This window comes from Kitasatospora sp. NPDC023385 (assembly GCF_055664045.1).
In genome coordinates this window covers 204,512-260,091 of record NZ_JBVOOL010000003.1, presented here as the reverse complement: position 1 = coordinate 260,091, position 55,580 = coordinate 204,512, and the positions used below count along the sequence as shown (strand labels likewise).

Genomic DNA, 55,580 nt, shown 5'->3' with positions numbered 1-55,580 from the left:
CGGCCGCGGCCGGGGCTGCCGGTGGCGGCGCTGGTGCCGTCGCTCCCGAGGGCGCGCCCGTGCGGGCGGACCGGCCGCGGCGTACGCGCTCGGTGTCGGAGGGCTCGGCGAGCCAGCCCGCTCCGGTTGCCGACGCCGCTCCTGCCAGCGACAGCGCCCCGGCCACCGACGCTGCTCCGGCCACCGGCGAAGGGGCGCCCGCCGTGCGGGCGGACCGGCCCCGGCGGACCAGGACGGCCGCCGAGGGCTCGGTCGGTCAGGGTTCGGCCGCTCAGGGTTCGGCCGGTCAGGGTTCGGCCGGTCAGGGTTCGGCCACTCAGGGTTCGGCCGGCCAGGGCTCCGACGAGCCCGAGGCGAAGCGCCCGGCCCCCGCCCGGCCCTCGTCCTCCGACGCGCCCTGGCACCATCCGGTGCCCGCCCACGACGACGAACCGTCGGGCGGGAAGGCCGCCGAGGAGCCGGGCGGGCCGGAGCAGCAGGACGAGACGGCGGCCGACCCGGCCGACCGGGACGGAGACGGCACGTGAACCTGCTCGACACGGTGCTGCGCTGCGTCGCCACCCTCGTCGTCTTCCTGGTCTTCCCGCTGGTCATCGGCCAGACCGAGCACAAGGTCATGGCGCACATGCAGGGCCGGCTCGGCCCGATGTACGCGGGCGGCTTCCACGGCTGGGCGCAGCTCGTCGCCGACGGCGTGAAGTTCGCGCAGAAGGAGGACATCGTCCCGGCCGGGGCGGACCGCAGGATCTTCCAGCTGGCGCCCGCCGTCTCCCTGCTGCCGTACCTCTTCGTGCTGCTGGCGATCCCGGTCGGCCCGAACGGCTTCGTCGGCCAGGCGATCGACGCCGGGCTGTTCTTCGTGCTGGCCGTGATGGGCGTCGGCGTGATCGGCAAGCTGATGGCCGGCTGGGCCTCGGCGAACAAGTTCTCGCTGCTCGGCGGCCTGCGCACGGCCGCGCAGCTGATGTCCTACGAGCTGCCGATGGTGCTGGCGGCGGCCTCGGTGGCGATGGCCGCGGGCACGCTCTCGCTGCCCGGGATCGTGGACTCCTGGCAGTGGTACTGGCTGCCCTGGCAGATCATCGGCGCGTTCGTGTTCTTCACGGCCGGCCTGGCCGAACTGCAGCGCCCGCCGTTCGACATGCCGGTCGCCGACTCGGAGATCATCTTCGGCGCGTACACCGAGTACACCGGTCTGCGGTTCGCGCTGTTCCTGCTGTCCGAGTACGTGGGCATCCTCGTGGTGTCCGCGCTGACCGCGGTGCTCTACCTGGGCGGCTGGCACGGGCCGATGGCGGACCAGCTCGGCTGGCTCTGGATGATCCTCAAGACCTTCGCGCTGGCCTTCGTGGTCATCTGGCTGCGGGTCACCTACCCGCGCCTGCGCGAGGACCAGCTGATGCGCTTCGCGTGGACGGTGCTGATCCCGCTCGCCCTGGTCCAGCTGGCCCTCACCGGCATCATCAAGGTGGCGATCTCATGAGCTTTCCCGGTGCGGGCCTCGCCAAGGGGCTGGCCGTCACGCTGCGGACGATGACGAAGAAGACCGTCACCGCGCAGTACCCCGACGTGCAGCCGGTGCTGCCGCCGCGTTCGCGCGGCGTCATCGCGCTGCTGGAGGAGAACTGCACGGTGTGCATGCTCTGTGCGCGCGAGTGCCCCGACTGGTGCATCTACATCGACTCCCACAAGGAGACGCTGCCGGCCGCCGAGCCGAACGCCCGGGCCCGTACCCGCAACGTGCTGGACCGGTTCGCCATCGACTTCTCGCTCTGCATGTACTGCGGGATCTGCATCGAGGTCTGTCCCTTCGACGCGCTGTTCTGGTCGCCCGAGTTCGAGTACGCCGAGACGGACATCCTCGAGCTGACCCACGAGCGGGACAAGCTCCGTGAGTGGATGTGGACCGTCCCGGCGCCGCCCGCCCTGGATCCGGCGGCCGAGGAGCCCAAGGAGATCGCCACCGCGCGCAAGGCGGCGGACAAGCTGGCGGCGGCTGCTGCTGCCGCTACTGCTTCGGAAGCGACGTCGGAAGAGAAGGGTGAGACCGAGTGAGTGTTCCCACCCTGCTCGCGGCGACCGGTTCACTGGAGCCGGCCGCCCGTTCGTTCCTGTCCCCGACCGGCCAGGAGATCGTCTTCCTGCTGGTCGGCATCGCCGTGCTCGGCTCGGCCGTGGTCGCCGTCACCACCAAGCAGCTGGTGCACGCCGCGCTCTGGCTGGTCGTCGCGCTCGGCGGGCTCGCGGTGGAGTTCCTGCTGCTCACCGCCGAGTTCATCGCCTGGGTGCAGGTGCTGATCTACCTCGGTTCGGTGGTCGTCCTGGTGCTGTTCGGGCTGATGCTCACCAGGGCGCCGATCGGGCGCTCGCCGGACGCGGACTCCAAGAACCGCTGGGTGGCCCTGGCCGTGGCGCTGGCCGCGGCCGGGACGCTGGTCACCCTGGTGGTCGACGCCTTCCGGACCTCCTGGATCGACCTCGGCGCGGGCGGCGGCTCCGCCGCCGTCACCGGCGCCTCCCTGTTCCGCAACTGGGTGCTGCCCTTCGAGGCGCTGTCCGTCCTGCTGCTGGCGGCGCTGGTCGGTGCGATCGTGCTGTCGCGCGGCTCGCAGCGGCGGGTGCCGGCGCCCCGGGCGGGCAAGCTGCGCGCCGGGCGGCCGGTCGGATCGAACGGGACGGTCGCCGCGACCGCGCCCAGGCCGGCGGCGCCCGAGCCGACCGCGCCCGAGCCCGAGCCGACCGAGCCCGGGCCGGCGGCGCCGGACTCCGCCGCGCCGGAGGAGAAGAGCTGATGCACCTCGCCTACCCCGTCGTCCTCGCCGCGCTGCTGTTCAGCGTCGGCGTGTACGGCGTGCTCGCCCGGCGCAACGCCGTCCTGGTGCTGATGTCGGTCGAGCTGATGCTCAACGCCGTCAACCTCGACCTGGTCGCCTTCGACGCCTGGCTGCGCGACTCGCTGCACGCCGGGCAGGCGCTCACCCTGTTCACCATCACCGTCGCTGCCGCCGAGATCGGGCTGGGGCTCGCCATCGTCCTGCTGCTGTTCCGGGCCCGGGGCACCGCGGACATCGACCGGGCCACGGCGCTCGGCGACCCGGCCGAGCCGCTCGCCACCGAGGAGGCGCCGACCGGAGCCGAGGCGCTGAAGGGCCAGGCCACCGCATGAACCTCGCCCTGCCCGCACTCGTCCCCGCGCTGCCCGCGCTCGGCGCGGCCGCGACCCTGGCCATCGGCAAGAAGGCGCCCGGGGCGGCCCGGCCGCTGGCGATCGTCCCGGTCGCCGTCTCCGCCGTGCTCGCCCTGGTGGTCGCCCTCCAGCTCGGCACCGGCCAGACCCTCGACGCGGCCACCCGGCTCACCCCGACCGGCGGCCCGGACCTCGCGCTCGCCCTCCACCTGGACGGCTTCAGCTCGCTGATCTCCGTGCTGGTCGGCCTGGTCGCCACCTGCGTCCAGGTCTATTCGACCGCGTACCTGAAGGAGGACCCGCGCTACCCGTCGTACGCGGCGCTGGTCTCCCTGTTCACCGCGGCGATGTTCCTGGTGGTCTACTCGGGCGACCTGATCGTGCTGCTGGTCGGCTGGGAGGTCATGGGCATCTGCTCGTACTTCCTGATCGGCCACCACTGGGAGACCGCGGACGCCCGTTCGGCCTCGCTCAAGGCCTTCCTGGTCACCAAGCTCGGCGACGTGCCGTTCCTGTTCGGGATCTTCCTGCTCGGCGCCGACGCCGGCAGCTTCCGGATCCCGGACGTACTGGCGGCCGCGGGCGAGGGCAGGCTCGGCCACCCGACGCTGACCGCGCTGCTGCTGCTCGCCGGCGTGGCCGGCAAGAGCGCGCAGTTCCCGCTGCACACCTGGCTCCCGGACGCGATGGCCGGCCCGACGCCGGTCTCCGCGCTGATCCACGCCGCCACCATGGTCGCGGCCGGCATCTACCTGGTCGCCCGGCTGCTGCCGGTCTTCCTGCTGTCGGGCGCGGCGCTGGTCGTGCTCGCCGTGATGGCCGCCGTGACGATGATCGGCTCGGCCCTGTGCGCGCTCGCCCAGGACGACCTCAAACGGGTGCTCGCCTACTCCACCGTCGGCCAGCTCGGCTACATGGCCGGTGCGCTGGCCGCCGGGGACCGCGAGGCCGCCGTGTTCCACCTGGTCAGCCACGGCGCGTTCAAGGCGCTGCTGTTCCTGGCCGCCGGTGTGGTGATCCACGCCGCGCACACCAACTCGATCTCCGCGATGTCCCGGATCCCGGGGCTGCGCAAACGCGTCCCGGACGCCTACTGGACGCTGGGCATCGCGCTGGTCGCCCTGGTCGGGCTGCCGCCGTTCTCCGGATTCTTCAGCAAGGAGGCGGTGCTGACCGCCGCCGAGCACGCCGCCAAGGGCGAGGCGCTCACCAACGGGCTCGGCCCCGTCTCGTCGGTGCCGCAGGCGGCCGGGTGGATCGTGCTGATCTCCGCCGGGCTCACCGCGCTGCTCACCGCCGCGTACGCGACCCGGCTGTTCCTGGTGGCCTTCCACAGCCCGGCCGGTGCCGCCGCGGCCGCGCCGCAGGTGCTGCCCGCCGCCGACCGGGCCACCGTCGCGGCCGACCACGAGGCGGACGCGCCCTACTCGCCCGAGCTCGACGAGGCCGATCCGGCCACCGCCGAGCCGCCCGCGATGCGCTGGCCGCTCTGGGTCCTGGCCGTCCCGACCATGGGCTTCGGGATCGCCGGCCTGCGCTCGGACTGGCTGCCCGCGCTGCTGGACGGCGGCACGCTGCGGCCCTCCGGGGTCACCGCCGTCACCGGCACCGGACTCGCCGTGGTCGGCGTGCTCGCGGCGTACGGCGCCTGGCGCTCGGCGACCGCCCGGCTGGACACCGGCCGACCCGCCCCGGCCGTCGTCGGCCGGGTGCCAGGGCAGGCCGGGGCCCCGGCCGTCGAGGTGATCGTCGCCGACCCCGGGCGCACCCTGCTCGGCCCGCTGTTCGGCCCGGCCCGGCACGGCTTCGGCGTCGACCGGCTGTACGGGGTGCTGTTCGTCCGCCCGGTGGTCGCCGCCGCCCGGCTGGTCCGCTTCCTGGACCGCGAGGTCGTCGAGGCCTACGTGCGCGGCAGCGGGGTGGGGGCCAACCTGCTCGGCCGGGCCGTCCGGCTCGCGCAGACCGGCAACGCGCAGACCTACCTCAGCGCCCTGCTCGCCGCCGTCGTCCTGCTGGCCGTCCTGGTGGCGGTGTAGCCGGTGCCGCCCTCCGCCGCCGTCCTCCCGGCTTCCGCCCCCGCCGCCGCCCCTTCCGTCTCCGCCCCGTCGACCGCCGCACGTAGGAGCCCCCGATGAACGCAGTCCTCATCGCCCTCCTGGTGCTGCCGCTGCTCGGCGCCGCGCTCACCCTGGCCCCGGTGTTCGGGCCGGACCGGGCCGTCGCCGACCGGCGGGCGCTGCGGCTGAACACCGTCGTCACCGGAGCGGTGCTCCTGCTCGCGGTCGCCCTCGCGGCCGGCTTCGACCACGACCGGCCGGCCCGGATGCAGGCCACCACCGACGTGTCCTGGATCCCGGCCCTGCACGTGCGCCTCCACCTCGGCGTGGACGGCGTCTCGCTGCCGCTGGTCGTGCTGACCGCGCTGCTCACCTTCCTCTGCGCGCTGTACTCGGAGAAGCGGCTGCCCGGCGGGGACGCCCGGGGCGGTGCGCCTGACGGGGCCCGCCCGTCCGCGCAGGCCTTCGTCGGGCTGTTCCTCCTCCTCGAAGTCGGCATGCTCGCCACCTTCGCGGTGCTGGACCTCCTGCTCTTCTTCCTGGCCTTCGAGATCGTGCTGATCCCGATGTACTTCCTGATCGCCCGCTGGGGGAGCGGCGCGAAGGCCCCCGCCGCCAACCGGTTCATCCTCTACACGCTGCTCGGCTCGGCCGTGATGCTGCTCGGCTTCCTGCTGATCGGCAGCAAGGCCGGCACCTTCGACATGCAGGCCCTGGCCGCCGCGCACGGCAGCGGCCTGAGCCACACCACCCAGGTGATCGCCGCGCTGGCGATCCTGGTCGGCCTCGCGGTCAAGGCCCCCGCCTGGCCGCTGCACAGCTGGCTCCCCGACGCGCACACCGCCGCACCGACGGTGGGATCGGTGCTGCTCGCCGGCGTGCTGCTGAAGATGGGGACGTACGGCCTGGTCCGCGTCCTCCTCCCGGTCGTGCCGGACGGCACCGCCACGCTCGCCCCATACCTGGGCGCGTTCGCCGCCGTCGGCATCGTCTACGGGTCGCTGGCCTGCCTGGCGCTGTCCCGCCGGGGGGCCAAGGGCGACCTGAAGCGCCTGATCGCGTACTCCTCCGTGGGCCACATGGGCTTCGTGCTGCTGGGCATCGCCTCCCTCACCCCGGTGGGCGTCAACGGTGCGCTGTTCGCCAACATCGCCCACGGCCTGATCACCGGCCTGCTGTTCTTCGTCGTCGGCGCGCTCAAGGACCGCTACGGCACGGCCGACCTCGACACCCTCGCCGGCGCCACCGGCGCCGCCCTGTACGGCCGGGCACCACGGCTCGGCGCCCTGCTCGCCTTCGCCGCCGTCGCCAGCCTCGGGCTGCCCGGCCTGGCCGGCTTCTGGGGCGAGCTGCTCGCCATGTTCGGCGCGTTCGACCCCGCGCAGGGGCTGTCCCGCCCCGCCTTCGTCACCTACATGGTCCTGGCCGGCCTCGGCACCCTCCTCACCGCCGCCTACCTGCTGGTCGTCGTCAAGCGCGTCTGCACGGGCGACCCCGAGCAGCCCGCGCCGGTGGCCGGGGTGGCCGACCTGCGCCCGTACGAGGCCGTCAGCTGGGTGCCGCTGGCCGCGCTCACCCTGCTCGCCGGCCTCTGGCCCGCGCTTCTGCTCGGCCTTTCGAACCCCGCCGTCAAGCACCTCCTCGGGGGTGGCTGACCGTGCTCGCAGCCCACACCGCCGCACTCGGACCTCACTCCACGGGGCAGCACACTGTGACCTCCCTCGCCGTAGCCAACCCGGGCAGCCTGATCCAGTCCGTGGACTGGGTGGCGATCGCGCCCCCGCTGATCGCCGCTGCGGCCGCCCTCGCCGTGCTGGTCACGGACCTGTTCCTGCCCGAGCGGCACAAGAAGTGGCTCGGCCGCCTCACCGCGGCCGGACTCGCCCTCGCCCTCATCGCGCTCCTCCCCCTCACCGGAAAGTCACCCCGGGCGACCTTCTGCGTGCAGAACGTAGCAGGCGCCACTGACACTCCATCGATCGGCGGTTCTGCGGGCGGCTGCTCGTACGTCGCCGACCATTTCGCCCTGGTGTTCCAGCTGCTCGTCCTCGGCGGCGCGCTGATCGCGGCCCTGCTCTCGGCCCACACCGTGGACGACGAGAAGCTGCCCAGGGGCGAGTACTGGTTCCTGCTGCTCTCCAGCGCCGCCGGCGCCGCCCTGCTGCCCGCCTCCCGGGACCTCGCCACCATGGTGATCGCCCTGGAGGTGGCCTCGCTGCCCGCCTTCGCCCTGGTCGCGCTGCGCCGGGACGGCCGGGGCGCCGAGGCCGCGCTCAAGTTCTTCGTCTCCTCCGTGACCGCGACCGCCGTGATGCTGCTCGGCGTCGGCTTCGTCTACGCGGCGAGCGGCAGCCTGCACCTCGGCGCCGTCGCCCAGGGGCTGGAGCACGCCCCCGCGCAGCTCAAGCCGCTCGCCGAGGCGGGTGCGGTGCTGACCCTCGTCGGCTTCGCGTTCAAGGTCGCCGCCGTCCCGTTCCACTTCTGGGTGCCCGACACCTACACCGGCGCCCCGTTGCCGGTGGCCGGCTACCTCTCGGTGGTCGGCAAGGCGGCCGGCCTCTCCGGGCTCGCGCTGGCCACCACCATCGCCTTCCGTCCGTACGCGCACACCTGGGGGCTGGTGCTCGCGGTGCTGGCCGCCGTCACCATGACCGTCGGCAACGTCGGCGCGCTGCGGCAGCGCTTCGACACCCGGTACAGCGCGGTGCGGCTGCTCGCCTGGTCCTCGGTCGGCCAGGCCGGGTACCTGCTGGTGCCGCTCGCCGCGGCCGGTTACGCGTCCGGCGGGGCCGAGCACCCCTCGGTGCGGGCCTTCGGCCAGGAGGGGCCGATCGGCGCCACCGCCGCGTACGCGCTGATCTACGGCGTGGTGAACCTGGGCGCCTTCGGGGTGGTCGCGGCTGTCGGCCGCCGGCCCGGGACCAGCGTGGACGACTTCCGCGGCCTGTTCGCCCGCCGCCGCTGGACGGCGCTGGCGCTCGCCTTCTTCCTGCTCTGCCTGGCCGGGCTGCCGCCGGGCGTGATCGGCCTGTTCGGCAAGGTCGTGGTGTTCCGTGCGGCCGTCGACGCCGGGCTGGGCTGGCTGGCCGTGGTGATGGCCGCCAACGTGGTCGTCGCCCTGTACTACTACCTGCTGTGGACGGCGCGGCTGTTCGCGCCGGAGGCCGAGCAACCGGCAGCCGACCGGGCGGCGGGCGCCACGGCCGGGGCCGAGCACCGACTGCCGGTGAGCCTGACCGCGACGCTGGGGCTCACCGCCGCGGTGGCGGTGGTCCTGTCGGTGGCGCCGCAGCTCGTCCTGCAGGTCGCGGGCGGCTCGCTGTTCTGAGCCGTCCCGAGCTGTCCCGAGCTGTCCCGAGCCGCCCCCAGGGGTAGGTCCGTCGGTGTCGCGTCGGTCACAAGGGAACAAGCTCCCAGGCCCCGCCCGTTGTCCGGGCACGAGGGACGAGGCAGAAAGGGCTTCCCCACCGCACCACTGGAGGGCCTGACGTGCACCGCCGGCACAACGGACTGAGGACCGCCGTCCTGCTCGGCGGCCTCTCGGCGCTGATCCTGGTGATCGGCGGCTTCTTCGGCCGCACCGGCCTCCTGGTCGCCCTGCTGGTCGCCCTCGGGACCAACGCCTACGCGTACTGGAACAGCGACACGCTCGCACTGCGGGCCATGCGGGCCCGGCCGGTCAGCGAGTTCGAGGCGCCCCGGCTGTACCGGATCGTGCGCGAGCTCTCCACCGCGGCCCGCCAGCCGATGCCCCGCCTCTACATCTCCCCGACCCCCGCCCCGAACGCCTTCGCCACCGGCCGCAACCCGCGCAACGCGGCGGTCTGCTGCACCGAGGGCATCCTGCGGATGCTCGACGAGCGCGAGCTGCGGGGCGTGCTCGGCCACGAGCTGAGCCACGTCTACAACCGGGACATCCTGATCTCCTCGGTCGCCGGGGCGCTCGCCTCGGTGGTGATGTTCCTGGTGAACTTCGCCTGGCTGATCCCGTTCGGGCGCGACGAGGACGACGACGGGCCCGGGCTGTTCGGGATGCTCGCCATCATGATCCTCGGGCCGCTCGCCGCCGGACTGATCCAGTTGGCGGTCAGCCGCTCCCGCGAGTACCAGGCCGACGCCGACGGCGCCCGGATCACCGGCGACCCGCTCGCCCTCGCGAGTGCCCTGCGCAAGCTCGACGCCGGCACCCGCCGACTGCCGCTGCCGCCCGAGCCGCAGCTCCAGACAGCGAGCCACATGATGATCGCGAGCCCCTTCCGCCCGGGCGAGGCCGGTGCCAGGCTCTTCTCCACCCACCCCCCGATGGCCGAGCGCGTCGCCCGCCTGGAGCGGATGGCAGGCCACGGGCGGTAGGGGCCGGCGGCCGCCGGGCCGTTCGCACCGCGGGTCAGGCGGTGACTTCCTCGTACGCCGTCCGGAGGCGGTGGATGCCGTCGGTGACCTGGGCGAGGCTTTCGGCGGCGGCGTAGCTGACGCGGAGGTGGGGGGCCGGGGGTTCGGCGGCGTGGTACGGGCGGCCGGGGGTGACCTGGACGCCGGCGCGCAGGGCGGCGGCGGTGACGGCGCCGTCGTCGGTGCCGTCCGGGAGGCGCAGCCACAGGTGGTAGCCGCCGGGGCGGTGGGCGGTGCGGACGTCGGGCAGTTCGCGGTGCAGGGCGGCGACGGCGGCGGTGCGGCGGTCGCGCAGTTCGGCGCCGAGGGTGCGCAGGTGGCGGGCCCAGGCGGGGTCGGCGACCAGTTCCAGGGTGGCCTCCTGGAGCGGCCGGGGCACGAAGAAGCTGTCCACCACCTGGGTGGCCCGTAGCCGGGCGAGGGCCGGGCCGCGCGCGGTGAGGGCGCCGACCCGCAGGTTGGGGGAGGCCGCCTTGGTCAGTGAGCGCAGGTGCACCACGACGCCGTCCCGGTCGTCGGCGGCGAGCGGGCGCGGCAGCGCGGGGGCGTCCGCGTGGACCAGCAGCCGGGCGAAGTCGTCCTCGACCACGAACGCCCCGGCGGCCCGGGCGATCCGCAGCACGTCCGCCCGCCGTTCGGGCGAGAGCACCGCGCCGGTGGGGTTCTGGAACAGCGGCTGGCAGACGAAGACCCGTGCCCGGGTGGCGGCGAAGGCGTCGGCCAGCAGGTCGGTGCGGACGCCGTCGGCGTCGACCGGGACGGGTACGGGCCGCAGTCCGGCGGCCCGGACGACCGCGAGGATGCCCGAGTACGTCGGCGACTCGACGAGCACCGGCGAGCCGGGGGCGGCGAGCGAGCGCATGGCGACGGTGAGCCCGCTCTGCCCGCCGGAGGTGATCAGGACGTCCCCGGCGCCGATCGGTCCGCCGTGGCCGCCGATGTCGCGGGCGAACCAGCCGCGCAGTTCGGTGAGGCCGTCGGTGGGCGGCCGGTCCCAGGCGCCGGGGCGCCGCCCGGCCCGGGCGAGGGCGGTGGCGAGCGGGCGTTCGGGCAGCAGGGAGGCGTGCGGGTAGCCGCTGTTGAGGTCGATGACGTCGGGCGGCGGTACCCGGAGGGTGGCGAACACGGGGGCGGCGAGCAGGTCGCGCGGGCCGGAGTCGGCGCTGAGCGCGACCTCCTGCCAGGAGAGGTCGCCGGGGCGTCCGGCGGGGGCGGCGGGCGCGGCCGGGGCCGCGGCGAAGGGCGCCGCGCGGAAGACCCCCGCGCCCGGCCGGGAGACCACCAGCCCCTCGGCCACGAGGACGGCGATGGCCCGGGAGACCGTCACCGGGCTGACCTGGTGGCGCTCCATCAGGGCCCGGCTGGAGGGCAGCTTTCGCCCGTCCTGGTAGCGCTCGACCTCCTGCCGCAGACTGTCGGCGAGTTCGGTCACGCTGCTACGCTCATTCATGACGACACAAGATAGCGCTACCCGCCCAGAGGTGATAGCACCTCAGCCCGCCCCGGCCTCCGGCGCCGTCCTCGCCGCCCTGGGGGTGGCCTCGTTCTCGCTCAGCTTCCCCGCCACCGCGTGGTCCCTGACCGGCTTCGGGCCGTGGTCCTCGACCGGCCTGCGCGGCGTCCTGGCCGGGGTGCTGGCCGCGGTCTACCTGCTGGCCACCGCCGCCCCGCTGCCGCAGCGCCGGCACTGGCCCGGCCTGCTGGCGGTCTCCGGCGGCTGCGTCGTCGGCTTCCCGCTGCTGACCACGCTCGCCCTGCGCACCTCCTCGACCGCCCACTCGGCGGTGGTCATCGGCGTCCTGCCGCTGGCCACCGCGGTGGTCGCGGCGCTGCGGACGGGCCGTCGGCCGTCCCGGGCGTTCTGGGCGGCGGCGTCGGCCGGGGCGGTGGCCGTGCTCACCTTCACCCTGCTGCAGAGCCACGGCCGGCCGACCGTCGCCGACCTGTACCTGTTCGTCGGGGTGGTGGTCTGCGCGGCCGGCTACGCGGAGGGCGGGCGGCTGTCCCGGGACCTCCCGGGCGCCCGGGTGATCGCCTGGGCGGTGCTGGCCGCGCTGCCCGTGATGCTGCTGACCTCTGCGGTCGGGCTGGCCGCCGAGCCGGTGCGGCTCGGGGCGAAGGCGCTGGCCGGGCTGGTGTACATCGCGGCGGTGTCGCAGTTCGGCGGGTTCGTGCTCTGGTACCGGGGGATGGCCGGGATCGGCGTGCCGAGGGCCAGTCAGCTGCAGCTCGCGCAGCCGCTGCTGACGCTGGTCTGGTCGGTGCTGCTGCTCGGCGAGGAGCTGCCGGCGGCCGCGCCGGTCACGGCGGTGGTCGTGCTGACGTGCATCGCGGTGACCCAGCGAGCCCGGAGCTGAGCCGCCGTACGGCTGGAGCCGAGCGGCCGTACGGGCGGTGCCGAGCGGCCGTACGGCGGGTGCCGGGCCGCCGTGGTCGGCCCCGCGCCGGGCCGGCCGGGCCCTCGCGCGGACCGGTCCGCGGCGGCCCGTCGCTCGTTAGGATGAACGCGTGCCCGGCGGTCCGGGCGCGGCATCCGGAGGGAGTGGGCCGTCATGGCAGACGAGAGGCACGCCCCGGCGACCGGGGACGCGCCGGCCCGGCGACGCGGCCAGGGCGAGCTGGAGGCGCAGGTGCTGGCGCTGCTCCAGCAGGCGCCCGGCCCGGCCGCCGCGGGGTGGGTCCAGGAGCGCCTGGAGGGCGACCTGGCGTACACCACGGTGATGACCATCCTGTCCCGGCTGCACGCCAAGAACGCCGTCACCCGGACCCGTTCCGGCCGCTCCTACCTGTGGCAGGCCTCCTCCGACGCCGCCGGACTGGCGGCGCTGCGGATGCGCCGGATGCTCGACGGGGAGGCCGACCGGGACGCCGTCCTGGCCAGTTTCGTCAGCGCGCTGCTGCCGCACGACGAGGAACTGCTCCGGGCGCTGCTCGACGCCGCGTCCGCCGATCCGGCAGCGACCGACCGTGAGAGCTGAGCCGTGGGCTTCTTCGTCTTCCTCCCGCTCGTCCTGCCGCTCACCGCGGTCCCGATCGCGCGCCTGACCGAGCAGCACCTGCACCCGCGCGGCGCGGCCCGGCTGATGACCGGGATCAGCGCGGTGATGGCGGTGTGCAGCGTGCTCTGCCTCGGCCTGATCGGAGTCGTCGGCACCGCGCAGATCCCCGGCAACCCGCTGCCGGACAGCTGGTCCGACCCGGAGGTGCGGGCCGCGCTGCCGTACCACGAGACGGTCGGGACGGCCGCGATGTGGCTACTGGCACTGGTGGTCGCCGCCTGCGCCCGGACGGTCGTACGGCACCTGCGGGTGCGTGCCCGGGCCCGGCGCGCGCTGACCGGGCTGCCCGCCCGGACGGGGCCGTCGGACGACCTCGCGGTGCTGCCGGACCACAGCCCGTACGCCTACGCGCTGCCCGGCTCGCCCGGGCGGGTGGTGGTCTCCACCGGGATGCTGGCGGGCTTGGCCGCGGACGAGCGCGAGGCGCTGCTCGCCCACGAGCGGGCGCACCTGCGCCACCGCCACCACCGGTACCTGCTGACCACCCAGCTCGCCGCCTGCGTCAATCCCTTCCTGCGGCCCCTGCAGGACGCGGTGGCGTACAGCGCTGAGCGGTGGGCGGACGAGGACTCGGCGCAGGTCGTGGGGGACCGCCGGATCACCGCGCGGGCGGTGGCCCGGGCGGCCCTGGTGTCGCACGCCGCGCCGGCGCCCGGCTTCGCGGCCTTCGCCGCCCCGGCCGGCCCGGTGCCGCGCCGGGTCGCCGCGCTGCTCGGCCCGGTGCCGACCTCCCGCAACTGGCCGCCGGCCAAGACCCCGGCGGGGCTGGCGGCGATGGTCGCGGCGATCGGTACGGCGGCGTCGGCGCTGTGCGCGCTCAACGCCGCCGTGGCCCTGCTGGTGGTGCTGAAGGCCGTCACCCCGCTGTAGACGCTGCAAGGGCGGCCGCGCCTCTCAGGCCTCTCGGGCCTCGACCGCCTCCCGCAGCTTGCGGAACTCCTCGGCCAGGGCGTCCAGGGTGTAGTGCGCGTTGAGGCCGCTGGAGTTGGGCAGCACCCACACCTCGGTGGTGCCGATGCCCTCCGGCTGGCGCCCGATGGTGGCCCGCCGCTGCCCGAAGGCCGTCCGGTAGGCACCGATGCCGAGGACGGCCAGGGCCCGGGGCCGTAGCCGCAGCACCCGGGCGCGGAGCGCGGCGCCGCCCTCGCGCAGTTCCTCGACGGTCAGCTCGTCCGCCTTGGCGGTGGTGCGCGGGGCGACGTTGGTGATGCCGAGGCCGAGGGCGGGCAGCTCGTCCTGCTCGTCCGGCCGGAGCCGGCGCCCGGTGAAGCCGGAGCGGTGCAGCGCCGGCCAGAAGCGGTTGCCGGGGCGGGCGAAGTGGTGCCCGGTGGCGCCGGACCACAGGCCCGGGTTGATGCCGCAGAACAGCACCCGCAGTCCGGGCCCGACGACATCCGGGATGGTGGTGTCCTTGGCGGCCAGCAGCTGCTCGGCGGTGGGTTTCATCGGTGCGTGCGACGTCACCCGGCCAAGTCTGCCCTGCCCTCCGCCGGTGCCGTGCGGCGGCCGTGCAGCCACCGCAGGCCGAACACCACCGCGGCCGCGTACGCCCAGCCGACGAAGACGTCGATGATGAAGTGCTCCGCGCCGTAGACCAGGGTGAACGTCATCGCGAGCGGATAGGCGACCAGTACCGCCCGCAGCCGGGGGCCGGCGGTGGGCCAGAAGAAGAAGAGCAGCATCGCCGGGTAGGCGGAGTGCAGCGAGGGCATCGCGGCGACGTCGTTGGCGAACTGGCTGCCGTTCTCCAGCAGTGAGTCGGCCTGCGGCAGCCCGCTCACCGAGATCACCTCCCAGACCACCCGGGACACGTGCGGCAGGTTGCCCTGCTGGGCGACCAGCCACGGCGGGTCGGCCGGGTAGAGCAGGTAGGTGGCGAAGCCGGCGAAGGTGAGCGTCAGGTAGCAGGCGAGCAATTGTCGGAAGCGGTGGTGCGCGCGCCGCCAGAGCACGGCGAGCAGGAGGAAGACCACGAAGAAGTGCGACAGGTAGACGCCCACCGCCGCGTAGTCGTACCAGTGCGGGGATCCGGGGGTGTAGAGCGCGTGCTGGAGCCGGACGGTCCAGGTGTCGCCGAAGCCGAGCACTTCGTCGAAGCGCAGTTGCGGCAGCCAGTGCGGCGCCCACGGGGTGTGCGCGCCGTAGCCGCGCAGCAGCGAGTACACCCACACCACGGCCATCACCGGCACCCAGTCGCGCAGGACCAGGAGGAAGCCGCGGGCGCCGTGCCCGCTGTGCACGGCGGCGGTGAGCAGCGCCGCGATCAGCCAGAGGAACAGCACGTCGTTGGCGGCGGGGATGCCCTCGCTGCTCAGGAACCAGACGAGACCGGTCAGGTAGAGCGGCCACGCCAGGAGCCGGAGTCTCGACCAGCCCGTCACGCGGGGGCGGGGCGGAGGCACCGGGCGCGGTTGCCCGGGCCGCGCGGTCCGGGCGGCCGGGTCGAGGGTCTTGGTCATGCGCACCGAAACTAGCAACCCTAACTTGGAGGACGCTGGGTGGAGTATGACCGGATCGTAAGAACGCCTGATCCGGTGGGCCGCGCGGGCGGCCCCGTGGTCACGCCACGATGCCCAGCTCGTGCGGGGTGTTGTTGAAGCGGCGGCCGCCGGTCGTGGTGACGGTGACGATGTCCTCGATCCGCACCCCGAACCGGCCGGGCAGGTAGATCCCGGGCTCGATGGAGAAGCACATGCCCGGCACCAGCGGGCGCTCCTCGCCCTCCACCAGGTACGGCGGTTCGTGCGTCGTGGTGCCGATGCCGTGCCCGGTGCGGTGGATGAAGTACTCGCCGTAGCCGCCCTCCGTGATGACCCGGCGGGCGATCCGGTCGATCTCCTGGCAGGCGACGCCGGGGCGGACGGCCTCGAAGGCGGTCTGCTGGGCGCGCCGGACCAGGTCGTGCACCTTCCGCACCTCGGCCGGGACGTCCGGGCCGACGTGCACCGTCCGGGTGGTGTCGGAGCCGTAGCCGTCCTTGAGGCCGCCGAAGTCCAGCACCACGGTGTCACCCGTCCGGATGACCCGGTCACCGGCCTCGTGGTGCGGGTCGGCGCCGTTCGGGCCGGAGCCGACCACGGTGAAGTCGACCCGGCTGTGCCCGTACTGGATGAGCAGCGCGCCGAGGTCGGCGGCCACGTCGGTCTCCCGGCGGCCCGCGAAGTCGACCTCCAGGATCCTCCGGTAGGCGGCGTCCGCGGCGCCGCCGGCCGCGGCCAGGCGGTCCAGTTCCTCGGTGTCCTTGACGGCGCGCAGCATCGGCAGGGTCTCGGTGAGCGAGGTGAAGGCGGTGCGGGGCAGTGCGGCCTGGAAGCCGAGCAGGTGCATCGCCCAGGTGTTGTCGGAGACGCCGTACCGCCCGGCCGGGTCGAGCAGCGGGCCGGCGGTGGCGAACGGGTCCTCGCCGTCGGACCAGTCGAGCAGCCGGACGGCCTCGGCACCGACCGCCTTCTCGGCGTCCGGGCGCTCCAACTTGGGGACCACCAGGGTGGGTTCGGCCCCGGCCGTGAGGACGAGGGCGGTCAGCCGCTCGGTGATCGCGGTGGGCGTGTACCCGCACAGGTACGCCAGGTCGGGCCCGGGGGCGACGACCAGGCCGGCCAGCCCGGCGGCGCTCGCCTCGGCGGTGGCCCGGGCCATCCGGGCGGTGTAGTCCTCGACGGTGAAGGGGCGGGGCACGGCGGTTCCTCCTCTGCGGGGCGGACGGGCTCTGCTGGAACCCATACTCCTCGAATTCCCTCAGCGCCTCGCCGAGTCGGCGAAGTGCCGTAGGAACAGCGCCTGGACACGGGCCATGCGGGCGAGCTCCTCCGGGTCGACGCTCTCGTTCGGCGCGTGGATCAGGCAGCGCGGCTCCTCGACGCCCATCAGGATGAGCTCCGCGTCGGGGTAGGTGGCGGCGAGCACGTTGCAGAGCGGGATCGAGCCGCCCTGGCCGAGGAAGGACATCGGCAGGCCGTAGACCTCCCGCATCGCCCGGTCCAGTGCGGCGTAGGCGGGGCCGCCGGTGTCGGCCCGGAACGCCGAGCCGGCGCTTTCCCGTTCGACGTCCACCCGCACGTCCCAGGGCGCGGCGGCCTCCAGGTGCGCGACCAGCGCGTCCTGGGCGGCACCGGCCCCGGTGCCGGGCGGCACCCGCAGACTCACCCGGGCCCGGGCGGCGGCCGGGACGGCGGCGGCCGAGCCGACCACCGGCGGGCAGTCGATGCCGAGGACGGTGACGGCGGGGCGGGCCCAGAGCCGGTCGGCGACCGTGCCGGAGCCGGTCAGCCGGACGCCCTCCAGAACACCGGCGTCGACGCGGAAGGCACTCTCGTCGTAGCCGGCGCCGTGCCACGTCCCGTCGCAGTCCAGGCCGTCGATCCGGGTGCCGCCGGCGGCGTCGCGCAGCGAGTCGAGCATCCGGATCAGCGCGGCGAGCGCGTCGGGGGCGGGGCCGCCGAACATGCCCGAGTGCAGGTCGCCCTCCAGCGCCCGGACGGTGACCACGACGGTGGTGACCCCGCGCAGCGAGGTGGTGGCGGTCGGGACGCCGACGGCGGCGTTGCCGGTGTCGCAGATCAGCAGGGCGTCCGCGTGCAACTCCCCGGCGTGCGGGGGCAGGTACCGCTCCAGGCCGCCGGTGCCCTGCTCCTCGGAGCCCTCGACGACCAGCTTCAGGCCGACCGGGACGTCCTCGCCGAGCGCGCGCAGCGCGGTGAGGTGCATGACGATGTTGCCCTTGCAGTCGGCGGCGCCGCGCCCGTACCAGCGGCCGTCGCGCTCGGTCAGCCGGAACGGCGGCGACGCCCAGGCGGCGTCGTCCAGCGGGGGTTGGACGTCGTAGTGGCTGTAGAGCAGCACGGTCGGGGCGCCGGGCGGGGGCGGGCGGTGGCCGATCACGGCGTGGCTGCCGTCCGGGGTCTCCGCCAGGTGGACGTCGCGCAGGCCGACCTCGGCGAAGGCGGCGGCGACCCACTCGGCGGCCTGCCGGCGCTTCTCCGGCGGGTACTGCCGGGGGTCGGCGACCGACGGGATGGCCACCAGCTCGGCCAGGTCGGCCTGCGCGCGCGGCATCAACCCGGCGATCCGGCGGGCGAGTTCGTCGGTCATGCGAAGGCTCCCTGGGTCATGTGCTCTGTGGTCCCGTGGTGCGGTGCCGTCACTTGCTCCGCGGTCACCTGCTCCGCGGTCACTTGCGGACGGTGTCGCGCAGGTCGAGGTCGTCGATCCGGTCCTGGATGGCGGCGAGCTTGTCCGGGCAGTACACCGAGAGCACGATCGCCTCGGCCCGCACCACCACGCGGTCCGAGAGCACCGGCCGCTGGCCGGGCCCGGCGGCGCCGTTGGACATGCCGGACGTCCACTGGGCCTGGGTGAGCGCGTTCGCCGGATCGGCGCAGACGGCGCCGCCGTCGGTGCCCAGGGTGTGGGTGACCTGGTCCCGGGTGGGCACCGGGTAGCCGGCCGAGCTCAGCGCGTCCGACAACTGCCCGGCCTTGCGGTTCGCCTGGTCGTCGGCGTGCAGTCGGGAGAACGACAGCAGGCCGGTGACCAGCATCGCGACCAGCAGGACGATCGAGCCGAGGTAGACCCAGCGGTGCCGGGAGGCCATCAGGCTGGTCATGCCGTGCCCCCGTCGGCGCCGCGCAGTTCGTCCGCCCGCTGCGCCGCCAGTTCGGAGTCCGCGCCCGGGGAGCGCCAACTCGGCTTGCGCAGCCGCAGGAAGAGGTACGGGACGAGCAGGCCGAGGAGCAGCAGCCCGCCGCCGACGATCCCGACGTACGACCAGGCGCTGCCGCTGCCGAACTGCGAGGAGGGCACGAAGCCGATCCCCATCGCGGCGGCCGAGGCGACCAGCCCGACGACGCAGAGCGGCACCAGCGCGGGCGCCCGGTAGCCGCGCGGGTGGTCCGGCCGGGTGCGGTGCAGCCGGATCGCGGCGGTGAACATCAGCAGGTAGACGATCAGGTAGACCTGCGTGGTGATCACCGAGAAGATCCAGTAGGCGCTGGAGACGTTCGGGATCAGCGCGTACAGCAGGGCGATGGCCGTGGTGACCACGCCCTGGGTGACCAGCAGGTTCTGCTGGACGCCCTCCCGGTTGAGCTTCTGCAGGAAGGGCGGCAGGTAGCCCTCCTGCCGGGAGATCATCAGCAGGCCCTTGGACGGCCCGGCGAGCCAGGTCAGCATGCCGCCGAGCGAGGCCGCGATCAGGGCCACCGCGATGACCGGGGTGAGCCAGCCGATGCCGAAGTACTGGAAGAAGGCGTCGAAGGCCTGCATCACCCCGGCCGTCAGGCTCAGTTCGCTGGACGGCACCACCCAGCTGATCGCGAGGGCGGGCAGGATGAAGATCGCCAGCACCAGACCGGCCGCGGTGAACATCGAACGCGGGAACTCCCGGGCCGGATCGCGCAGCGAGGAGACGTGCACCGCGTTCATCTCCATGCCGGAGTAGCTGAGGAAGTTGTTGACGATCAGCACCAGGCTCGCCAGGCCGGTCCACTGCGGGAAGAGGTGCGAGGCGTCCATCGGGGCGGCGGCGGAATTGCCCTGGCCGAGGAAGACGAAGCCGAGGACGACCAGCAGCGTGCCGGGGATCAGCGTGCCGATCACCAGGCGCATCGAGGACAGCCCGGCCACCGCCTTCGTGCCGCGCGCCGAGACCCAGACGCCGGTCCAGTACAGCACCATGATCACCACGGCGGTGTACGGGCCGTTGCCGGCCAGCCGCGGGTCCACCACGTACGCGATGGTCGAGGCCACGTACGCCAGCAGGGACGGGTAGTAGAAGATCGTCATCGCGAACTGGCACCAGACGGCGAGGAAGCCGAGCGGCTTCGACAGGCCCTCCGACACCCAGCGGTAGACGCCGCCGTCCCAGCCGGACGCCAGCTCGGCGGAGACCAGCGCGGTCGGTAGCAGGAACGCGACCGCCGGGACGAGGTAGAGGAAGACGCAGGCCAGGCCGTAGACCGCCATGGTGGGGGCGGAGCGCAGGCTGGCCACCGAACTGGTCGTCATCAGGGCGAGCGTCACCCAGGACATCCGCGGGGCGGCGGCCACCCGGGCGGCCACCGAGCCGGTCCGCTCCCGGGCTGACGGGGCGGTGGACGTGGCAGCGGTCGTGGCGGCGGTCGGGGCGACTGCCCGGCCGCCGTCGGGAGCGCCGTGACCGGGCGGGGGCGCGTCCGTGGAACTCAATCGGTCTCCTCCGGTACGGCCCGGCCGGCTGTGGCCGGGTGCGGCAGCGGTGGCCGGCTGCGGTCGGGTGCGGTCAGGGGTGTGCGGCCGCGGTCGGCAGGGTTGTTTCGACGGCACGGGCGTCGGGGGAGGCCCCGGGGGCGGGCCGTACCCGGCCAGTCCACCCGGATGCCGGGCCCGCCGCATGCGGCACGCACCCGAGCGGGTGACCGGCCGCGGGGCCCGGGGCGCCCCGGGCCGGACCGGTTTGACGGTGCTCAGCCTGCTCTACGGTCTCCGGCCGGGCACGGAATCATAAACTCCGGGCCGACTGTCAGTGCGGTGGGACAGCATGTCCGGCATGTCCTACGAACTCCACGCGCTGATAGGAACATTGGAGCTGCTGAGGGTGGCGGCGGCGGAGGTTCCGGCGGCCCGGGTGGTGCCGTTGGGGCAGGGGCTGGCGCTGATCCCGGTCACCTCTGCCGTCCTCGCCGCCCTCCAGGGCGACGGCAGCGTGCGCAAGACCACCGGCGGGGCCGGGTGCGGCTGGTACTCGGACGGCTTCGAACTCCGGCTGGCCGCCTGGTCGAAGGCCGGCCCGATCGCCTGCGTGGAGGCCGCGTACTCCGGCGGCAGCGGCACCCAGCGCGCCGCCGTCTGGGCGGACGGCCGGGTCGACCTCGGCCCGCTCACCAGCGGCGGGTCCGAGCCACCGACGCCCGACGGCACCCCGATCTCCCGCGCCCTGCGGCGGATCGGCGCGCACACCGGCGGCGGCCGGGCGGACGAGTTCACGGCGGTCGGCCTGGACGCGCACCGCACCACCCAGGCCTGGGCGGCGGCAGCCGACTGAACCCGCACCCACCGCGCACCCGCCGTGCAACGCCCGCACGGCGCCCGCGTCGAACCCGCCCGCCCATGCGGACGGCCCCGATCCCGAACCCGGGAGCGGGGCCGTTCCGTCGTCGGCCGACCGGACGGTCAGCGGTAGTTCACGTACTGCACCAGCACCGCGCTGACCTGCGAGTTTTCGTCGATCATGGCGCTGACCTGGGAAAACTCTTGTCGGGAGTTTTCACTGGTCAGCGCCATTTTCCGCCCGCATGTGCCCTGGATGTGCCCTCGTTTCGCAGCACTTTGCAGGGCCGGACGTCGAGGCTGAGCTTGCCCGGCCCGGTCCGCCGTGGGCGACCGGGCCGTCAGGGTCCGCAGAACACCGGCTGCCAGCTCGGCGACTAGTGAGGCGGTCTGTCACGGTCGTGCCACATCAAGCCCGAAATCGGCTTGTTCGGTTGGTCGGCCGTGGCATTCTGCGATTCCGTAGGGAGGGGGAGAGGGTGCGACAGCGGGCTCTGCAGCTTGGGCGCGACATCCGGGAGAACGGTAGGCGCGCGGCACTGAGGAAGAGCATGAAGGCCACGGCGGATCTCAGGGAATCCCTGGAACTGGCTGGCTTCGTTGGCGGGATTCCGACTGAAGTCCGGATGGCGCTATGGATGCACTATCGGCGCTCGATCCAGTATGGCCGCTTTTGTTTGGCCATACTGGCGTGGGTCGGATTCTGCTGGGGTGTTCTCTACCTGTTGCGCCCCCTGGATGCCCTGCCCATGCCAGTCCTGATCATCTTGGCGCCACTTATTGTTGTGGCCGTGATGACGGTGCTCGCGTCGATGTTCGTTCCTTTCTTCATGGTGATTGAGGTAAACCGCTACACGCGGTATCGGCCAGTGGCGATCCTTGCGGATCTGGTGGGGTCGTTGTCGGAGGTTCTGCCGGCCGGGCGGAACGAGCGGACGAACCTTCTCATGGTGGCATCGCGCGAGCTGAAGTCAGCCGAGTTGATGATCGGACGCATGAGGTTCTGGCGTGGGACGGTCCCGATGATTTCCTCGCGGCAACCGGAGTTGAAGCGGCACAGCCGCCTTGTGATCACCAGGCTGCGAAAGGCTGCTGCTGGGTTGGATAAAGATGCCGATGCGGCCTTGAAGGAGCTTATTGCTCTCTTGGTTCAGATCGCAGACAATTACGCAGTTGGCCACGTGGGTGCGCTGCTGGAATTTACCGAGGAGGAGAAGGAAAAGCTTGAACCGTCCTGGAGCGTGGTCGACTCGGCGGTGATGGTGGTTAGGGGTGGTGTGCGCAGGGTGGTGACCATCGTGGCTGCTGGAGCCGTCGCCTGGTGCGGTATGAAGATCGCGGGTCACTACGGTTACCACGTCGAGCCGTCGCTCACCGCGATCATTGTCATCCTGTTCAGCGTGGTGCCAGCCGCCGCTCCGTCAATCGTTGGGGCCTTGACCGCGCAGGGTAAGTGACGACGGCTGGGATTGTCCGACCAGGGCACCGCGTCTTTCGTGCTCTATGGCTCCTTGACCATCTCGGGTTCGCGATCGACAGGCTCTATGCTCGGCCAAGGCGCGCCTTCTTGATCATGTTGGCCAATCCGGTCGCGTTCCCTGCGGCTTAACCTGTCGCGAAGGCTGTCCCTGACGTCAAGTACCGCGTGTGCCAGTTCGCCGAGCTTGTTTACGATGATGGCTGCGCCGGCAATGACGCCGATTACTGTGCCAACCCATCCGGCGACGTTCAACTGCCAACCTCCTCGGCGATCAGCGGGACTGTGCACTTGCTCGTCGGGTGCTCGCGCAGACGGACAGCGCGCCGGCTCTGAATCCCTCCACTCTTCGCCATGTGGGGCGCTTGAGTCGGCCGGATAGTCAGGGGCATGGCGTACGCGCATGTCGAGGTGTCAGTCATTCGCTCACCTGACCAGAGCAGGGGTGGCCCTGAACTCGGCGACCCAGGCTCGGGCAGTGTGCTCTTTGGTGCTGATCAGGATGTCGGCGTAATCGGACCCGCCAGGGCCTGAGGGCTCCAGCATGTGCCATGCACTCTCAGACACGGCCAGGACCAGGACAGCAGTGCTGGCGCCGAGCATCACTCGCAGTTCTGGGCCGTCGAGCAAACGGAACGCATGGCTCACCTGCCGGCCGACGTAGCCGTGGTCGTCCCGGAATGCATCGCCATGGTGCAGTGCGGCGCGGAGTCGAATCTGGGCGCCCGGACCCGCGGTGCCGTTGTACTCATGGATGGCGGCAGCAAGTGCTGGGACCACTGTTCGGGCCAGGGTGTGGACGCCCGCGGAGTCGTCAATCACAGCCATGATGCCGTCGCCGCGGTCGAGCAGGTCGTAACTCTCCGCGCCCTGGCCGCCGGCGGCCAGGGCGCGACCAAGTGCCTCGTACAGGCCCTGCCGCATCGCGAGGCAGGCGAGGTCCGTCCGGTCTGTCTGATTGAAGCCGGCGATGTCCAAGCCGAAGAAGATCTTGCGTACATGCTCGATCAAGCGGTCACGCCCCCGAGAGTGGTATTCCTCAGCGTTCCGACTGAGTCAGAATACCACTCTGACTGTCAGTCAGTGGCTTTGGTGCGCAACGCCTCCAGGTCGTGAATGACGATCTGTCGTCGCTCGGTGGTCACGACACCCTCGTCCCGCAGAAGCCGCAGAGTCCTCACGATCGCCTCGCGGGATGCGCCTGCCCACCCGGCCAGGTCTTGCTGGGAAAGGGGAAGCCTCACAACACCAGCCGCTTCGTCGACTACTCCGATCTGCGATGCAAGAGCCACCAGCCGCGCCGCGACTCGATGGGCAACGGTGTGGGTGGCCAGCTCCACTCGGCCGCGATCGGCCTCGCGGAGTCGCTCGGTCACGATCCCGAGTACGGCGGCAGCGGCCTCAGGCTGCTTCCCCACCAGGGTTCGGAAATCCTCGGCAGAGATGGCGAGGGCCGTCACGTCGGTCAACGCGATCACCGAGGCAGACCTCGGTGTGCCGTTGAGGGCGGCCTGTTCCCCGATGATCTCTGGCTTCTCGCGCAGCCCGAGAACGATCTCGGTGCCATCTGCATTGCGGGTCACCACCTTGGCGGTTCCCTCACGCAGCATCAGCACTTGGTTCGAGAGATCGCCCTCCTGGATGATCGTCTGACCTGCACGGAACTGGACCGTGGAGCCCACGCCCTCTTTGGAAACCAGCTCCTCCAGGACTTCGGCCTTCGAGTGGGCACTCGCATCAGTCATGGGTACTTCCTTCTGGGCTCGGGCGGGCTCGCCCACAACGTAGAACACTTTCGATGGCGCCGGAACGATGAGGATTCAGCTTGAGGACGCGGCTCCAGCGCGTGTGTCGAGGCATAGGGACAACCCGTTTGGCCAGGTGAGAGCAGCCGTATACGGGGATCTCGATGGCCTTCAGGCGATGGGGGCGAGGTCCCTGCTGCCGAACGTGTACCGCGCGGCGTTCATCGCCGCCCGGACGCGGGCAGCTCCTTCGGCAGCGATACGTGCTCCGCTGGCGGGTTCGGCTGGGCGCCGGCCAAAGCCTGCACAGGCCCGGCAAATGCCCGGCTGGGGCACCGGGTCGTGGCACTTGGCGCACTCGGCGTATCGGGCCGCTGCGGGCCGCACAGCGGGCTGGACGGGCGGCATCTTGTGCTCCAGGCGGTAGCGGAGCACCGCGACCGCTGAGTGCACCGGCGCGGGCAGGCCCGGCAGCAGGGCGTGGGCGAGGTCGGCCTGGGTCGCGCCGCGCTCCAGCCACTGCGCGACGAGGGGTGCGAGTTCCTCGGCTTCGGCCTGGCCGAGCCGCAGGCGCGGCTCGGGGCGGATCACCCGGAACAGCGTGGCGACCGCCTCGCGGACCTGCTCGTCCGGCACGGCCACGGGCTGCTCGTCGGCCTCGTCCTCGTGGTCTTCCACCCGCCCTCCCGTCCTCGCCTGCGGCTCGTCGGCGAGGACCGGCTCGTCGGGCTGCTCGGCGGGGAGGGAGGTTCCTTTGAACCCGTCCTTTGGAAGGGTGTCAGCACGTCCGGTGGTCGCTTCGCCGGAGACCGGACGGGTGGCACCTGGCAGTGCGAGCTGCGGGGTGTCGTAGACGTGGGTCTCGGTGATGATCGTGCCGTCCGGCATGCGGATCTTCTCGACCCGGTAGAACCCGGCCTCGGTCAGCTCCTTCAGGGCCTTGCGGATCGCGCCGCGTCCCTGGGGGCTGGTGTCGGCCATGTGCCGGCCGTCCTCGCGCCAGCCGTCCGGTCGGGAGAGGAGGTCCGCGAGCAGGCCGCGGGCGGTGTAGGACAGCTGCCGGTACTGCAGCATGCAGTTGGGCAGCACGGTGAAGTTACGTACGTGTTCGGTACGATGGACACGCATCGGGAGGTCGCACTCCTGGTGCCAGACCCCGGGATGTTTGCCGCATCGCCGGGGTCGCCTATTTTCGGTTGGACCACGGAACGTACCACGTCACTCGCCACAGCAAGGTCCTTTTGCTGCAGCGGCATTGATCACACTCGCTGGCTGCGTCGAAGGAAGCTTCGTGCAGTCGGAGTGAGGGTGTGGATCTACGGGCGGGACGCTCCATGCTCCAGGTAGACGGTCGCAGCCTGCGTCCTGGCGGCGCGGGCAGCGTGGACGCGGCGGGCGAGGCGTGGGATGAGGAGTGCGTCGAGCTGGTCGGGGGCGTGGAAGGCGTACTCGCCGATCTCCACCTGGTCGACGGTGATGTTGTCGAGCTCGTCGGCCTGGAGGATGCCGCCGTCGAAGACGAAGAGGAGCTTGTCTCCCTCGGTGGGGTGGGGTGCCCAGTCGGCGACGAGGAGCTGGCCGATCGGCGCGGTGATGCCGAGTTCCTCCTTGACCTCGCGGGCCGCGCCTTCGCTCGGGGTCTCGCCGGCGTGGAGGTAGCCGCCGGGGATCTCCCAGCCGGGCTTGTAGGTCGGCTTCACGAGGAGGACGCGGTTCTCCGCGTCGAAGAACAGCACACCGGCGGCAGTGCGAGGCTGGGCTACGACCTCGTGGGGCTGGGAGTCGCTCATGGTGACGACTGTAGCCAGCGAACCGAGGCCGCCACTGGGTGTCGTGGATGAAAGCGGCGGTGGAACTGCTTGGGCATCAGTTCATGGGCTGCCGCGGCTGGGTGGGCTCGTCGGATTGCCTCCGGCGGGCCCACCTCGTGTGCCGTCATGGTGCTGTTGTCTCCCAGCCGTAGCGCGAGAAGGCGGGACCGCCAGCGCTGTAGGCAGCGAGTGCTCGCGCGGCGGTGGGGAACGCGGGCTCGGGTAGGCGGGCGGCAGGGATCCACTGCGCGGTGAGGTGCTTGTCGGGCTCGGTGTTGGTGAGGTCGCCGGTCCATTTGTCGGTGGCGAAGACGAAGAGGACGAACTGGCCAGCCTGGTCCGAGCCCTGTTCGACGTGGATGACGTGGACGAGTTCGAGGTGGGCCGGGTCGACGAGCAGGCCGGTCTCCTCCTTGAGTTCGCGGGCGGCGGCCTCGTCGAGGGGTTCGCCGGGCTCGGCCTTGCCGCCGGGGACGGTCCAGGACGGCTGTGGGGACCAGTTGCGGGCGGCGTAGTGGAGGGCGGCGATCGTGTCGGTGTCCTTGTCGTGGACGATCACGCAGACGGCGTTGCGGCTGTTCATCACGCTGTTGGTCGTCACGGTGTCCGCTCCTTGTCGAAGTGCCGGAGGGTGTCAGTGGTCCAGGCCGGCCTCACGGTGTGCCAGCTGAACCGGTAGCCGTTGGTGCCGAGGTAGGGCCCGGTGAGGATGTGGTGGAACTCGCACCAGGCGGCGAACTCGCGCCACGGACAACCGGGCAGGCCGTAGCGGCTCGGGTGGCGGTTGTAGGTGTTCACGGCCTGGCGGATGGTGTCCTCGGGGAGGGGGCCGTTGGTCATGGCGGTGCTGACGACGAGCTTGGCGAGGTCGTAGCCGAAGGGCGCGAGGGTAAGGGAGTCGAAGTCGATGACGGCCACGTCGGCGCCGGTGATGAGGAAGTTGCGCGGGTTGGCGTCCTTGTAGAAGGCGGCCGGCATTGCGGCGGCCCGCTCCAGCCAGCTGTCGATCGCCTCACGGGAGAGGACTGGGCCCGGCACGGCGCCGGAGGCCAGGAGGTGATGGAGGCGTTCGCGGCGACCGTCGGCGAAGCCGGCGATGGTGGTGCCGTTGCTGGCGTGGGGTGTGTCCATGCGGGCGGCGCGCAGTTCGCGGGTGTGGGCGGTGGTGTGCTGGTGGCCGAGGAGATCGGCCAGGGACACCAGGTCGTCGGAGGTGCCGTGGCGGCCATCGATGTGCTCGAAGTCGATGGCATTGGCGCGGACTTGGACGATGGCGGGGATGCGCACGTCGGGGTTCACCTGGGCGATCCACCGGTGGTGGGCCAGGGCCCGCCGCTGGGCTTCGGCGTCGGCGTAGGTCTTGGTGAAGGTCCTCATCGGCGGGAGGCCACGACGTAGGCGACGGTCGAGGTGGTCTCCAGCGGGCCGTCGCCAACGGTCTCCCGCAGCCGCTGGGCGATCTCACTGGTGTCGTGCGGGAGTTGATACTTGGGGTTGGTGGCCACGTAGGCGGCGATGTGGTCGGCGTCGGTGAAGCGGAAGCGGTGTTCGTGGTGGACGATCTGCTGGATGTCGAGGCAGGTGGCCACGATGTCGGCCTGGTTGTGGCTGTGGAAGGTCTCGTACAGGCTCGGCCTGGTGGTGGCCTTGGGGTCAAGGCCGCTGGCGGCGATCACCTCGTCCAGGGCGCGGTAGCTGTCGGCGGACTTGGTGACCGTGATCGACAGGCCGCCGGGGGCCAGGCAGCGGGCGATCTCCGCGATCACTGCGGCGGGGCGGGGCGAGTGGTAGAGGCAGAACGCCGCGACGGCCACCGCCACCGACGAGTTGGGCAGGGCGATGGTGTGGAAGTCGCCTCGCATGGACTTCACGCCCACATGTCCGGCGAGCCTGCGCTCGGTTTCGGCGAGGAGGGCGGCGGACTGGTCGAAGGCGATGAGCCTGGGCGGAGTGAGCCGCTCGGCGAGGGCGAGGGTGGTGGTGCCGCGTCCGCAGCCGATGTCGAGGACGGTGCCGCGCAGGCCGGTGGCGGCGAGGTCGGCAATGACGGTGGCGGGGTGGGGGCCTGCGGTCTTGGCGCGGGCGAGGGCGCTGGTGCGCTGGGTGATGCGGTCGGCGTCGCCGTACAGGTCGTGGCGGACGCGGGCAGCGTCGAGGAACGGGTTGGCGGTCATGGACAGGTGGAGCCTTCCCGGTGCGAGGTGGGTCAGGTCAGGTCATGTCTGCCGGGGCACGGTGGCCAGGAACCGGCGGGCGGCCCGGCGGCTGGTGAGGGTGACGACGCGGGCGTGGCCGGCGTGCTCGGCGATCAGCGCGCGGACCTTGGGCCGCATCTGGCGGCGGTAGCCGAGGATGTAGCGGACGAAGCCCCAGTGGATGCGGTCGAAGACGCCCTGCTCGGTGTGCTGGCCACCGCGGTAGCGACGGCGGCGCTGGAGGATGCCCCACAGACACACGATCGGCGGGATGTCGAGGAAGACAACGGTGTCGGCCCGCTTGAGGCGGATGGGGAGGGTGGAGGCGAAGTTCCCGTCGATCACCCAGCGCGGTTCGGCGACCAGGTCTTCCTGGATGGCGGCGAACTTCTCCGGGGGAAGGGTGTTCCAGTCGGAGTCGTAGTAGACGCCGTCGAGGTGGGCGACGGGGGCGTTGATCTTTGCGGCGATCTGGCGTCCGAGGGTGGTCTTGCCGCTGCCGCCGCAGCCGATGATGGCGATCCTGTCCATGTCGCTACAGGCTACCGAGCCGTGCGATGGGGCGGACCGTGTTCGGTTTCGACGGCTGGGACGGCGGGTGGTGCGTCCCGGGCCGGGCACCGGCCCGGGACGCTTCCCGCTGGTCACGCGGCGTCGGCGGCGACCAGGGCGGCGCGGTCGAAGTCGTAGCGGACCTCGCGGCCGGGGCCGGCGACCTCGGCGCACGACAGGTAGACCCGTCCGTCCGGCGCGATCTCCAGCTTCTCGACCACGCCGGTGGGCTCCGGGCAGCGTTCAGGCAGCAGGATGTCGGTGTTGATCGTCATGCCGTCCAGGTCCATGGCGGTCAGCTGTTCGTGGAGGTGCTGGGTCTGTTCCCAGGTGACGGCCGTGATGCCGCTCGTGGCGGCATTGCCGACCAGGCGGACGCGGTGGAGCATCAGGTCGCGGGCGCCGAGGTCGCGCAGTCGCTCGGCCAGGGCGGGGATGGTAGCGATGTTCTCGCCGGTGAGCGTGCAGGTGGCGCCGAAGGGGAGCTTGCGGCCGTGGGCCCAGGCGAGGGTGTCGAAGGCGGCGGCGAAGGAGCCCGGGCGGCGGATGCTGTCGTGGGCCTCGGCGGTGCCGCCGTCCAGGGACACACGGAGCATGTCCAGGTGCTCGGCGGCCCGGGTGAGGAATGCTCGGCGCTTGTAGCCGTTGGTGCAGATCTCGGTGCGGTAGCCGAGCGACTTGGCGGCGGTCAGGACAGTCGGCAGGCCCTCGAACAGCAGGGGTTCGCCGCCGAGCAGGCACACCCAGTGGGTGTCGTAGGCGGCGGCGAAGTAGGTGAGGGCGGCGGTGGCCTGGTCGATCGTGACGGTGTCGGGGCGCTTGAGGTCCTCGCCGTGGTAGCAGGTGGTGCAGGAGAGGTTGCAGCGGAACAGCAGCTCCAGGTAGAGCTTTTCGACCCGCTGGATGCCGGGGAGTACGGCTGCGGTCTGGGTCATGCGCGGGCTCCTTCGATGTCGATGAGGAGAGGCGGGATGTCGGTGCCGGCCAGCGCGGCGGTGACGGTGCGGAGCTGGCGGGTGAGGCGGAACGGGTCGAGGCGATCGAGGCAGCGGGCGATCAGGTCGGCATGGGCCTGGCTGCCCGCGATCTCGGTGAGCGCGGCGATGGTGGCCATCACGTCGACGGCGCCGGTGACGATCAGCTCGCGCGGCACGACCGCTTCCGCACCACGCAGCGTGCGCGGGGCGAGCGGCAGGCAGCCGGCGAGGACGGCTTCGAAGAGGCGCTGGGTGAACTGGCCGCTTCGCGCGTACCGGTCGGGCGCGAGGAGCACGGTGGCCAGCGCGGAGCGGTAGAGCGGAGTGACCTCGTCGAAGGGGATACGCCCGGTGAAGTTCACCTGCGGCCAGCGGGCGGTGTCGTTCCACTTCCCGGCCACTCGATGCGGCAGCTTGGCGGCGGCCGGAGCGAAGTACTCGTCGAAGGCGGCGTCGCGGTCGTACTGGTTGCCGATGTAGACCAGCGGCAGCAGGCGCCGCCCCTGGGTGGCGAGCGCGGCCGGGTGGGCCTGGTCGAGTGCTTCGTCGGCGACCGGGAAGAGCAGGGGCACCGCCCCGGGCGAGGGGTGGAGGGCCGGCTCGCACACCTGGACGTGCCCGAGGGCGCGGAGCGGGTCGTCGGCGGGCAGCTGCTGGTCCTTGTCCCACAGGACCGTGCGGACGGCGTGCCGGTGGGTGTAGTGGTCGAGGAGGGCCTGCTGCCGGTGCAGGTCGCAGGTGTGACCGGCGCTGCCGCATTCGGTGGTGTTGCGGCCGGGGATGGGCCAGCGCCATTCCAGGAACAGGGCGTCGATCTCGGGTAGTCCGCCGTCCCACCGATAGGTGGTGGTGAGGTCGGTGCCGGCCTCGGCGAGATCGCGGTTGGCCTGGAGGAAGACGATCTCGTGCCCGGCGGCGATCAGGCCGTCCACCAGGGTGCGTCGGTGGCTGCGTCCGCCGTCCGGGGTGTCGGTGACGCCGGGGCCGAGGAAACCCCAGTGGCTGTATCCGACTCTCATGCCTTGGTCACCCACCAGTCCTCGATGAGGAGCGCGTCGAGACCGGATTCGGCCAGGCAGTCCAGCGCCATCTCGGGGGTGCCGCAGATCGGCTTGCCCTTGACGTTGAGGGACGTGTTGATCAGCACGGGTACGCCGGTGAGTTCGGCGAAGGCGGTCAGGATGTCGGCGAGGAGTGGGTTGTCCCTGGGCGTGAGGGTCTGCACGCGCGTGGTGCCGTTGGTGTGGATGATCGCCGGGATCGTCTCGCGGGCCAGGTCGGTGACCGGGGAAGCCATCGACATGAACGGCGCCTCCTGGCCGAGAGTGAAGTAGTCGGCGGCCTTGTCGGCCAGGACGACCGGGGCGAATGGGCGGAACGGTTCACGGAACTTCACGGTGGAGTTGAGCCGGTCGGCGACGCCGGGCCGTAGCGGGGAGGCGAGGATCGAGCGGTGCCCGAGCGCTCGGGGCCCGGCCTCCACTCCGCCCTGGAACAGGCCGATGATCGTGCCCTTGGCCAGCTCGCGGGCCGCGAAGGCGGCCACGTCGTTCAGGCGGCGCGCGGTCATGCCGGGCCGAGGCTCGGCGGGCAGCTCCAGGCCGGGGAAGGCCGGGCCGAGGTAGCAGGCCCGGGCCAGTCCGGTCGGCAGGTCGCCGTACCGGTCGAGGTGGACGGCTGCTGCGGCGCCGATCGCGGTGCCGGAGTCCCCGGGGGCGGGCGGGACGGCGACCTCGTCGAACAGCCCGGAGACGATGATCTTGCCGATGCTGACGCAGTTCATCGCGACTCCGCCACCGACGCACAGCAGCCGGGCGCCGGTACGCTCGCGGGCGATCCGCGCCAGGTGCAGCATCACCTGCTCGGTCCGCTCCTGGAGGGCGGCGGCAAGGTCGGCGTGGACCTGGGCGACCTCCTCGCCCGGTCGGCGGGGCGGGCAGGTGAAGGCGGTGAAGTCGGCGGTCAGCCGCGGGTAGCGGCGGTCCATGACCCGCAGGGCGATGAGCCGGTGGTCGAGGACGAAGCCGTTGGTGGTGAGCTGGACGGCCTTGGTGAACAGGGCCCGGAAGCGCTTCGGGTCGCCGAGGGCGGCCAGGGCCATGACGGTGCCTTCCTCGTCTCCGCGCCGCCATCCGAGGTGCTCGGTGATGGCGCCGTACACGTAGCCGAGGGACGCGGGGTCGTCGATGGCGTGGACGATCCGGTACGAGCAGCGGTTCGCGCGCTGCCTCGCGTGGCCGATGGTGGTGGCCTGGACTTCGCCGAGGCTGTCCACCACGAGGACGGCGGCCTCGTCGTAGCCGGATGCCGCGAACGCGTAGAGCCCGTGGGCTCGGTGGTGAAGCACAGGCTGCACGGCGGCGTTCGGGAAGCAGTCGGCCAGGCGGGCCAGACGCCGGCGGGTGTTGGCGGCGACCTGGGTGAACGACCGGGCCCTCGGCAGGGCGCGAACGGCGGTGACGGGCCGCACCGCGTGGGTGAGAGAGGCGGGGATCGCCCGCAGGTAGTGCTGCGGCGTGAAGTTGTAAGCGACGGTGCCGATGTCGGCGCGGGTCAGGCCCGCTTCGTCGAGGAGCCAGTCGACGGCCTTGGCCGGGTAGCTCTTGTCGTGCTTGACGGCGCTGAGTCTCTCCTCCTCGACGAACCCGATGAGCTGGCCGTCAACGAGCAGGGCGGCGGCGGAGTCGTGGGTGTAGGAGCACAGGCCCAGCACGGTGCTGCGGTTCGTGGTCACCTTGGTCACCTCTTCGCCGGGATCGCCGGGGTGGGCATCTGGGCGAGCGGGATCTTCTGCTCGCGCTGGTCGTACCAGAGAGCCAGGGCTTCGGGCAGCGGCCCGGTCGTTTCGGCGGCCCTGACGCGTGCCTCGTCGCGGCTTCCGGCCTTCCAGAGCCGGTAGCTGGCCAGGACGGCGGCGAAGCCGTCCCACACTGGGTGCCCGACCGCTTCACCCGCCGTGACCTGCTTCATCATCAGGTCGAAGTCTTCCCACGCGATGCCGAGCGGCTGCCACGTCGGGGAGGCGGGCGCGTCGGCGGTGAGGCTCCAGGCGGTGTCCTGGTGCTGGGCGTACAGGTGCAGGGAGTCGACGTGGTGGTGGTAGTCGCCGACCTGGACGCCGAGCCAGCCGGCCATCAGCTCGTGCAGGACGGTCGTGGTGATCAGGTCGTACGGAAGCCCAAGCCACACGTCCTGGCTGCGCATGCTGGTGTGCATCTCCAGACGGCCCTCGCGCAGGTAGAAGCGGTAGCCGAGGGTGCAGGGGACGTCCTTGTGGCCGGCGGTGTCGCGGCTCGGGTCGAAGATCTGAACGACGGCGCGACGGCTCTCACTGTCGCGGGTCAGCTGCCGCCGGACGTAGTCGAGCTGGTCCAGTCGTCCGTGCCAGCGTCGAAGGCGCGGACCGTAAGCGCCCTGGAGGGCTCCGTGGTCGGTGAGCGTGGCCAGGCGGCTGTTGAAGTCGTGGATCCAGTCCGCGTTGGAGCCGGAGAGGATCCACACGGTCTCGGCGGCGGCGAACGCGGGGTTCAGCACCCGGTACGGGCCGAGGTGGACCATGCGGGCGGCCGGGTTGGTCAGCTTGAGATAGGCGCCCATGAGTTCGGCGGTGGCCATGCCGCGCGGCGCGACGCTGCGGCCCTGGCTCAGGATGGCCTTGCTGGCACGGGTGAACAGCGCGTTCGCGCTGTCCGCGGTGGTGACGAACACGATTCCTCCGGTGAAACGGCGGGGCGGATCATTCAGGCGCCCACGGGCTGCGGGGAGTTGGCGGTGAGGTGGGCGAGCTGGCGGGAGATGCCCTGGAGGAGGGCGGTGCGGGGCGCCCAGCCCAGGAGGTCGACCGCCCGGGAGTGGTCGGCGAGGGTGGCCTCGACGTCGCCGGCCTGGGCAGGCAGCCGGTTCACCGGCACCGCGTGGCCGGTCAGTTCTTCGACGGCGGCCAGCACCTCCAGCACGCTGGTGCTGACGCCGGCGCCGATGTTGAGCACAGTCGTGGTGATGGGCGCGGCCGCGGAGGCGATGGCGGCCTGGACCACGTCGCCCACGTAGGTGAAGTCGCGGCGCTGGTCCCCATTCCCGTAGAGGTCCAGCGCGGGTCCGCCGAGCGCCGCCGTGAGCGCGCGGCCGATCAGCATGTCGCCGCGCTGACGGGGCCCGTAGACGGTGAACAGCCGAAGCGCCACCGCCGTGGCCGTGGAGGTGGCCTTGCCCGCGTGGGCCAGGCACAGCTGTTCACCGGCGAGCTTGCTGATCGCGTACGGGGACTCGGGGTTGGGCGTGATCGCTTCGCCGGTGGCGCCGCCGTTGGTGGTCCCGTAGACGCTGGACGAGGAGGCGTAGACCAGGCGGGGAACCCGGACGTCCTCGCAGGCGGCCAACACCCGCTCGGTGGCGAAGACGTTGCAGGCGGTGTACTCGGAGAACCGCTCGCCCCAGGAACCGCGCACGCCCGGCAGGGCGGCGAGGTGGAAGACCGCGTCGGCCTGCAGGAAGAGGGCCTGGAGTGGGCAGGTCCTCAAGTCGGCGGCGACGAAGGTGAAGCCGGGGTGGTCGAGGGCTCCGGCGAGGTTGGTCGCTGCCTGCGGGTCGGTGCGCGGGTCGCGGCGGTCCACCCCGACGACGGCGGTGCCGGCCGCGAGGAGGGCGTCGACCAGGTGCGATCCGATGAAGCCTGCGGCTCCGGTGACGACGGCCCGGGACAGGGCGCCTCCGGGCGTTGTGCTGTGCAGCATTGAAGTCCCCCAATGGTCTTGCTGGTTGGTGTCTGGATGGGTGGGCCGCTGCGGGCCGGATGGTCAGGCCGTGTGCAGCGTGGGCGGCTGAACGCCGTCGAGCGCCGTGGTGTGGCTGTGGCTCGATGAGGCGAGCTGGTGCTGGACGACCGTCCCGAGCAGGGCGAGGCACAGGACGTGGCCGAGGGCCCACAGGGCGGTGAAGAGAACTGAGCCGATCGGGTCACGATCGGTGCTGCGGCAGCGCCTGCCGGGCGTGCTGCCCAGAACGCGGATCATCGTCTTCCCCTCCGGACTACGCGCGGCCTTGAAGGCCCCGCAGTGGTCGAGTGCGATCGAGGTACCGGATGTGCGCAGCCCAAGGGGGGCGCGCTTCCCCACGGCCGGACGGCGGTGACGTTCACGACGCTGGCGGCCGGGGCATGTCGAAACACTCACGCACTGCAACCCCCGCCGGGAAGGGGAAGTGATGGTCAGTCAGGTCAGGTGCTAGTCAGAATGGTCAGAATCGGGCGGGGGCAGAGGTCGGCGCCGATGGCTGCTGTACGTTGGCGAAGAACTGTCGGCCGCATCGGACTCCGAGGTCACCTGTGGACGAAGGCTCCTTGCTCGGCGACTGCCTCAAGCAACTCGATTGGTCGCCCGACAAACTGGCACGCGAGATCAACCGCGTGCGCCCGAACAGCATCAGCCCGAAAGCTCCCTACGGCTGGCTCAAGGGCTCCACGCCGCGCGGCGATCTTCCCCAGATCGTCGCCTCGATCCTCTCCCACCACCTGAAGGAGACGATCACCGTCGCGGCCCTGTGGCCGGCGAAGGCCGCCGTGGTCGGCGCTGACGGCTGGCTGCGGCAACCGTGGTCGCAGGAGGGCACGTGGGCGGGGCTCGGGTCCTTCACGGCAGGCCCCCTGCGTTCCGGCCTCGGAGTGCTGCGGCCCGTGTCCGGCCAGGGACTCATCGGCGCGGCCGTCGAGTGGCTGACCACCGAGGACGAGCCGGTCATCGGGCGGCCGAACGGGGAGGCGATCAGCCCGCAGGCCATCGACGTCCTCGTTGATCGCGTCGCCCAGCTCCGCCGGATCGACGACGTCCAGGGCGGCCCGCTCGTACTGGACTGGATCACCCAAGATCTGAACTGGGCCGCACACTTGGCCCGCAACGGCTCCTACGACCCGGCCATAGGGCAGCGCCTCCACAGCGTGCTCGCCGAGCTCGCGCAGCTGGCCGGCTGGCTGGCGTGCGACCTTGGACGCAACGCGCTCGGCCAGCGCTATCTCCTGTTCGGGCTCCGCGCCGCGCACACAGCCAACAACCGCCCGCTCGGGGCGAACATCGTCTCCTGCCTCAGCTACCAGGCGGCCTGGGGCAGCGCGCACGACGAGGCCCTTCGCCTGATCAAGATCGCCCGGCAGGGAATCGGCGGCACGCCGGGCGGGGCGGTCCACGCGCTCCTCGCCACCCGGCAGGCCCGCGCCCACTCCCAGCTGGGCCAACTGAACGACTGCGTCAGGGCCCTCGACGAGGCAGCCGCCCTGGCCGAGTTCGCAGCGGACGGCACCACGCCTGCATGGGCCTACTGGGTGACACCGGCGGTTCTCGCCGCCGACGCCAGCCGGGCCTGGCTCGAACTCGGCCGCCCAGAAGTCGCCGAACGGCACCTCCTCCGCGGCCTGCACCTCTTCGGCGACGAACAGCCCCGGAACAGGCTTCTCCACACGATGTCCCTGGCGGAGGCCCGACTGAGGCAACGCGATCTCGACGGCGCCGCCGACGCCACCCGCGAGGCTCTCGGCCTCCGCCCGTACCTCGAATCCGGCAGGGCCAGACAGCGGATGGCCAGCCTGCGCGACGAGTTCAAGCAGTCCGACAGCCCGCTGGCGCACGACGTCACCGAGCAGATCAGCGCCGTCCTGGCCGCATAACCTGTACTCCCCCACGCACCCGAGGTACCGCAATGTACGTCCGCACACAGGTCCCGCTGGCTCCGCTCACCACTCTCGGCATCGGCGGAAACGCCGAGACCCTCGCCGAGCTGACCGACGCGGCCGACTTCACCGACGTGGTCGCTCTGGCCGACCGGGAGGGTGCGAGGCCCCTGGTCCTCGGCGGCGGCAGCAACATCCTCGTCGCAGACGCCGGGTGCAGTGCGCCCGTCGTGCGCATGGCCACCCAGGGCGCGGTGTTCGAGCACGGCCTGGACGGCGAGACCGTCACCGTCACCGTCCAGGCCGGGCACGCCCTCCAGGACCTTGTCGAACGGACCGTCGACAACGGCCTGACCGGGATGGAGACGCTGATCGGCATCCCGGGCACCGTTGGCGCCACACCGGTCCAGAACGTCGGCGCGTACGGTCAGGAAGTCGCGGACACCCTCGTGCACGTCACCGCGTGGGACTGGGTCACGGGCCGCGAGGTCATGCTGTCGGCCGAGGACTGTCGGCTCGGACACCGCACCAGCATCTTCAAGCACTCCACCCGCTGGACGCTCCTGACCGTGACCTTCCGGCTCCGGCCCTCGAAGCTGAGCACCCCGATCACGTACGGAATGGTCGCCAAGGAGCTCGATGTCCCCAAGGGAGCTCCGGTTCCCCTGGCGGAAGCGGCAGCCGCGGTGTTGGCGGTGCGACGCAGCAAGGGCATGGTCCTCGACCACGGAGGGGCCGACAACCGCAACGTCGGAAGCGTCTTCCTCAGCCCGGTGGTCGACCTCCGAGAGGCCGAGACGCTCCGGGCCGAGCAGGCACCCGTGAACGACTTCCCGGACGGCCTGACCAGGGTCAGCGCCAGCTGGCTGATCAAGGCCGCCGGCTTCACCCTCGGCCAGACCATCGCGCCAGGCATCCGGATGTCCGGGAAGCACTTCACGCTCGTCGCCGAGGGCCACGCCACCTCCGGCGCCTTCGCCGCAGCCGCTCGAACCGTCGCCGATGCCGTACAGGAGGCCACCGGAATCCAGCTGACCCCCGAACCCGACCTCTTCGGCGACGAGCCGGACTACCTCCGCCTCAAGCAGAAGGCACTCGCCTCGGTGCCCCTCTGACCGGGCAGGCACTCTGCCCTGCGGCAGGGTGCCCACTACCCGATGGTGGCAAGGGGAGGCCGCCGCCGACCGCTGGCAGTCTCCCCGTGTTGTTCAGGTCAGGTTCCAAACTGCTCCGGCGAGGAGGCCGTCGAAGCCCAACCCGGTCATGGCGTCGTCGAAGATGTCCCACTCACGCTCGGGGACGGTGAAGTGCTCGTCGAAGTAGGCGCGGGCGAGGTCGGGCTCGTGCCATTCGCAGGTGCAGCGGCAGCGGACGAAGACCTGGGCACGCACGTTCAGGAGGAGCCAGTCGCGGGTGGCGTCGCACTTCGGGCAGGTGATGGTGATGCCGCGCGGGTCGAGCGTCCCCGGGTGAGGGACGGCACGGATCACGGGACGGTCGGAGGTCCAGTTGGTGTCGGTGGGATCGGGCACGGGCGCCTCCAGGGGTTCTGGCCAGCGGGAACCGACACAAGACGACCCTGTGCGGAAATGTTCCCAACCAGCCAGAACGACATCGAATCGACATCAACTGCCCTGATCGCCCTACCCGCCAACGAGGTTGGCTGCGGTGGTGTCGACCTGGGAGACCGCGAGTCGGACGAGGCGCAGGGTTTCGTCGAGCTCGGCGGGGCGGTGGAAGCCGTTGGCGTGGAGGGCGAAGGAGATCTGGTTCAGGTTGTTGCCGACCCGGGCCAGTTGGGCGCGGGAGTTGGCCAGTTCGTCGACTGCGCGGTCGAGTCGGTCTTGAGGATCGCCCGCGCTGAGGCCGCGGGCGTCGTTCAGACTGCTGGTCGCGCAGAAACGCGAGACGGTCTGGGTGCGGCTGGCGGCGGCGCGGCGGATCTCTTCGTACTCGGCGGCGTTGTATCGGACGGTCACGCGGTGCGGGCGCTGCTGCGGGTCGCGGTGTCGGCGGCGTGGCTGGCGCGCGGGAGTGCTCGAAGCGATGTTCTCAGGGCTGTCGCTGTTCTCCTCAACCTCAGCCGGCGCCCCCTGGTGCCAGGCGGCTGTCCTCGTCCGGTCCGTTCGCGGGCGGCGTCGGCACGGCGGTCCCGTCCGCAGTCCGGTTCAGTCCGGTTTGCCGGACCGCCACGGTCTGGTCCGATCCGGCGGACCGTTCGTCCTCCGGGGACTGTCCGCCGCCGGAAGCGGGGACGGGGGTCAGGATGGGGACCGGCGCTTCGCCGTCCGGCCGGACCGCCGACCGGGTGTGGCGGGTGGTGTGGATGCCGAGGTGGACGGCTCCGGCGAGGGCGAGCGGGGAGATGGCGGACAGGATGCAGACGGAGGTGTCGCTCAGGTGCAGGTGCCCGGTGGCGGTGAGGGTCTGCTGGTTGAGGCGCACGGCGTGGAGGGTGTTGGCCCAGATGCTGGCGGCGGTGGAGGCGCCGAACAGCAGCCAGACGTAGGCGCGGGCGGTGAGCGGAGCAGCGCGAAGGAGTAGCAGGGCGCGGACGCTGTAGGCGACGAACCCGTCGCGTGTTCTCCCCGCAACGTGATCTCGGTCCCAGGTAGGCCCTAGCGGTTCGTCGCGATGAAGCGGAGGTACCGGCGCAGGCCGAAGGCGCGGCGATGTTGTTCGACAGCCGTGGAGAGCTGGGCGACCAGCAGATTGTGGGCGGCGCTCGCGCTGGCGAGTTTGGCTTGTTGCTGGAGAAGCAACGCGCGCTGGTTCTGAGTAGCCGTCTGGTGCTGCTGCTTCTCCGTGTTGGCCTGCTGCTGGCGGGTGGTGATGCGCTGCTGGAGCTGAGTGCGCTTCAGTGAAGCCGCGCTCTCGGCCCGCGCGATGTCGGCTTCGTGCTGTTTCTTCTGCGCGGCGAACTGCTGGCGGATCGCTGTCCGCTCCTGCTGGCTCAGACTGGTCGGAGCCGACTTCTGGGCTCGTTGCTCCAGCGAGGTCCGCCAGCTCTCGAGTGCGGCGGCCCGGACTTCGCCAACGCCCGGAACCTTGACCTCCTGGCCGTTGGGCCTGATGAGGAACGCGTCGCGGTTGTTGTACCGGCTGCTCTGTACATACCGGACACCGGTGAAGTCGGCGGCCGTGCGAATGCCGGCGGCGACCAGCGCGGCGACTGTCCCCGAGCCCATATTAGAGAGCCTCTTGACCTCCTGAATGGAGGATCGGCCGAGTCTTTCCCGGACGTGCGTCCTGATCGCGAACGCCAGCGCGGCTTCCAGCCGCTGCTGCTCCGTGGTGGCCAGCGTGCTCAATTTCGTCCGGAGGCTGCTGGTCTCCTTGTTGAGCGCGCTCGTGATTCGGGCCTGTTCGTCGCGCAGTTCAGCCTGGAGGTTCTTGATCTGCTGATTGATCTGTGCGTCCCGGTGCGCGCTGACCTTGGCCAGGGCATCGATCTCCTCGCGGACCTTCTGCACTGCTGCCGCCGGGTCCTCCACCGTTCCCGCCTGCTGTTGAAGTGCCCGCAGCCGGGCTTTCGAGGCTTTGACCTCGGGACGGGAGGACCGCGTGGCCTGGAGGGCACCACCGGACACGAGGAGAGCCCCGATCTGGGCAGCGGCCAGATAGCCGTAACCGGCGGGCATCACGCTGATGGCGGTCAGCGCCACGGGGGCGGCCGACCCGGTCAGTGCGAGGACTCCGGAGAGGACATCGGTCGCTCGGCGACGCGCGAAGCCCCCGGAGGTGATCGTGCCGGTACTCCCGCTGCTTCCCGCCGGGGCGTTGCGTGGTGGCGGGATGTGCCCGGCAAGCCAGGAGGGGGTTCCGTTCGCAGGGGCTGCTGCAGGAGCCGGACGCTGGGTCGGAATCGCACCGGCTGTGGACAGCGCCGGTACCGCGCGGGTGCCCGTGAGGAGGCTGTGCGTTTGCGCGGCCAGCGCTCGAAGGTTCGGGTCCGAATGGGTCAGCAGCAGGCTCCAGGCCAGCGAGGACCGCGGTTCCTTGAAGTCATCCTCTTTCAGAATCAGGAACTCTCCCTGATCGTCGTGCAGTTGAGCCCAGATGTCGGGATCGGTGGCAATCGCGACCAGGCTGAGGTGGATGATCCAGGACGAGAAGCGGTCCATCGAGGGGCCGAAGTCCGAGCTCGTGCGGCTCGGGGACTGGTAGTTGCGGTGGCCGTTCTCCGTGGACCCCTGTCCCTTGAGGTCTGGAACGTACATTCCGTCGTAGTCGACGAGGCGGAACGTGCAATCGGACGCGACCAGGAGGTTTCCGTGCTGGAGGTCGCCATGGGCGATGCCGAGCTTCTCCAGGTCGGCCACCAGTGCGGAGAACTGCTCGGCAACCCTGAGGATGGCCGTCGAGTCCCGAACGTTCCGGTCGATCCAGGTGATCAGATTGGTGCCCTCCGCCCAGGCCATCTTCAGGGTCGGGTACCACTGGCCGGCGACGAGGACGCCCCGCGGCAGATACTCGATTCCGACCGGCCAGGGCTGGGACAGCTTGGCGTGCCTGAGGCCGGCGAGCTGCTTGCTGATGGCCTGGTAGCGGGCCTCCAGGGTGCTGCTGTCGCGGGTGAAGCACTTCAGCGCGTATCGCTGACCACCCGGGGCGGTGATGGAGAAGACGCTCGCGAAGTTCCCTGAGATCGCCTTCGGCCCGAGCACGGGGCTCTGCTGGACCGTACCGTGTTTGAGATCGGGGTCCTCGAAACACAGCGCGGGGTTCTGAAGGGCTTCCACATAGTTCGCGCCGGTCGGAAATCTGCGTCCGGCGACAGGTCCACCAGCGGGGGAGACCGCCATCACCCCTCCGTCTTCACCCGCACGCGAATGAGGGCTACGTCGTCGTTGCGCATCCGGGACTCGGCCCGCTCGTGATGGAGCCAGTCGGCGAATGTCTCCTCGCCCAGATCGGCGAGCCTGCCCAACTGCTTCCCTGCTCCGCCCGATTCGATCTCGGGGTGCGACAGCAGCCACGCCGCCAGGGCATCGGTTGCCAGGAGGAGCTCGTCGTGTGTGCGCAGCTCGTCCGCTGCGGCCGACATCCGGCTGGCGATCAGCGTGGCGTCCCGGTTGCGGCTGCTCAGAAGTTGAGGGGTGATTCCGAATCCGTGGCCGTCCGTGATGGGGAACGAAGTGACCAGGCGGCCGTCACGGAGGTGGAGGAGACAACTGTCGCCGAGGGCGAGGGCACGCCAGGCCCAGCGTGGCGCCGCCTCGGAACCCTCCGGACCGGGGGGTACCGCCTGCACGTGAACGGCTGTCAGCGTTGCGAAGGCCCCCTTTTCCAGACCCGGTTGCTCGTACCAGGCGATCGGCCGCCCGCTGGCCGCCCGCTCCGCCTGGTACGTCGAGAGGTACCCATCCCACTGGTCGACGGTGCGGGCCAGGAGATCCTCGACGAAGGCCCCGGACAGGACGCCCTGCCGATCCCCCCGCTCATCGGCAGCCACCATCGACGCGACCGCGCCCTTCACCAGTTGCCCGGCCCAAGCTCCGGCGAGCAGGCTCTCGGACGCCCCGTCGGACACGGCGGCGAAGAACGAGCTGGTGTCGGAAGACAACGAGGCCTCGATGGCGTCCTCGCATTCCTCCAACGAGTTGCCCGTCTTGGGCACGCGGAAGTGCTGGACGTCAAGGGGCGTTGAGTGCGCGCCCACGCCGTTCAGCGCAGTTCCGTGGCGCGCGTACCGATGTCGAGGAACTCGATGATGGACGTGATGTCGGCGTTGTAGACGAAACCGCGCGTGGCCTCGCTGACGCGGTGGCCCTGCGAAGCGGCGTAGGAACGCATGTGGCTCGGCAGCACGCTCGACATGTGGAAGAGCAACCGGGAGTAGGTATCCGGGAGTTCGCTTTCGCTGTCGGGGAAGGTGACGGGAGTTCCGCTCGCCCCGGACACGTGCAGGTTGAAGAGGAGCACCGGCCCGTCGGCGGTGGCGTGCGAGGCGAGCCCGATGGCCGCGCTCGTGGGGTCGCCGTCGGTGGACTCGCCGTCCGTCAGGTTGAGGACGATGGGCGGGAAGCCGCCCGGGTGCTGGTCGACCCAGCGGGCGACCAGGGAGTCGGCGTAGCCGAGGGCCCGGGTCATCGGGGTGCCGCCGTTGGTGACCGGGTCCATCCAGACCGGGAACTGCACGGTCGTTTCGACGAGACCGCCGGCGCCGTCCGGAACCTTCTTCGTACGGCTCTCCAGACGGGCGGGGCTGTTTGCGATCTCGCTCAGCGGCACGAGGTCACGCCCGGCCAGCGCGCCGGTGAAGGCGGAGCCGACCTGGGTGTGGCCGTAGCCGATCACGGCGACGTGGAAGTAGTCGCGGACGCCTTCTTCCTTCGCGCACTTGACCGACAGCTCGGTCAGCAGCCGGTTGATGGCGTCGGACACGACCTGGGCGCGTTGCTGGACCATCTCGCCGCTGCCGATGGGATCGCTCATCGATGCGGACTGGTCCACCAGGAAGATGAAGCAGCCGGGGTTGGTGCGGCTGATTTCGGCGGTGTAAGGCATCTCGGTGACCCGGCTCCTCTTGCGCGACGGGGGACCGAATCGCACGGCAGCAGGAACACGTGCGGGAAAGCCTGACCCCCAGGGGAGCCGATCGTAGCGGATGGTGTGCTATGGAGTCACCGTGTTCTGGAGCCGGAAGCCTCTGTGGCGAACACCTCCGCGTTCACCCGCGGCGGGACGAGGAGGGCACAACGAGGACGGCGATCGGGGCTGTCCCCGCCGAAGTGCCCTCGTTGTGCCCTGTGGCCACCCGGACCCTGCGTTTCCGCAGGTCAGCGGCGTCTACTAGCGGTAGTTCACGTACTGGATCGCGAAGTCCAGGTCCTTGCCCTTGAGCAGGGCCTGCACGGCCTGGAGGTCGTCGCGGCTCTTCGAGGTGACGCGCAGCTCGTCGCCCTGGACCTGCGCCTTGACGCCCTTCGGGCCCTCGTCACGGATGATCTTCGCGACCTTCTTCGCGTCCTCCGTGGTGATGCCCTCCTTGATGTCGGCGAAGATCTTGTACTCCTTGCCGGACAACTGGGGCTCGCCGGCGTCCAGCGCCTTCAGCGACAGGCCGCGCTTGATGAACTTCGTCTGCAGCACGTCGAGGATGGCCCGCACGCGCTCCTCGCCGTTGGCCTTCATCTCGATCTTCTCGCCGGAGCGGCTGATCTCGCCGCCCACGCCCTTGAAGTCGAAGCGCGTCGCGATCTCGCGGGAGGTCTGGTTGATCGCGTTGTCGACCTCCTGCCACTCGACCTTCGAGACGATGTCGAAACTGGAGTCGGCCATGGGTGTTGGTCTCCTTGATGCTCTGGCTTCACTGGCACGGCCCGCCCCACGGGGCGTCCGCCGCCCCAGCCTATCCAGCGCCACCCCGCGTTCGCCCGCCCCGGCGGCACGGCGGCCCGTGGTCCTCGCGCGGCCTATCGAGTGGCGAAGCACCCCCTGGCATCAGGTATGGTTTACCACGTCGAACGGGGCAAACACCCCGGTCGGCGAAATCCTGGCTGGTTGCCCGAGCGGCCAAAGGGAGCAGACTGTAAATCTGCCGGCATAGCCTACGTAGGTTCGAACCCTACACCAGCCACAGGATAGAGAAACGGCCCCCGATCTGCGGAAACGCGGATCGGGGGCCGTTTCGTTTCCCGCCCGTCGTGGCCTTTCCGCCTGCCCCGCCTGTCCCTCCCGCCTCGCCCGTTCGGGGCGCGCGTGTGGGCACACTTATTGCGCATTGCTTGCAATTACGGGACTGGGGCAGCAGAGTGGGGAGCCGGGGGTGGGAGTCCTTCCGAGCTGATCGTCTTCCCAACCGGCGCCCGCCGGGACAACGGCTCACCCACCCCCGCCAACAGCCACCGGCCGGAGTTGCGGAGGCCCGATCGGAGCGTCAAGGCCCGGTCGGCGCCCACTCGTCGCCGCATCGGGAACGCGTCGGGAACACATCGGGAACGCATGGACGGCCCCGGACGGCAGCTTGCCGCCCGGGGCCTTCTGCTTTCCGGCGGCCCTTCCACCGGCCCTTCCACCGGGCCTTCCGCGGGGGTCTCGGTCTCGGGCAGGTGAAGCGTCCGTCAAGGTCGCGTCAACGCGGCGCTATCACCCGTATGGAGGGCGTCAGGGCTCCGAAACGCGCCTCCGGCCGCTGCTTTGCTGCATCTGCCGGTCTTCCGCCGGCGCCGCGCGAGCCGTTCGGCCAGGTCGCGGCATCTCCCGAAGCACGCTGGTGGAGCCCATGTCCGATCTCATCTACGTCGGTGTCACGGTCGCCGTGTTCGCCGTCATCGCCCTGGTCGCGCGGGGGGTGGAGAAGCTGTGAGCGCCGAGAACGTCGCTGGTCTCATCGTGGCCGTCGCACTTGTCGGCTATCTCGTCGTGGCGCTGATCTTCCCGGAGAAGTTCTGACATGGGGTCCACTCTCGCGGGCTGGCTGCAGGCCCTCGCCCTCGTCGGCGCGCTGGCCCTGTGCTACCGCCCGCTCGGCGACTACATCGCCCGTATCCTGACCACCTCCAAGCACCTCAGAGCCGAGCGCGGCATCTACCGGCTGATCGGCGTCGACGGTGACGCCGATCAGCGGTGGCCGGTGTACCTGCGCTCGGTGCTGGCCTTCTCGGCCGTCTCGGTGCTCTTCCTGTACGGCCTGATCCGGCTGCAGGGCTACCTGCTGCTGAACCTGGGTGTTCCGCAGATGTCGGGCCACCAGGCCTGGAACACCGCGATCTCGTTCGTCGCCAACACCAACTGGCAGTCCTACGCGGGTGAGTCCGCGATGGGCCACCTGGTGCAGATGGCGGGCCTGGCGGTGCAGAACTTCGTCTCCGCGGCCGTCGGCATAGCCGTGGTGGCCGCGCTGGTCCGGGGCTTCACCCGGAACAGGACGGACCGGGTGGGCAACTTCTGGGTCGACCTGGTCCGGATCAACCTGCGCCTGCTGCTGCCGGTCTCGATCGTGTTCGCCCTGGTCCTGGCCGCCAGCGGCGTGATCCAGAACTTCCACGGCTTCCACGAGGTGACCACGCTCGGCGGCGGGGTGCAGAGGATCCCGGGCGGCCCGGTGGCCTCCCAGGAGGTCATCAAGCTGCTCGGCACGAACGGCGGCGGCTTCTTCAACGCCAACTCGGCGCACCCGTTCGAGAATCCCAACGGCTTCTCCAACCTGGTCGAGGTCTTCCTGCTCCTGGTGATCCCGTTCGCGCTGCCCCGGACCTTCGGCCGGATGGTCGGCGACCACCGCCAGGGCTATGCGATCGTCGCGGTGATGGGCCTGTTCTGGGTCGCCTCGGCCGCGCTGCTCACCTTCGCCGAGGCGCAGCACCAGGGCAGCGCCCTGCAGGCCGCGGGCGCCGCGATGGAGGGCAAGGAGCAGCGGTTCGGCATCGCCGCCAGTTCGCTGTTCGCCGCCTCGACGACGCTGACCTCGACCGGCGCGGTGAACTCGTTCCACGACTCGTACACGCCGTTCGGCGGCGGGCTGACGGTCTTCGACATGATGCTGGGGGAGATCGCGCCCGGCGGCACCGGCTCCGGCCTGTACGGGATGCTCGTGCTGGCGGTCGTGGCGGTGTTCGTCGCCGGCCTGATGGTCGGCCGCACCCCCGAGTACCTGGGCAAGAAGCTCGGCGGCCGGGAGATGAAGTTCGCGTCGCTGTACATCCTCACCACGCCGACGATCGTGCTGGTCGGCACGGGTGTGGCGATGGCCCTGCCGGGCGAGCGGGCCGGGATGCTCAACTCGGGCGCCCACGGCTTCGCCGAGGTGCTGTACGCCTTCACGTCGGCCGCCAACAACAACGGCTCGGCCTTCGGCGGCCTCACCGTCAACACCGACTGGTACGACACGGCGCTCGGCCTGGCGATGGTCTTCGGGCGTCTCCTGCCGATGGTCTTCGTCCTGGCGCTGGCCGGTGCGCTCGCCCGGCAGCAGCCGGTGCCGGCGACTCCGGGCACCCTGCCCACTCACAAGCCGCTGTTCGTGGGCCTGCTGTCGGGCGTGATCCTGATCGTCGTCGGCCTCACCTACTTCCCGGCCCTGGCTCTCGGGCCGATCGCGGAAGGTCTCTCCTCCTGATGTCCACTCCTACGCTCAACCCCGCACCGGCCGCGCAGGCCGAGCCCGCCGCGCCGCACAGAGTGGCGAGCGGCCTCCTCGATCCGAAGCTGATCGTCGCGTCGCTGCCGGACGCGGTGAAGAAGCTCGACCCCCGGGTGATGGTCAAGAACCCGGTGATGTTCGTGGTCGAGGTCGGCTCGGTCGTCACCACCGTCTCCGCGATCGTCGACCCGTCCGTGTTCGCCTGGACCATCGCCGTCTGGCTGTGGCTGACCACCGTGTTCGCCAATCTGGCCGAGGCCGTCGCCGAGGGCCGCGGCAAGGCGCAGGCCGACACCCTGCGCAGGACCAAGTCCGAGAGCGTCGCCCGCCGGCTCACCGACTGGCCCGCCTCGCAGGCCGAGGAGGAGGTGCCGGGCACGGCCCTGCGCCTCGGCGACCACGTGGTGGTCGAGGCCGGGCAGACCATCCCCGGCGACGGTGACGTGGTCGAGGGTGTCGCGTCGGTCGACGAGTCGGCGATCACCGGTGAGTCCGCGCCGGTCATCCGCGAGTCCGGCGGTGACCGCAGCGCCGTCACCGGCGGCACCAAGGTGCTGTCCGACCGGATCGTGGTGAAGATCGCCGCGGAGCCCGGCAAGTCCTTCATCGACCGGATGATCGCCCTGGTCGAGGGCGCCGCCCGGCAGAAGACGCCGAACGAGATCGCGCTCAACATCCTGCTCGCCTCGCTGACCGTCGTCTTCCTGGTCGCGGTCGTCACGCTCCAGCCGATGGCCACCTACGCGGGCGCCCCGCAGTCGATGATCGTCCTGGTCGCGCTGATCGTGGCGCTCATCCCGACCACCATCGGCGCGCTGCTGTCCGCGATCGGCATCGCCGGCATGGACCGCCTTGTGCAGCGCAACGTGCTGGCGATGTCCGGCCGTGCCGTCGAGGCCGCCGGGGACGTCAACACCCTGCTGCTCGACAAGACCGGCACCATCACCCTGGGCAACCGCCAGGCCGCGGAGTTCCTCGCGGTGAGCGGTGTCCCCACCGACGAGATGGCCGGCGCTGCCCAGCTGTCGTCGCTGGCGGACGAGACGCCCGAGGGCCGCTCGATCGTGGTCCTCGCCAAGAGCGAGTACGGCCTGCGGGCCCGCGCCCAGGGCGAGTTGACGCACGCCACCTGGGTGCCGTTCACTGCTCAGACCCGGATGTCGGGTGTGGACCTGGACGAGCCCGCGGGTGTCCACCAGGTCCGCAAGGGCGCGGCCGCGGCCGTGTCCGCCTGGGTCGCCGAGAACGGCGGCCGGGTCACCGACGAGGTGTCGGCGCTGGTCGACGGGATCTCGGCCGCGGGCGGCACGCCGCTGGTCGTGGCGACCAGGGTCGGCTCGGCTCCGGCCAGGGTCCTCGGAGTGATCCACCTCAAGGACGTGGTCAAGGAGGGCATGCGGGAGCGCTTCGACGAGCTGCGCCGGATGGGCATCAGGACCGTCATGATCACGGGCGACAACCCGCTGACCGCCAAGGCGATCGCGGAGGAGGCCGGCGTGGACGACTTCCTCGCCGAGGCCACGCCCGAGGACAAGATGGCCCTGATCAAGAAGGAGCAGGAGGGCGGCAAGCTGGTCGCGATGACCGGCGACGGCACCAACGACGCCCCCGCGCTCGCCCAGGCCGACGTCGGCGTCGCGATGAACACCGGGACCATGGCGGCCAAGGAGGCCGGCAACATGGTCGACCTCGACTCCAACCCGACCAAGCTGATCGAGATCGTGGAGATCGGCAAGCAGCTGCTGATCACCCGCGGCGCGCTGACCACCTTCTCGATCGCCAACGACGTGGCCAAGTACTTCGCGATCATCCCCGCGATGTTCGCCGGGGTCTACCCGGGCCTGAGCCACCTCAACATCATGGGCCTGCACAGCCCGCAGTCCGCGATCACCTCGGCGATCGTCTTCAACGCCCTGGTCATCATCGGCCTGATCCCGCTCGCCCTGCGCGGCGTGAAGTACCGCCCGTCCGACGCCGGCTCGCTGCTGCGCCGCAACATCGGGGTCTACGGCTTCGGCGGCCTGGTGGTGCCGTTCGTCGGCATCAAGCTGATCGACCTGCTCGTCCAGTTCATTCCCGGCCTCAACTGAGAGAGGAGTCCACCGCCATGTCCAAGCCCCTGCCCGCCGCCGTGCGGACACACTTCACGGCCCTGCGCGTACTCCTCGTGCTGACCGTGATCCTCGGAGTCGCGTACCCGCTGCTCGTCACCGGGATCTCCCAGGTCGCCTTCAGCGACAAGGCGAACGGCTCGATCGTGACGGCCGACGGCAAGGAGGTCGGTTCCAGCCTGCTCGGCCAGAACTACGACCTGCCCAAGAAGAACCCGGACGACCCGAAGGAGGAGGCGCAGCCGGACCCGAAGTGGTTCCAGCCCCGGCCCGCCGCCAACGGCTACGCCGGTGACAACTCCGGTGCGAGCAACCTCGGCCCGAACAGCGAGGACCTGCTGAAGGCCGTCAACGACCGCCGTGCCGCCGTCGCCGCGTTCGACGGCGTCGACCCGGCGACCGTCCCGGCCGACGCGCTGACCGCCTCCGGCTCCGGCCTCGACCCGGACATCTCGGTGCCCTACGCCAAGGAGCAGGTCGACCGGGTCGCCAAGGCCCGCAACCTCCCGACCGACACGGTGCGCCGGCTGGTCGAGAAGTACACCGAGGGCCGCCCGCTCGGCTTCCTCGGCAGCGAGGCGGTCAACGTCGTCCTGCTCAACAGGGCGCTGAGCGAGCAGAAGTGACGCCGCATCACGTATGCGGATGACCGGGTCGGCCCGGGCGTGGGAGCATCCCTCCCGCGCCCGGGCCGACCGGCCCGCGTCCGCGGACGCGCACCGACCGGCTGTCCCCTCCCGATGGAAAGAGCAGTGCCCATGGCCCGCGACCTCACCCCCGGCTCCGGCATCCGCGGCGGCCGGCTCAGGGTGTACCTCGGCTCCGCGCCGGGGGTCGGCAAGACCTACCGGATGCTGGACGAGGCCAGGCGCAGACGCCGGCGCGGGGCCGACGTCGTGGTCGGGTACGTCGAGTGCCACGGCCGGCGCCACACCGAGGACATGCTGGCCGGCCTGGAGGTCCTGCCGAGGGCCCACCGCTCCTACCGAGACGCCGAGTTCGAGGAGATGGACCTCGACGCCGTGCTCGCCCGCCGGCCGGCCGTCGTCCTGGTGGACGAGCTGGCGCACACCAACATCCCCGGCGGCCGGCACGCCAAGCGCTGGCAGGACGTCGAGGAACTGCTCGCCGCCGGGATCGACGTCCTCACCACCGTCAACATCCAGCACCTGGAGTCACTGAACGACGTCGTCCGGAAGATCACCGGCATCCCCCAGCGCGAGACCGTCCCGGACGAGGTGGTCCGCCGGGCCGACCAGATCGAACTCGTCGACATGGCGCCGCAGGCACTGCGCCGCCGGATGGCCCACGGCAACGTCTACAAGGCGGAGAAGGTGGACGCCGCGCTCTCGAACTACTTCCGGGTCGGCAACCTCACCGCCCTGCGCGAACTCGCCCTGCTCTGGGTCGCCGGGCGGGTCGACGAGGGCCTGCGCGACTACCGGGCCAGCCACGACATCGACCGGGTCTGGGAGACCCGCGAGCGCGTCGTGGTCGCCCTCACCGGCGGCCCCGAAGGCGAAACGATCATCCGCCGGGCCGCCCGGATCGCCGACCGGACGGCCGGCGGCGAACTGCTGGCCGTCCACGTCACCCGCAGCGACGGCCTGGCCGGCGCCTCCTCCGGCGCACTCGCCCAGCAGCGGCAGCTGGTGGAGACCCTCGGCGGCAGCTATCACGTGGTGGTCGGCGACGACATCCCCACCGCGCTGCTCGCCTTCGCCCGCGCCCACGACGCCACCCAACTGGTACTCGGCACCAGCCGCCGCGGCCGGACCAGCCGCTTCCTGACCGGCCCCGGCATCGGCGAGACCACCGTGGACGCCTCCGAGGACATCGACGTCCACATGGTCACCCACGAGTTCACCGGCCGCGGCCGGCTGCCCTCCCTCGGCCGCCGCCACTCCAGGCGCCGCACCGTCCTCGGCTACGCGGCGGGCTTCGCGGTGCCCTGGCTGCTCACCGCGCTGCTCTCCCAGGCGCACCACCGGATCAACCTCACCACCGACGCGCTGATCTTCCAGCTCGGCGTGGTCATCGTCGCCCTGCTCGGCGGCGCCGTGTCCGCCCTGGTGGCCGCGCTCATCGCCTCGGTGCTGCTGAACTACTACTTCATCCCGCCGATCCACAGCCTGACCATCGGCGAGACCAACAACATCGTCGCCCTGGTGGTCTTCGCGGCCATCGCGCTCGCCGTCTCCACCGTGGTCGACCACGCCGGCCGGCTCACCACCCGGGCCGCCCGCGCCACCGCCGAGGCCGAGACGCTCTCCACCCTGGCGGGCAGCGTGCTGCGCGGCGCGGACGCGCTGCCCGCCCTGCTGGAGAAGTCCCGGACGGCCTTCGGCATGCGGGCCGTCGCCCTGCTCTCCCGCGGCGACGGCGAGGTGCTCGCCCACTGCGAAGGCGGGAGCCCGCCGGGGCACCCGGGTGCGCCCCCACCGGGCGGCTTCGAGCCCGCCGACGGGCCGAACGAGACCACCGAGGTCCCGGTCGGCACGGACGCCGTCCTGGTGCTCACCGGCCGCCGGCTGCCCGCCGCCGACCAGCGGGTGCTGACCGCCTTCGCCGCCCACGTCGCCGCCGCGCTGGAACGCGACCGGCTGGCCGTGGTCGCCGCCGAGGTCGAGCCGATCAGGGCCGCCGACCGGATGCGCACCGCCCTGCTCGCCGCCGTCAGCCACGACCTGCGCACCCCGCTCGCCGCCGCCCGCGCCTCGGTCGCCTCGCTGCGCAGCCCCGACGTCGAGTTCTCGCCCGAGGACCAGGCCGAACTCCTCGCCACCGCCGACGAGTCGCTGGTCAAGCTCACCCGCCTGGTCGACAACCTGCTGGACATGAGCCGCCTCCAGGCCGGCGCCCTCACCCTGCACCTCACCGAGACCCACCTGGACGAGATCCTGCCCCGGGCGCTCGACAGCCTCCCCGACCCGTCCGCACCCGTCCAGCCGCTCGACCTGACGGTGGACCTGGACGGCGGGGCCCCGCCGGTGCTCGCCGACCCGCCGCTGCTGGAACGCGTGCTCGCCAACGTCATCACCAACGCGCTGCGCCACAACGCCCCCGGCACGCCCGTCCTGGTCACCACCAGCCACCACGCCGACCAGGTCGAGATCCGGGTGATCGACCGCGGCCCCGGCATCGCCCCCGAGGACCGCGACCGGGTCTTCCTGCCCTTCCAACGGCTCGGCGACACCGACAACACCACCGGCGTCGGCCTGGGCCTCGCCCTCTCCCGCGGCCTCGCCGAGGCCATGGGCGGCAGCCTGGAGGTCGAGGACACCCCCGGCGGCGGCACCACGATGCTGCTCACCCTGCCCGCCGCCACCCGGGAGGAGCCCCGGCATGAGTGACATCCTGATCGTCGACGACGAACCGGCCCTGCTGCGCACCCTGCGGATCAACCTCAGCGCCCGGGACTACGCCGTCCGCACCGCCGCCGGCGGCGGCGAGGCGCTCGACCGCGCCGCGCACCGCGCCCCCGACGCCGTCCTGCTCGACCTCGGCCTGCCCGACCTCGACGGGATGGACGTGCTGCGCGGCCTGCGCGCCGCCCACGGTGCGATGCCGATCATCGTGCTCTCCGGCCGGAGCGACGCCGCCGACAAGGTCGGCGCCCTCGACGCGGGCGCCGACGACTACCTCACCAAGCCGTTCCTGATGGACGAACTGCTGGCCCGGCTGCGCGCCGTGCTGCGCCGGCTGCCGGGCGGCGCCGCCCCGGGCCGACCGGTGATCGGCGACCACACCGTGGACCTCGCGGCCACCACCGTGACCGGCCCCCGCGGCACCGTGCGGCTCACCCCGACCGAGTGGCGGATCCTCACCCTGCTGCTCGCCAACCCCGGCCGGCTGGTGCCCGGACGGCAGATCCTGCGCGAGGTGTGGGGCCCGGCGCAGGAGGGCCGCGGCAACTACCTGCGGGTCTACCTCGCCGGGCTGCGCCGCAAGTTGGAGCGCGACCCGGCCCGGCCGCGCCACCTGGTCACCGAGCCGGGGATCGGGTACCGGTACGTGCCGTAGCGCCCCGGCCCCCGCCGCCGGCTCCCGCGGCTTCAGTCCTCGGCGCTCCCGGACTGCCGGGGCAGCGCCAGGGCCACGGTGTCCGCGAACTCCCGCACCGCGCTGGTCCGGCTGACCACCCGGCCGCTGTGCACCACCAGCCTGCTGTGCCCGCCCGCGAGTGCCCCGGCCAGGCTGTCCCCGCGCACCGCCAGCAGCTCCGCGGGGAACCCGGCGTCCACCCGGACGGGCGGCAGCCCGAGCACCGCCCGGGCCTGGTTCGCCACCGCGTCGTACGCCGCGTCCGGGCCCAACTCCCCGCCGGCCGCCAGCAGGTACGCCGACTCCAGCGGATCCGCCCGGCCGACCGGGTTGGACGGATCGCGCAACGCCCCGCTGCCCGCCGCCAGCGGCACCTGGGCCGCCGCCAACTCCCGCAGCAGACCCGGTCGCAGGCCCGCCGCCCGGCCCTCCAGGCCGGTGCAGCCGCCGTTCTGCGGCAGGCACACCACCCGTACCCCGCCGGTCGCCAGCACCGCCGACGCGCCGTGGGCCAGCGCGCCGCACGGGCCGAGCGTCACCCGGGGCCGCAGCGGCGCCAGGACCCCGACCAGCCGGGACAGCCGGACGGCGTCCGCGGCCGTGGTGTGCAGGTCCACCGGGCAGTCCGCCTCCCGGGCGGCCTCCAGCAGCACTTGCACGTACCCGGACGGGTCCGGATCCAGCTCCGGGCAGCCGCCGGCCGCCGTGGCGCCCAGCTTCAGCGCCTCGCGCAGCTGCGCCCGGCCGTCCGCGCCGGCCCGGCCGGTGAGCAGCCGGGGCATCGCCACCGCCTGCAGGTCGGCCAGCCCGCGCAGCGCCTGCCGGGCGGTGAGCACCGCCTCCAGCCGGCGCAGCCCGTGCACGTCGCCGATCCGGACGTGGGTGCGCTGGGCGGTGGCGCCGTAGCCGAGCGAGGTGAGCGCGGCTTCGGTGACCCGGCGGGTGAGGTCGGCCTGAGTGTCCGGAGGCGGGGCGGGCAGGGCGGCGGAGAAGGCGGTGTCGTAGTGGGCGTGCGCCTCGGCGGGGGCCGGGAGCAGCAGGTAGCCCTTGAGGTCGATCCGGGCGCCGGTGGTGACGGTGGGCGCGCCGGGCGGGGCGGGCAGCGGGCCGAGGCTGCCGACGGTGCCGACGGCCTGGATCCGGTCGCCGCTGATCCGGACGTCCACCACCCGCCCGTCGGCCAGCCGGGCGCCGGTGAGCAGCAGGACCGGACCGTGCCCGAGCGGGTTGGCCGCCGGGCCGGGCCCCTGGTGCGGCCCGTCGGCGGCTGCGCTGTCCATCGCCGGCTCCTTCGCGTGCCGGCCCGTGCGGTCGGCCGGTCGTTTGCCCGATCAATGAGCGTCGAGCCTATGGGGCGCGGGGGCGGGGTGCCGGGAGGCGGGCAATAGTCGTATCGGGTCGGGCCGTGCGGCTCGCGGGCCGATCGAACGCCCGGCCTTGGATCGTTCGTCCGTGCACCTCGCCGACCTGCGATCTTCGCCGCGGGATACGGATTTCACCTCCGGGCGCGAAACGTGTAATCTCTTCCTCGTTCGCCCCTATAGCTCAGTCGGTAGAGCGTCTCCATGGTAAGGAGAAGGTCTGCGGTTCGATTCCGCATGGGGGCTCTGGTGAGAGGCAGTCGGCTTCGGCTGTGCTGCGGATCACTGTGGCGGTGTAGCTCAGTTGGTAGAGCAAGCGGCTCATAATCGCTGTGTCACCGGTTCAAGTCCGGTCACCGCTACCCCGCGTAGTCGGTCGGGAGATCGCACTCCCGGTCGGCTACTCTTGTCGTGTTCTTATTCGTTGTCCCCAGGAAGGCACTCCCGTGGCTGCCACCGATGTCCGCCCGAAGATCACGCTGGCCTGCGTGGAGTGCAAGGAGCGGAACTACATCACCAAGAAGAACCGGCGTAACGACCCGGACCGTCTTGAGATGAAGAAGCACTGCCCCCGCTGCAACTCGCACACCGCGCACCGCGAGACCCGCTGACCCTCTCGCAGGGCACCGGGCCTGTGTGAACCAGGTCTTCGGCTCCGGGCCGCATCCCTCAATGGGGGGTGCGGCCCGGAGCCTTTTTCGTATCGGTCCGCGTATCCGTTCGCGTGTCCGTCCGCATATCCATCCGTGTTCCGAGGAGCTGCCATGGCACTCGACCCCTCCTTCATCGGGCGTAGCTACCCGCCCACCGAGCCGTACGAGGTCGGCCGGGAGAAGATCCGCGAGTTCGCGACCGCGATCGGCGACGCCAACCCGGTGTACGTCGACGCGGAGGCGGCGAAGGCGCTCGGCCACCCGGACGTGATCGCCCCGCCGACCTTCCCGTTCGTGATCACCTACAGTGCGGCCGGCCAGGTCGTGGGGGATCCGGAGCTGGGCCTGGACTTCAGCCGGGTCGTGCACGGCGACCAGAAGTTCGCCTACACCCGCCCGGTGCGGGCCGGTGACCGGCTGTCGGTCGTGGTGACCATCGACAACATCAAGTCGCTGGCGGGCAATGACGTGATCACCGTGCGTGGCGAGGTGACGGATGCGACCGGCGAGCACGTGGTGACGTCGGTCATGACCCTGGTGGCCCGGGCCGCCGACGAGGCGGGGGAGTGAGCGCGATGGCGATCAGCTACGACGAGGTCGAGGTCGGCACCGAGCTGCCGGCGCAGTCCTTCCCGGTGACCCGCGACACACTGGTGCGGTACGCGGGCGCTTCGGGAGACTTCAACCCGATCCACTGGAACGAGAAGTTCGCCCTGGAGGTCGGCCTGCCGGACGTCATCGCGCACGGCATGTTCACCATGGCCGAGGCCGTCCGGGTGGTCACCGACTGGGTGGGCGACCCGGCCGCGGTGGTCGAGTACGGCGTGCGCTTCACCCGGCCGGTGCCGGTGCCGAACGACGGGGTGGGCGCGGTGGTCGAGGTCTCGGCCAAGGTCGCCAAGAAGCTGGACGACCGCAGGGTGCAGGTCGACCTGCTGGTCACCGCGGGCGGGCAGAAGGTCCTCGGGATGGCCAGGGCGGTCGTCCGGCTCGGCTGAGCCGGGCCCGGGTCGTGCGGCCGTGCCGCTGTCCGGTCGTGCGGCCGTGCCGCTGTCCGGCCGTCGGGCCGTCCGGGCGCGGGGGGGGGGGGGGGGGGGGGGGCCCCCCCCCCCCCCCCGCCCGGGGGGGGGGGGGGGGGGGGGGTTGGGGCACAACGTTGGGGCGAGGGGGGGGGGGGGCACCCCCAGGG

The 55,580-nt window shown here is 71.7% G+C and carries 55 protein-coding genes and 3 tRNA genes (1 of these 58 cut by a window edge); 28 read left to right on the top strand and 30 right to left on the bottom strand.

All coding sequences use genetic code 11. The features are described from left to right. The 9 genes from AC0B61_RS07145 to htpX form a co-directional block, all read left to right on the top strand. Positions 1–527, top strand: the final stretch of a protein-coding gene (locus AC0B61_RS07145; RefSeq protein WP_471739591.1) for an NADH-quinone oxidoreductase subunit C. The gene continues 634 nt to the left of window position 1, outside the view; 527 of the gene's 1,161 nt are visible here — the last part of the coding sequence; its start codon lies beyond the left edge, outside the window; the stop codon is at positions 525–527. Next, positions 524–1,483 (top strand): NADH-quinone oxidoreductase subunit NuoH, encoded by a 960-nt coding sequence (gene nuoH / locus AC0B61_RS07140; RefSeq protein WP_471739590.1) that lies wholly within the window; start codon positions 524–526, stop codon positions 1,481–1,483. Before AC0B61_RS07145 ends, nuoH begins: the two co-directional genes overlap by 4 nt. Continuing rightward, entirely contained in the window at positions 1,480–2,055 is a 576-nt protein-coding gene (locus AC0B61_RS07135; RefSeq protein WP_471739589.1) for a NuoI/complex I 23 kDa subunit family protein, read from the top strand. Before nuoH ends, AC0B61_RS07135 begins: the two co-directional genes overlap by 4 nt. Next, positions 2,052–2,792, top strand: coding sequence for an NADH-quinone oxidoreductase subunit J family protein (locus tag AC0B61_RS07130; RefSeq protein ID WP_471739588.1), 741 nt, complete (start codon positions 2,052–2,054; stop codon positions 2,790–2,792). Before AC0B61_RS07135 ends, AC0B61_RS07130 begins: the two co-directional genes overlap by 4 nt. Next, positions 2,792–3,166, top strand: a complete 375-nt coding sequence (nuoK, locus tag AC0B61_RS07125; protein ID WP_471739587.1) for an NADH-quinone oxidoreductase subunit NuoK — start codon at positions 2,792–2,794, stop codon at positions 3,164–3,166. Before AC0B61_RS07130 ends, nuoK begins: the two co-directional genes overlap by 1 nt. Next, positions 3,163–5,223, top strand: coding sequence for an NADH-quinone oxidoreductase subunit 5 family protein (locus AC0B61_RS07120; protein WP_471739586.1), 2,061 nt, complete (start codon positions 3,163–3,165; stop codon positions 5,221–5,223). The genes nuoK and AC0B61_RS07120 overlap by 4 nt, the downstream gene beginning before the upstream one ends. Before the next feature lie 95 nt (positions 5,224–5,318). Then, positions 5,319–6,899 (top strand): complex I subunit 4 family protein, encoded by a 1,581-nt coding sequence (locus AC0B61_RS07115; RefSeq protein ID WP_471739585.1) that lies wholly within the window; start codon positions 5,319–5,321, stop codon positions 6,897–6,899. A gap of 56 nt (positions 6,900–6,955) precedes the next feature. Then, complete coding sequence (locus AC0B61_RS07110) at positions 6,956–8,572, top strand: NADH-quinone oxidoreductase subunit N (protein WP_471739584.1); 1,617 nt, start codon at positions 6,956–6,958, stop codon at positions 8,570–8,572. A gap of 161 nt (positions 8,573–8,733) precedes the next feature. Beyond that, complete coding sequence (gene htpX, locus AC0B61_RS07105) at positions 8,734–9,597, top strand: zinc metalloprotease HtpX (protein WP_471739583.1); 864 nt, start codon at positions 8,734–8,736, stop codon at positions 9,595–9,597. A gap of 34 nt (positions 9,598–9,631) precedes the next feature. On the opposite strand, the gene AC0B61_RS07100 is transcribed toward htpX, so the two are convergent. After that, a complete protein-coding gene (locus AC0B61_RS07100) occupies positions 9,632–11,086 on the bottom strand; it encodes an aminotransferase-like domain-containing protein (protein ID WP_471739582.1) in 1,455 nt (484 codons plus the stop codon). Between AC0B61_RS07100 and AC0B61_RS07095 the strand changes: the two genes are divergently transcribed. The 3 genes from AC0B61_RS07095 to AC0B61_RS07085 all read left to right on the top strand — a co-directional run bounded on the left by AC0B61_RS07095 (position 11,085) and on the right by AC0B61_RS07085 (position 13,565). Beyond that, complete coding sequence (locus AC0B61_RS07095) at positions 11,085–11,993, top strand: DMT family transporter (protein ID WP_471739581.1); 909 nt, start codon at positions 11,085–11,087, stop codon at positions 11,991–11,993. The genes AC0B61_RS07100 and AC0B61_RS07095 overlap by 2 nt on opposite strands. Before the next feature lie 195 nt (positions 11,994–12,188). Continuing rightward, positions 12,189–12,614, top strand: coding sequence for a BlaI/MecI/CopY family transcriptional regulator (locus AC0B61_RS07090; protein ID WP_471739580.1), 426 nt, complete (start codon positions 12,189–12,191; stop codon positions 12,612–12,614). A gap of 3 nt (positions 12,615–12,617) precedes the next feature. Beyond that, positions 12,618–13,565, top strand: coding sequence for a M48 family metalloprotease (locus AC0B61_RS07085; protein ID WP_471739579.1), 948 nt, complete (start codon positions 12,618–12,620; stop codon positions 13,563–13,565). A 24-nt stretch (positions 13,566–13,589) separates the two neighbouring features. Here the strand turns inward: AC0B61_RS07085 and mug are convergent, their stop codons facing one another. The 6 genes from mug to AC0B61_RS07055 form a co-directional block, all read right to left on the bottom strand. Next, complete coding sequence (gene mug, locus AC0B61_RS07080) at positions 13,590–14,141, bottom strand: G/U mismatch-specific DNA glycosylase (protein ID WP_471739789.1); 552 nt, start codon at positions 14,139–14,141, stop codon at positions 13,590–13,592. Positions 14,142–14,155: 14 nt separating this feature from the next. After that, positions 14,156–15,154 (bottom strand): phosphatase PAP2 family protein, encoded by a 999-nt coding sequence (locus AC0B61_RS07075; RefSeq protein WP_471739578.1) that lies wholly within the window; start codon positions 15,152–15,154, stop codon positions 14,156–14,158. Positions 15,155–15,254: 100 nt separating this feature from the next. Next, positions 15,255–16,418, bottom strand: a complete 1,164-nt coding sequence (locus AC0B61_RS07070) for an aminopeptidase P family protein (RefSeq protein ID WP_471739577.1) — start codon at positions 16,416–16,418, stop codon at positions 15,255–15,257. Between the two features lie 15 nt (positions 16,419–16,433). After that, positions 16,434–17,786, bottom strand: a complete 1,353-nt coding sequence (locus tag AC0B61_RS07065; protein WP_471739576.1) for a M20/M25/M40 family metallo-hydrolase — start codon at positions 17,784–17,786, stop codon at positions 16,434–16,436. 79 nt (positions 17,787–17,865) lie between these two features. Continuing rightward, a complete protein-coding gene (locus tag AC0B61_RS07060) occupies positions 17,866–18,300 on the bottom strand; it encodes a hypothetical protein (RefSeq protein ID WP_471739575.1) in 435 nt (144 codons plus the stop codon). Continuing rightward, the gene (locus AC0B61_RS07055; RefSeq protein ID WP_471739788.1) at positions 18,297–19,724 is read right to left on the bottom strand and encodes an APC family permease; all 1,428 of its coding nucleotides are present in this window, start codon (positions 19,722–19,724) and stop codon (positions 18,297–18,299) included. Before AC0B61_RS07055 ends, AC0B61_RS07060 begins: the two co-directional genes overlap by 4 nt. Before the next feature lie 496 nt (positions 19,725–20,220). Here AC0B61_RS07055 and AC0B61_RS07050 point away from each other — a divergent pair, with 496 nt between their 5' ends. After that, a complete protein-coding gene (locus AC0B61_RS07050; RefSeq protein WP_471739574.1) occupies positions 20,221–20,715 on the top strand; it encodes a hypothetical protein in 495 nt (164 codons plus the stop codon). Between the two features lie 556 nt (positions 20,716–21,271). Further along, entirely contained in the window at positions 21,272–22,177 is a 906-nt protein-coding gene (locus AC0B61_RS07045; protein WP_471739573.1) for a hypothetical protein, read from the top strand. Positions 22,178–22,221: 44 nt separating this feature from the next. On the opposite strand, the gene AC0B61_RS07040 is transcribed toward AC0B61_RS07045, so the two are convergent. The 15 genes from AC0B61_RS07040 to AC0B61_RS06970 all read right to left on the bottom strand — a co-directional run bounded on the left by AC0B61_RS07040 (position 22,222) and on the right by AC0B61_RS06970 (position 34,489). Further along, entirely contained in the window at positions 22,222–22,452 is a 231-nt protein-coding gene (locus AC0B61_RS07040; RefSeq protein WP_471739572.1) for a hypothetical protein, read from the bottom strand. Between the two features lie 171 nt (positions 22,453–22,623). Continuing rightward, a complete protein-coding gene (locus tag AC0B61_RS07035; protein ID WP_471739571.1) occupies positions 22,624–23,208 on the bottom strand; it encodes a hypothetical protein in 585 nt (194 codons plus the stop codon). 65 nt (positions 23,209–23,273) lie between these two features. Next, the gene (locus tag AC0B61_RS07030; protein ID WP_471739570.1) at positions 23,274–23,942 is read right to left on the bottom strand and encodes a Crp/Fnr family transcriptional regulator; all 669 of its coding nucleotides are present in this window, start codon (positions 23,940–23,942) and stop codon (positions 23,274–23,276) included. 171 nt (positions 23,943–24,113) lie between these two features. After that, on the bottom strand, positions 24,114–25,070 hold the full coding sequence (locus AC0B61_RS07025; protein WP_471739569.1) for a hypothetical protein: 957 nt from the start codon (positions 25,068–25,070) through the stop codon (positions 24,114–24,116). A 188-nt stretch (positions 25,071–25,258) separates the two neighbouring features. Then, complete coding sequence (locus AC0B61_RS07020) at positions 25,259–25,732, bottom strand: NUDIX domain-containing protein (RefSeq protein ID WP_471739568.1); 474 nt, start codon at positions 25,730–25,732, stop codon at positions 25,259–25,261. Between the two features lie 145 nt (positions 25,733–25,877). Further along, entirely contained in the window at positions 25,878–26,354 is a 477-nt protein-coding gene (locus AC0B61_RS07015) for an NUDIX domain-containing protein (RefSeq protein WP_471739567.1), read from the bottom strand. Next, positions 26,351–27,130: a phosphotransferase gene (locus AC0B61_RS07010; RefSeq protein WP_471739566.1), complete on the bottom strand. Its 780-nt coding sequence runs from the start codon at positions 27,128–27,130 to the stop codon at positions 26,351–26,353. Before AC0B61_RS07010 ends, AC0B61_RS07015 begins: the two co-directional genes overlap by 4 nt. Then, a complete protein-coding gene (locus tag AC0B61_RS07005; protein WP_471739565.1) occupies positions 27,127–27,927 on the bottom strand; it encodes a class I SAM-dependent methyltransferase in 801 nt (266 codons plus the stop codon). The genes AC0B61_RS07010 and AC0B61_RS07005 overlap by 4 nt, the downstream gene beginning before the upstream one ends. A gap of 42 nt (positions 27,928–27,969) precedes the next feature. Next, positions 27,970–28,479: a P-loop NTPase family protein gene (locus AC0B61_RS07000; protein ID WP_471739564.1), complete on the bottom strand. Its 510-nt coding sequence runs from the start codon at positions 28,477–28,479 to the stop codon at positions 27,970–27,972. A gap of 113 nt (positions 28,480–28,592) precedes the next feature. Beyond that, positions 28,593–29,435 (bottom strand): radical SAM protein, encoded by an 843-nt coding sequence (locus AC0B61_RS06995; protein ID WP_471739563.1) that lies wholly within the window; start codon positions 29,433–29,435, stop codon positions 28,593–28,595. Then, entirely contained in the window at positions 29,432–30,496 is a 1,065-nt protein-coding gene (locus AC0B61_RS06990; protein WP_471739562.1) for a glycosyltransferase family protein, read from the bottom strand. Before AC0B61_RS06990 ends, AC0B61_RS06995 begins: the two co-directional genes overlap by 4 nt. After that, positions 30,493–32,211 carry a carbamoyltransferase family protein gene (locus tag AC0B61_RS06985; RefSeq protein ID WP_471739561.1) on the bottom strand — a complete coding sequence of 573 codons (1,719 nt, stop codon included), beginning with the start codon at positions 32,209–32,211 and terminating at the stop codon, positions 30,493–30,495. The genes AC0B61_RS06990 and AC0B61_RS06985 overlap by 4 nt, the downstream gene beginning before the upstream one ends. A gap of 5 nt (positions 32,212–32,216) precedes the next feature. Continuing rightward, positions 32,217–33,185: a thymidylate synthase gene (locus tag AC0B61_RS06980; protein WP_471739560.1), complete on the bottom strand. Its 969-nt coding sequence runs from the start codon at positions 33,183–33,185 to the stop codon at positions 32,217–32,219. Between the two features lie 32 nt (positions 33,186–33,217). Beyond that, positions 33,218–34,210, bottom strand: coding sequence for an NAD-dependent epimerase/dehydratase family protein (locus tag AC0B61_RS06975; RefSeq protein ID WP_471739559.1), 993 nt, complete (start codon positions 34,208–34,210; stop codon positions 33,218–33,220). 63 nt (positions 34,211–34,273) lie between these two features. After that, positions 34,274–34,489, bottom strand: a complete 216-nt coding sequence (locus tag AC0B61_RS06970) for a hypothetical protein (protein WP_471739558.1) — start codon at positions 34,487–34,489, stop codon at positions 34,274–34,276. 311 nt (positions 34,490–34,800) lie between these two features. Here AC0B61_RS06970 and AC0B61_RS06965 point away from each other — a divergent pair, with 311 nt between their 5' ends. Both AC0B61_RS06965 and AC0B61_RS06960 read left to right on the top strand, forming a co-directional pair. Further along, positions 34,801–36,132, top strand: coding sequence for a hypothetical protein (locus AC0B61_RS06965; protein WP_471739557.1), 1,332 nt, complete (start codon positions 34,801–34,803; stop codon positions 36,130–36,132). Between the two features lie 32 nt (positions 36,133–36,164). After that, positions 36,165–37,250, top strand: a complete 1,086-nt coding sequence (locus AC0B61_RS06960) for a UDP-N-acetylmuramate dehydrogenase (RefSeq protein WP_471739556.1) — start codon at positions 36,165–36,167, stop codon at positions 37,248–37,250. A gap of 93 nt (positions 37,251–37,343) precedes the next feature. Here AC0B61_RS06960 and AC0B61_RS06955 read toward each other — a convergent pair whose 3' ends face one another. The 7 genes from AC0B61_RS06955 to AC0B61_RS06925 form a co-directional block, all read right to left on the bottom strand. Next, positions 37,344–37,667 (bottom strand): hypothetical protein, encoded by a 324-nt coding sequence (locus AC0B61_RS06955; protein ID WP_471739555.1) that lies wholly within the window; start codon positions 37,665–37,667, stop codon positions 37,344–37,346. Positions 37,668–37,778: 111 nt separating this feature from the next. Further along, positions 37,779–38,183, bottom strand: a complete 405-nt coding sequence (locus AC0B61_RS06950; RefSeq protein WP_471739787.1) for a plasmid mobilization protein — start codon at positions 38,181–38,183, stop codon at positions 37,779–37,781. 31 nt (positions 38,184–38,214) lie between these two features. Beyond that, positions 38,215–38,580, bottom strand: a complete 366-nt coding sequence (locus tag AC0B61_RS06945; RefSeq protein WP_471739554.1) for a hypothetical protein — start codon at positions 38,578–38,580, stop codon at positions 38,215–38,217. Between the two features lie 173 nt (positions 38,581–38,753). After that, positions 38,754–40,940, bottom strand: a complete 2,187-nt coding sequence (locus AC0B61_RS06940) for a hypothetical protein (protein WP_471739553.1) — start codon at positions 40,938–40,940, stop codon at positions 38,754–38,756. Beyond that, positions 40,940–41,755 carry a hypothetical protein gene (locus tag AC0B61_RS06935; RefSeq protein ID WP_471739552.1) on the bottom strand — a complete coding sequence of 272 codons (816 nt, stop codon included), beginning with the start codon at positions 41,753–41,755 and terminating at the stop codon, positions 40,940–40,942. Before AC0B61_RS06935 ends, AC0B61_RS06940 begins: the two co-directional genes overlap by 1 nt. Positions 41,756–41,802: 47 nt before the next feature. Further along, positions 41,803–42,645, bottom strand: coding sequence for a vWA domain-containing protein (locus AC0B61_RS06930; protein ID WP_380668313.1), 843 nt, complete (start codon positions 42,643–42,645; stop codon positions 41,803–41,805). Between the two features lie 285 nt (positions 42,646–42,930). Next, complete coding sequence (locus tag AC0B61_RS06925) at positions 42,931–43,419, bottom strand: YajQ family cyclic di-GMP-binding protein (RefSeq protein ID WP_471739551.1); 489 nt, start codon at positions 43,417–43,419, stop codon at positions 42,931–42,933. Between the two features lie 216 nt (positions 43,420–43,635). On the opposite strand from AC0B61_RS06925, the gene AC0B61_RS06920 reads away from it, so the two are divergent. The 7 genes from AC0B61_RS06920 (at position 43,636) to AC0B61_RS06890 (ending at position 52,356) form a co-directional block, all read left to right on the top strand. Further along, positions 43,636–43,717: transfer RNA gene (locus tag AC0B61_RS06920), tRNA-Tyr, on the top strand. Between the two features lie 725 nt (positions 43,718–44,442). Continuing rightward, positions 44,443–44,532 (top strand): K(+)-transporting ATPase subunit F, encoded by a 90-nt coding sequence (kdpF, locus tag AC0B61_RS06915; protein WP_350519858.1) that lies wholly within the window; start codon positions 44,443–44,445, stop codon positions 44,530–44,532. A 1-nt stretch (position 44,533) separates the two neighbouring features. Further along, positions 44,534–46,198 carry a potassium-transporting ATPase subunit KdpA gene (gene kdpA, locus AC0B61_RS06910; RefSeq protein ID WP_471739550.1) on the top strand — a complete coding sequence of 555 codons (1,665 nt, stop codon included), beginning with the start codon at positions 44,534–44,536 and terminating at the stop codon, positions 46,196–46,198. Further along, complete coding sequence (gene kdpB, locus AC0B61_RS06905) at positions 46,198–48,312, top strand: potassium-transporting ATPase subunit KdpB (protein ID WP_471739549.1); 2,115 nt, start codon at positions 46,198–46,200, stop codon at positions 48,310–48,312. The genes kdpA and kdpB overlap by 1 nt, the downstream gene beginning before the upstream one ends. A gap of 17 nt (positions 48,313–48,329) precedes the next feature. Further along, the gene (kdpC, locus tag AC0B61_RS06900) at positions 48,330–48,959 is read left to right on the top strand and encodes a potassium-transporting ATPase subunit KdpC (protein WP_471739548.1); all 630 of its coding nucleotides are present in this window, start codon (positions 48,330–48,332) and stop codon (positions 48,957–48,959) included. A 132-nt stretch (positions 48,960–49,091) separates the two neighbouring features. Further along, positions 49,092–51,686, top strand: coding sequence for an ATP-binding protein (locus tag AC0B61_RS06895; RefSeq protein WP_471739547.1), 2,595 nt, complete (start codon positions 49,092–49,094; stop codon positions 51,684–51,686). Continuing rightward, positions 51,679–52,356 (top strand): response regulator, encoded by a 678-nt coding sequence (locus AC0B61_RS06890; RefSeq protein ID WP_471739546.1) that lies wholly within the window; start codon positions 51,679–51,681, stop codon positions 52,354–52,356. Before AC0B61_RS06895 ends, AC0B61_RS06890 begins: the two co-directional genes overlap by 8 nt. A gap of 32 nt (positions 52,357–52,388) precedes the next feature. Here AC0B61_RS06890 and AC0B61_RS06885 read toward each other — a convergent pair whose 3' ends face one another. Beyond that, the gene (locus AC0B61_RS06885) at positions 52,389–53,657 is read right to left on the bottom strand and encodes an amidohydrolase family protein (RefSeq protein ID WP_471739545.1); all 1,269 of its coding nucleotides are present in this window, start codon (positions 53,655–53,657) and stop codon (positions 52,389–52,391) included. A 254-nt stretch (positions 53,658–53,911) separates the two neighbouring features. Here AC0B61_RS06885 and AC0B61_RS06880 point away from each other — a divergent pair. The 5 genes from AC0B61_RS06880 to AC0B61_RS06860 all read left to right on the top strand — a co-directional run bounded on the left by AC0B61_RS06880 (position 53,912) and on the right by AC0B61_RS06860 (position 55,389). Next, positions 53,912–53,984 (top strand) — tRNA-Thr (locus AC0B61_RS06880). A gap of 43 nt (positions 53,985–54,027) precedes the next feature. After that, a tRNA-Met gene (locus AC0B61_RS06875) sits at positions 54,028–54,100 on the top strand. A gap of 84 nt (positions 54,101–54,184) precedes the next feature. Further along, entirely contained in the window at positions 54,185–54,349 is a 165-nt protein-coding gene (rpmG, locus tag AC0B61_RS06870; protein WP_006604855.1) for a 50S ribosomal protein L33, read from the top strand. Positions 54,350–54,502: 153 nt separating this feature from the next. After that, complete coding sequence (locus AC0B61_RS06865; RefSeq protein ID WP_471739544.1) at positions 54,503–54,961, top strand: FAS1-like dehydratase domain-containing protein; 459 nt, start codon at positions 54,503–54,505, stop codon at positions 54,959–54,961. Between the two features lie 5 nt (positions 54,962–54,966). Then, on the top strand, positions 54,967–55,389 hold the full coding sequence (locus tag AC0B61_RS06860; protein WP_471739543.1) for a MaoC family dehydratase: 423 nt from the start codon (positions 54,967–54,969) through the stop codon (positions 55,387–55,389). Positions 55,390–55,580 lie beyond the last annotated feature (191 nt).

Excerpts from the sequence above, each read along its gene's own strand:
- AC0B61_RS07020 (WP_471739568.1), bottom strand. The coding sequence starts at position 25,732 with ATGAGCGACTCCCAGCCCCACGAGGTCGTAGCCCAGCCTCGCACTGCC.
- AC0B61_RS06940 (WP_471739553.1), bottom strand. The coding sequence starts at position 40,940 with ATGGCGGTCTCCCCCGCTGGTGGACCTGTCGCCGGACGCAGATTTCCG.
- AC0B61_RS06975 (WP_471739559.1), bottom strand. The coding sequence starts at position 34,210 with ATGCTGCACAGCACAACGCCCGGAGGCGCCCTGTCCCGGGCCGTCGTC.
- AC0B61_RS07120 (WP_471739586.1), top strand. The coding sequence starts at position 3,163 with ATGAACCTCGCCCTGCCCGCACTCGTCCCCGCGCTGCCCGCGCTCGGC.
- AC0B61_RS07135 (WP_471739589.1), top strand. The coding sequence starts at position 1,480 with ATGAGCTTTCCCGGTGCGGGCCTCGCCAAGGGGCTGGCCGTCACGCTG.
- AC0B61_RS06890 (WP_471739546.1), top strand. The coding sequence starts at position 51,679 with ATGAGTGACATCCTGATCGTCGACGACGAACCGGCCCTGCTGCGCACC.
- AC0B61_RS07070 (WP_471739577.1), bottom strand. The coding sequence starts at position 16,418 with ATGGGTTCCAGCAGAGCCCGTCCGCCCCGCAGAGGAGGAACCGCCGTG.
- AC0B61_RS06930 (WP_380668313.1), bottom strand. The coding sequence starts at position 42,645 with ATGCCTTACACCGCCGAAATCAGCCGCACCAACCCCGGCTGCTTCATC.
- AC0B61_RS07025 (WP_471739569.1), bottom strand. The coding sequence starts at position 25,070 with ATGCGTGTCCATCGTACCGAACACGTACGTAACTTCACCGTGCTGCCC.
- AC0B61_RS06960 (WP_471739556.1), top strand. The coding sequence starts at position 36,165 with ATGTACGTCCGCACACAGGTCCCGCTGGCTCCGCTCACCACTCTCGGC.
- kdpA (WP_471739550.1), top strand. The coding sequence starts at position 44,534 with ATGGGGTCCACTCTCGCGGGCTGGCTGCAGGCCCTCGCCCTCGTCGGC.
- AC0B61_RS07050 (WP_471739574.1), top strand. The coding sequence starts at position 20,221 with ATGTCCTACGAACTCCACGCGCTGATAGGAACATTGGAGCTGCTGAGG.
- AC0B61_RS07060 (WP_471739575.1), bottom strand. The coding sequence starts at position 18,300 with ATGACCAGCCTGATGGCCTCCCGGCACCGCTGGGTCTACCTCGGCTCG.
- AC0B61_RS06865 (WP_471739544.1), top strand. The coding sequence starts at position 54,503 with ATGGCACTCGACCCCTCCTTCATCGGGCGTAGCTACCCGCCCACCGAG.
- AC0B61_RS07055 (WP_471739788.1), bottom strand. The coding sequence starts at position 19,724 with ATGTCCTGGGTGACGCTCGCCCTGATGACGACCAGTTCGGTGGCCAGC.
- AC0B61_RS07045 (WP_471739573.1), top strand. The coding sequence starts at position 21,272 with ATGAAGGCCACGGCGGATCTCAGGGAATCCCTGGAACTGGCTGGCTTC.
- AC0B61_RS07075 (WP_471739578.1), bottom strand. The coding sequence starts at position 15,154 with ATGACCAAGACCCTCGACCCGGCCGCCCGGACCGCGCGGCCCGGGCAA.
- kdpB (WP_471739549.1), top strand. The coding sequence starts at position 46,198 with ATGTCCACTCCTACGCTCAACCCCGCACCGGCCGCGCAGGCCGAGCCC.
- AC0B61_RS07030 (WP_471739570.1), bottom strand. The coding sequence starts at position 23,942 with ATGACTGATGCGAGTGCCCACTCGAAGGCCGAAGTCCTGGAGGAGCTG.
- AC0B61_RS07010 (WP_471739566.1), bottom strand. The coding sequence starts at position 27,130 with ATGAGGACCTTCACCAAGACCTACGCCGACGCCGAAGCCCAGCGGCGG.
- AC0B61_RS06895 (WP_471739547.1), top strand. The coding sequence starts at position 49,092 with ATGGCCCGCGACCTCACCCCCGGCTCCGGCATCCGCGGCGGCCGGCTC.
- AC0B61_RS07000 (WP_471739564.1), bottom strand. The coding sequence starts at position 28,479 with ATGGACAGGATCGCCATCATCGGCTGCGGCGGCAGCGGCAAGACCACC.
- AC0B61_RS07090 (WP_471739580.1), top strand. The coding sequence starts at position 12,189 with ATGGCAGACGAGAGGCACGCCCCGGCGACCGGGGACGCGCCGGCCCGG.
- AC0B61_RS07005 (WP_471739565.1), bottom strand. The coding sequence starts at position 27,927 with ATGACCGCCAACCCGTTCCTCGACGCTGCCCGCGTCCGCCACGACCTG.
- AC0B61_RS06885 (WP_471739545.1), bottom strand. The coding sequence starts at position 53,657 with ATGGACAGCGCAGCCGCCGACGGGCCGCACCAGGGGCCCGGCCCGGCG.
- AC0B61_RS06990 (WP_471739562.1), bottom strand. The coding sequence starts at position 30,496 with ATGAGAGTCGGATACAGCCACTGGGGTTTCCTCGGCCCCGGCGTCACC.
- AC0B61_RS07065 (WP_471739576.1), bottom strand. The coding sequence starts at position 17,786 with ATGACCGACGAACTCGCCCGCCGGATCGCCGGGTTGATGCCGCGCGCG.
- kdpC (WP_471739548.1), top strand. The coding sequence starts at position 48,330 with ATGTCCAAGCCCCTGCCCGCCGCCGTGCGGACACACTTCACGGCCCTG.
- AC0B61_RS07115 (WP_471739585.1), top strand. The coding sequence starts at position 5,319 with ATGAACGCAGTCCTCATCGCCCTCCTGGTGCTGCCGCTGCTCGGCGCC.
- AC0B61_RS07100 (WP_471739582.1), bottom strand. The coding sequence starts at position 11,086 with ATGAATGAGCGTAGCAGCGTGACCGAACTCGCCGACAGTCTGCGGCAG.
- nuoK (WP_471739587.1), top strand. The coding sequence starts at position 2,792 with ATGCACCTCGCCTACCCCGTCGTCCTCGCCGCGCTGCTGTTCAGCGTC.
- AC0B61_RS07095 (WP_471739581.1), top strand. The coding sequence starts at position 11,085 with ATGACGACACAAGATAGCGCTACCCGCCCAGAGGTGATAGCACCTCAG.
- AC0B61_RS06970 (WP_471739558.1), bottom strand. The coding sequence starts at position 34,489 with ATGATCCGCGTTCTGGGCAGCACGCCCGGCAGGCGCTGCCGCAGCACC.
- AC0B61_RS06860 (WP_471739543.1), top strand. The coding sequence starts at position 54,967 with ATGGCGATCAGCTACGACGAGGTCGAGGTCGGCACCGAGCTGCCGGCG.
- AC0B61_RS06925 (WP_471739551.1), bottom strand. The coding sequence starts at position 43,419 with ATGGCCGACTCCAGTTTCGACATCGTCTCGAAGGTCGAGTGGCAGGAG.
- AC0B61_RS06995 (WP_471739563.1), bottom strand. The coding sequence starts at position 29,435 with ATGACCCAGACCGCAGCCGTACTCCCCGGCATCCAGCGGGTCGAAAAG.
- mug (WP_471739789.1), bottom strand. The coding sequence starts at position 14,141 with ATGAAACCCACCGCCGAGCAGCTGCTGGCCGCCAAGGACACCACCATC.